57 protein-coding genes and 1 pseudogene (2 of these 58 cut by a window edge) are annotated in these 56,071 nt (G+C 71.4%); 36 read left to right on the plus strand and 22 right to left on the minus strand.

Annotation, left to right across the window (positions count from 1 at the left end; genetic code table 11):
• The 3 genes in view from A5700_RS17185 to A5700_RS17195 are tightly spaced (at most 32 nt apart) and all read right to left on the minus strand, a layout consistent with a single transcriptional unit that may run on beyond the window.
• Positions 1-212, minus strand: partial view of a DUF2304 domain-containing protein gene (locus A5700_RS17185; protein WP_068070483.1) — the 5' portion only. The gene continues 136 nt to the left of window position 1, outside the view; the window shows 212 of its 348 coding nt (coding positions 1-212); its start codon is at positions 210-212; the stop codon falls past the left edge of the window.
• Positions 209-910: a glycosyltransferase family 2 protein gene (locus A5700_RS17190; protein WP_068070485.1), complete on the minus strand. Its 702-nt coding sequence runs from the start codon at positions 908-910 to the stop codon at positions 209-211. The genes A5700_RS17185 and A5700_RS17190 overlap by 4 nt, the downstream gene beginning before the upstream one ends.
• A 32-nt stretch (positions 911-942) precedes the next feature.
• The gene (locus A5700_RS17195) at positions 943-2,214 is read right to left on the minus strand and encodes a hypothetical protein (RefSeq protein ID WP_068070487.1); all 1,272 of its coding nucleotides are present in this window, start codon (positions 2,212-2,214) and stop codon (positions 943-945) included.
• Between the two features lie 125 nt (positions 2,215-2,339).
• Here A5700_RS17195 and A5700_RS17200 point away from each other — a divergent pair, with 125 nt between their 5' ends.
• Positions 2,340-3,422 (plus strand): DUF475 domain-containing protein, encoded by a 1,083-nt coding sequence (locus A5700_RS17200; protein WP_068070579.1) that lies wholly within the window; start codon positions 2,340-2,342, stop codon positions 3,420-3,422.
• Here A5700_RS17200 and A5700_RS17205 read toward each other — a convergent pair.
• Positions 3,403-3,891, minus strand: a complete 489-nt coding sequence (locus tag A5700_RS17205) for an inorganic diphosphatase (protein WP_068070490.1) — start codon at positions 3,889-3,891, stop codon at positions 3,403-3,405. The two genes, A5700_RS17200 and A5700_RS17205, sit on opposite strands and share 20 nt — an antisense overlap.
• A 107-nt stretch (positions 3,892-3,998) precedes the next feature.
• Between A5700_RS17205 and dacB the strand changes: the two genes are divergently transcribed.
• The 4 genes and pseudogenes from dacB (at position 3,999) to hpt (ending at position 8,055) form a co-directional block, all read left to right on the plus strand.
• Positions 3,999-5,384 (plus strand): D-alanyl-D-alanine carboxypeptidase/D-alanyl-D-alanine-endopeptidase, encoded by a 1,386-nt coding sequence (gene dacB / locus A5700_RS17210; protein WP_068070492.1) that lies wholly within the window; start codon positions 3,999-4,001, stop codon positions 5,382-5,384.
• On the plus strand, positions 5,381-6,427 hold the full coding sequence (locus A5700_RS17215) for a zinc-dependent metalloprotease (protein ID WP_068070581.1): 1,047 nt from the start codon (positions 5,381-5,383) through the stop codon (positions 6,425-6,427). Before dacB ends, A5700_RS17215 begins: the two co-directional genes overlap by 4 nt.
• Entirely contained in the window at positions 6,406-7,392 is a 987-nt protein-coding gene (tilS, locus tag A5700_RS17220; protein WP_068070494.1) for a tRNA lysidine(34) synthetase TilS, read from the plus strand. The genes A5700_RS17215 and tilS overlap by 22 nt, the downstream gene beginning before the upstream one ends.
• 14 nt (positions 7,393-7,406) lie before the next feature.
• A pseudogene (hpt, locus tag A5700_RS17225) lies at positions 7,407-8,055 on the plus strand (hypoxanthine phosphoribosyltransferase).
• Positions 8,056-8,057: 2 nt separating this feature from the next.
• Here hpt and A5700_RS17230 read toward each other — a convergent pair.
• Positions 8,058-8,792 (minus strand): SIMPL domain-containing protein, encoded by a 735-nt coding sequence (locus A5700_RS17230; protein WP_068070498.1) that lies wholly within the window; start codon positions 8,790-8,792, stop codon positions 8,058-8,060.
• Between the two features lie 363 nt (positions 8,793-9,155).
• Between A5700_RS17230 and A5700_RS17235 the strand changes: the two genes are divergently transcribed.
• Positions 9,156-9,455: a PE family protein gene (locus A5700_RS17235; protein ID WP_068070500.1), complete on the plus strand. Its 300-nt coding sequence runs from the start codon at positions 9,156-9,158 to the stop codon at positions 9,453-9,455.
• A gap of 10 nt (positions 9,456-9,465) precedes the next feature.
• Positions 9,466-10,704: a PPE family protein gene (locus tag A5700_RS17240; RefSeq protein WP_068070502.1), complete on the plus strand. Its 1,239-nt coding sequence runs from the start codon at positions 9,466-9,468 to the stop codon at positions 10,702-10,704.
• Between the two features lie 16 nt (positions 10,705-10,720).
• On the opposite strand, the gene A5700_RS17245 is transcribed toward A5700_RS17240, so the two are convergent.
• Genes A5700_RS17245 through A5700_RS17260 form a run of 4 tightly spaced genes read right to left on the minus strand, consistent with a single transcriptional unit; the run spans position 10,721 to position 15,525 of the window.
• Complete coding sequence (locus tag A5700_RS17245) at positions 10,721-12,325, minus strand: HNH endonuclease signature motif containing protein (protein ID WP_068204876.1); 1,605 nt, start codon at positions 12,323-12,325, stop codon at positions 10,721-10,723.
• A 43-nt stretch (positions 12,326-12,368) separates the two neighbouring features.
• Positions 12,369-13,379 carry a zinc-binding dehydrogenase gene (locus A5700_RS17250; protein ID WP_068070506.1) on the minus strand — a complete coding sequence of 337 codons (1,011 nt, stop codon included), beginning with the start codon at positions 13,377-13,379 and terminating at the stop codon, positions 12,369-12,371.
• A complete protein-coding gene (locus A5700_RS17255) occupies positions 13,379-14,560 on the minus strand; it encodes an LLM class flavin-dependent oxidoreductase (RefSeq protein ID WP_068070508.1) in 1,182 nt (393 codons plus the stop codon). Before A5700_RS17255 ends, A5700_RS17250 begins: the two co-directional genes overlap by 1 nt.
• A complete protein-coding gene (locus tag A5700_RS17260; RefSeq protein WP_156671261.1) occupies positions 14,557-15,525 on the minus strand; it encodes an alpha/beta fold hydrolase in 969 nt (322 codons plus the stop codon). The genes A5700_RS17255 and A5700_RS17260 overlap by 4 nt, the downstream gene beginning before the upstream one ends.
• A 151-nt stretch (positions 15,526-15,676) precedes the next feature.
• Between A5700_RS17260 and A5700_RS17265 the strand changes: the two genes are divergently transcribed.
• The 18 genes from A5700_RS17265 to A5700_RS17350 all read left to right on the plus strand — a co-directional run bounded on the left by A5700_RS17265 (position 15,677) and on the right by A5700_RS17350 (position 32,839).
• Positions 15,677-16,042, plus strand: a complete 366-nt coding sequence (locus tag A5700_RS17265) for a VOC family protein (RefSeq protein ID WP_068070583.1) — start codon at positions 15,677-15,679, stop codon at positions 16,040-16,042.
• Between the two features lie 235 nt (positions 16,043-16,277).
• The gene (gene ftsH / locus A5700_RS17270) at positions 16,278-18,635 is read left to right on the plus strand and encodes an ATP-dependent zinc metalloprotease FtsH (protein WP_068070512.1); all 2,358 of its coding nucleotides are present in this window, start codon (positions 16,278-16,280) and stop codon (positions 18,633-18,635) included.
• An 18-nt stretch (positions 18,636-18,653) separates the two neighbouring features.
• Entirely contained in the window at positions 18,654-19,256 is a 603-nt protein-coding gene (gene folE, locus A5700_RS17275) for a GTP cyclohydrolase I FolE (protein WP_068070514.1), read from the plus strand.
• The gene (folP, locus tag A5700_RS17280) at positions 19,253-20,092 is read left to right on the plus strand and encodes a dihydropteroate synthase (protein ID WP_156671262.1); all 840 of its coding nucleotides are present in this window, start codon (positions 19,253-19,255) and stop codon (positions 20,090-20,092) included. Before folE ends, folP begins: the two co-directional genes overlap by 4 nt.
• Entirely contained in the window at positions 20,085-20,486 is a 402-nt protein-coding gene (gene folB, locus A5700_RS17285) for a dihydroneopterin aldolase (protein ID WP_068070518.1), read from the plus strand. Before folP ends, folB begins: the two co-directional genes overlap by 8 nt.
• Complete coding sequence (gene folK / locus A5700_RS17290; protein WP_068070520.1) at positions 20,483-21,010, plus strand: 2-amino-4-hydroxy-6-hydroxymethyldihydropteridine diphosphokinase; 528 nt, start codon at positions 20,483-20,485, stop codon at positions 21,008-21,010. Before folB ends, folK begins: the two co-directional genes overlap by 4 nt.
• Positions 21,010-21,486 (plus strand): DUF3180 domain-containing protein, encoded by a 477-nt coding sequence (locus tag A5700_RS17295; protein WP_068070522.1) that lies wholly within the window; start codon positions 21,010-21,012, stop codon positions 21,484-21,486. The genes folK and A5700_RS17295 overlap by 1 nt, the downstream gene beginning before the upstream one ends.
• Positions 21,487-21,574: 88 nt before the next feature.
• Positions 21,575-22,975 carry a DUF6779 domain-containing protein gene (locus tag A5700_RS17300; protein WP_068204878.1) on the plus strand — a complete coding sequence of 467 codons (1,401 nt, stop codon included), beginning with the start codon at positions 21,575-21,577 and terminating at the stop codon, positions 22,973-22,975.
• A 122-nt stretch (positions 22,976-23,097) separates the two neighbouring features.
• Entirely contained in the window at positions 23,098-24,009 is a 912-nt protein-coding gene (locus tag A5700_RS17305) for a Rossmann-like and DUF2520 domain-containing protein (protein ID WP_068070526.1), read from the plus strand.
• Entirely contained in the window at positions 24,006-24,947 is a 942-nt protein-coding gene (gene panC, locus A5700_RS17310; RefSeq protein WP_068070527.1) for a pantoate--beta-alanine ligase, read from the plus strand. Before A5700_RS17305 ends, panC begins: the two co-directional genes overlap by 4 nt.
• Entirely contained in the window at positions 24,947-25,378 is a 432-nt protein-coding gene (gene panD / locus A5700_RS17315; RefSeq protein WP_068070585.1) for an aspartate 1-decarboxylase, read from the plus strand. The genes panC and panD overlap by 1 nt, the downstream gene beginning before the upstream one ends.
• Before the next feature lie 2 nt (positions 25,379-25,380).
• Positions 25,381-26,202, plus strand: coding sequence for a type III pantothenate kinase (locus A5700_RS17320; protein ID WP_068204879.1), 822 nt, complete (start codon positions 25,381-25,383; stop codon positions 26,200-26,202).
• Positions 26,203-26,250: 48 nt separating this feature from the next.
• On the plus strand, positions 26,251-27,750 hold the full coding sequence (gene lysS / locus A5700_RS17325; RefSeq protein ID WP_068070530.1) for a lysine--tRNA ligase: 1,500 nt from the start codon (positions 26,251-26,253) through the stop codon (positions 27,748-27,750).
• A gap of 124 nt (positions 27,751-27,874) precedes the next feature.
• Positions 27,875-28,216: a histone-like nucleoid-structuring protein Lsr2 gene (gene lsr2, locus A5700_RS17330; RefSeq protein WP_068070532.1), complete on the plus strand. Its 342-nt coding sequence runs from the start codon at positions 27,875-27,877 to the stop codon at positions 28,214-28,216.
• Positions 28,217-28,546: 330 nt separating this feature from the next.
• The gene (gene clpC1, locus A5700_RS17335; protein ID WP_068070534.1) at positions 28,547-31,081 is read left to right on the plus strand and encodes an ATP-dependent protease ATP-binding subunit ClpC; all 2,535 of its coding nucleotides are present in this window, start codon (positions 28,547-28,549) and stop codon (positions 31,079-31,081) included.
• A 203-nt stretch (positions 31,082-31,284) separates the two neighbouring features.
• A complete protein-coding gene (locus A5700_RS17340) occupies positions 31,285-31,494 on the plus strand; it encodes a CbtB-domain containing protein (protein ID WP_068070536.1) in 210 nt (69 codons plus the stop codon).
• Between the two features lie 5 nt (positions 31,495-31,499).
• Positions 31,500-32,291: a CbtA family protein gene (locus tag A5700_RS17345; RefSeq protein ID WP_068070538.1), complete on the plus strand. Its 792-nt coding sequence runs from the start codon at positions 31,500-31,502 to the stop codon at positions 32,289-32,291.
• Positions 32,288-32,839: a histidine phosphatase family protein gene (locus tag A5700_RS17350; RefSeq protein ID WP_068070540.1), complete on the plus strand. Its 552-nt coding sequence runs from the start codon at positions 32,288-32,290 to the stop codon at positions 32,837-32,839. Before A5700_RS17345 ends, A5700_RS17350 begins: the two co-directional genes overlap by 4 nt.
• 4 nt (positions 32,840-32,843) lie before the next feature.
• Here A5700_RS17350 and A5700_RS17355 read toward each other — a convergent pair whose 3' ends face one another.
• Positions 32,844-34,208, minus strand: a complete 1,365-nt coding sequence (locus tag A5700_RS17355) for a serine hydrolase (RefSeq protein ID WP_068070543.1) — start codon at positions 34,206-34,208, stop codon at positions 32,844-32,846.
• The gene (gene mhuD, locus A5700_RS17360; RefSeq protein WP_068070545.1) at positions 34,183-34,503 is read right to left on the minus strand and encodes a mycobilin-forming heme oxygenase MhuD; all 321 of its coding nucleotides are present in this window, start codon (positions 34,501-34,503) and stop codon (positions 34,183-34,185) included. The genes A5700_RS17355 and mhuD overlap by 26 nt, the downstream gene beginning before the upstream one ends.
• Positions 34,504-34,566: 63 nt before the next feature.
• Between mhuD and A5700_RS17365 the strand changes: the two genes are divergently transcribed.
• Positions 34,567-35,331, plus strand: a complete 765-nt coding sequence (locus A5700_RS17365; protein WP_068070547.1) for an alpha/beta fold hydrolase — start codon at positions 34,567-34,569, stop codon at positions 35,329-35,331.
• 5 nt (positions 35,332-35,336) lie between these two features.
• On the opposite strand, the gene A5700_RS17370 is transcribed toward A5700_RS17365, so the two are convergent.
• Complete coding sequence (locus A5700_RS17370) at positions 35,337-36,221, minus strand: A/G-specific adenine glycosylase (protein WP_231991422.1); 885 nt, start codon at positions 36,219-36,221, stop codon at positions 35,337-35,339.
• A gap of 30 nt (positions 36,222-36,251) precedes the next feature.
• Here A5700_RS17370 and A5700_RS17375 point away from each other — a divergent pair, with 30 nt between their 5' ends.
• Positions 36,252-36,869, plus strand: coding sequence for a carbonic anhydrase (locus A5700_RS17375; protein WP_068070551.1), 618 nt, complete (start codon positions 36,252-36,254; stop codon positions 36,867-36,869).
• Positions 36,870-37,004: 135 nt separating this feature from the next.
• On the plus strand, positions 37,005-37,808 hold the full coding sequence (locus A5700_RS17380) for a hypothetical protein (RefSeq protein WP_156671263.1): 804 nt from the start codon (positions 37,005-37,007) through the stop codon (positions 37,806-37,808).
• Positions 37,809-37,867: 59 nt separating this feature from the next.
• Here the strand turns inward: A5700_RS17380 and disA are convergent, their stop codons facing one another.
• Genes disA through A5700_RS17395 form a run of 3 tightly spaced genes read right to left on the minus strand, consistent with a single transcriptional unit; the run spans position 37,868 to position 40,998 of the window.
• Positions 37,868-38,941 (minus strand): DNA integrity scanning diadenylate cyclase DisA, encoded by a 1,074-nt coding sequence (gene disA, locus A5700_RS17385; protein WP_068070555.1) that lies wholly within the window; start codon positions 38,939-38,941, stop codon positions 37,868-37,870.
• Positions 38,938-40,374, minus strand: coding sequence for a DNA repair protein RadA (radA, locus tag A5700_RS17390; protein WP_068070557.1), 1,437 nt, complete (start codon positions 40,372-40,374; stop codon positions 38,938-38,940). The genes disA and radA overlap by 4 nt, the downstream gene beginning before the upstream one ends.
• Positions 40,375-40,434: 60 nt before the next feature.
• Positions 40,435-40,998, minus strand: coding sequence for a hypothetical protein (locus A5700_RS17395; protein ID WP_068070559.1), 564 nt, complete (start codon positions 40,996-40,998; stop codon positions 40,435-40,437).
• 287 nt (positions 40,999-41,285) lie between these two features.
• On the opposite strand from A5700_RS17395, the gene carD reads away from it, so the two are divergent.
• Genes carD through A5700_RS17425 form a run of 6 tightly spaced genes read left to right on the plus strand, consistent with a single transcriptional unit; the run spans position 41,286 to position 46,359 of the window.
• Positions 41,286-41,774, plus strand: coding sequence for an RNA polymerase-binding transcription factor CarD (gene carD, locus A5700_RS17400; protein WP_007166539.1), 489 nt, complete (start codon positions 41,286-41,288; stop codon positions 41,772-41,774).
• 15 nt (positions 41,775-41,789) lie between these two features.
• A complete protein-coding gene (gene ispD / locus A5700_RS17405; protein WP_068070561.1) occupies positions 41,790-42,479 on the plus strand; it encodes a 2-C-methyl-D-erythritol 4-phosphate cytidylyltransferase in 690 nt (229 codons plus the stop codon).
• 11 nt (positions 42,480-42,490) lie between these two features.
• Entirely contained in the window at positions 42,491-42,997 is a 507-nt protein-coding gene (gene ispF, locus A5700_RS17410; protein ID WP_156671272.1) for a 2-C-methyl-D-erythritol 2,4-cyclodiphosphate synthase, read from the plus strand.
• A 19-nt stretch (positions 42,998-43,016) separates the two neighbouring features.
• Positions 43,017-44,426, plus strand: coding sequence for a cysteine--tRNA ligase (gene cysS, locus A5700_RS17415; protein WP_068204886.1), 1,410 nt, complete (start codon positions 43,017-43,019; stop codon positions 44,424-44,426).
• 12 nt (positions 44,427-44,438) lie between these two features.
• The gene (rlmB, locus tag A5700_RS17420) at positions 44,439-45,371 is read left to right on the plus strand and encodes a 23S rRNA (guanosine(2251)-2'-O)-methyltransferase RlmB (RefSeq protein WP_068066213.1); all 933 of its coding nucleotides are present in this window, start codon (positions 44,439-44,441) and stop codon (positions 45,369-45,371) included.
• Between the two features lie 4 nt (positions 45,372-45,375).
• Positions 45,376-46,359 (plus strand): glycerophosphodiester phosphodiesterase, encoded by a 984-nt coding sequence (locus tag A5700_RS17425; protein ID WP_231973698.1) that lies wholly within the window; start codon positions 45,376-45,378, stop codon positions 46,357-46,359.
• Here the strand turns inward: A5700_RS17425 and A5700_RS17430 are convergent.
• From A5700_RS17430 to A5700_RS17455, 6 genes are all read right to left on the minus strand, one after another.
• On the minus strand, positions 46,356-47,597 hold the full coding sequence (locus tag A5700_RS17430; protein WP_068066215.1) for an SLC13 family permease: 1,242 nt from the start codon (positions 47,595-47,597) through the stop codon (positions 46,356-46,358). The two genes, A5700_RS17425 and A5700_RS17430, sit on opposite strands and share 4 nt — an antisense overlap.
• 10 nt (positions 47,598-47,607) lie before the next feature.
• Positions 47,608-48,528, minus strand: coding sequence for an MBL fold metallo-hydrolase (locus A5700_RS17435; RefSeq protein WP_068066218.1), 921 nt, complete (start codon positions 48,526-48,528; stop codon positions 47,608-47,610).
• A complete protein-coding gene (locus A5700_RS17440) occupies positions 48,528-49,286 on the minus strand; it encodes a LamB/YcsF family protein (RefSeq protein ID WP_068066220.1) in 759 nt (252 codons plus the stop codon). Before A5700_RS17440 ends, A5700_RS17435 begins: the two co-directional genes overlap by 1 nt.
• 105 nt (positions 49,287-49,391) lie before the next feature.
• Positions 49,392-50,252 (minus strand): metal ABC transporter permease, encoded by an 861-nt coding sequence (locus tag A5700_RS17445; protein WP_068066225.1) that lies wholly within the window; start codon positions 50,250-50,252, stop codon positions 49,392-49,394.
• On the minus strand, positions 50,249-51,043 hold the full coding sequence (locus A5700_RS17450; protein WP_068066228.1) for a metal ABC transporter ATP-binding protein: 795 nt from the start codon (positions 51,041-51,043) through the stop codon (positions 50,249-50,251). Before A5700_RS17450 ends, A5700_RS17445 begins: the two co-directional genes overlap by 4 nt.
• Complete coding sequence (locus tag A5700_RS17455) at positions 51,030-51,968, minus strand: metal ABC transporter solute-binding protein, Zn/Mn family (protein ID WP_068066231.1); 939 nt, start codon at positions 51,966-51,968, stop codon at positions 51,030-51,032. The genes A5700_RS17450 and A5700_RS17455 overlap by 14 nt, the downstream gene beginning before the upstream one ends.
• Positions 51,969-52,117: 149 nt before the next feature.
• On the opposite strand from A5700_RS17455, the gene A5700_RS17460 reads away from it, so the two are divergent.
• Complete coding sequence (locus A5700_RS17460; RefSeq protein WP_068066234.1) at positions 52,118-53,197, plus strand: LacI family DNA-binding transcriptional regulator; 1,080 nt, start codon at positions 52,118-52,120, stop codon at positions 53,195-53,197.
• Positions 53,198-53,201: 4 nt separating this feature from the next.
• On the opposite strand, the gene kstR is transcribed toward A5700_RS17460, so the two are convergent.
• Positions 53,202-53,801, minus strand: a complete 600-nt coding sequence (kstR, locus tag A5700_RS17465; RefSeq protein WP_068066264.1) for a cholesterol catabolism transcriptional regulator KstR — start codon at positions 53,799-53,801, stop codon at positions 53,202-53,204.
• A 283-nt stretch (positions 53,802-54,084) separates the two neighbouring features.
• On the opposite strand from kstR, the gene A5700_RS17470 reads away from it, so the two are divergent.
• On the plus strand, positions 54,085-56,071 hold the 5' portion of the coding sequence (locus A5700_RS17470; protein WP_068204887.1) for an acyl-CoA dehydrogenase. 149 nt of this gene lie beyond the right edge of the window; the window shows 1,987 of its 2,136 coding nt (coding positions 1-1,987); its start codon is at positions 54,085-54,087; its stop codon lies off the right edge, out of view.

Raw genomic sequence — 56,071 nt, forward strand, 5'->3', positions numbered from 1 at the left:
TAGAGCATCAGGTCGGTGCCGCGGCGCACCCCGAACCAGTGCGCCACCACCGTGGTGTCGTCGGGGCGCAGCACGGCGTAGATGCCGCCGAGCACGAAGACGACGTAGCCGACCTTGACCCAGGCCCGCGACCGCGCGTTGCGGCGCGACCGCAACAGGTACACCAGCAGCGCCACGATCGCGCCGATTAGCAGCACCTGGATCCAGTTCATCGTGAAGTCCTCCCTCGCAGGAACCCGTCGAAGATGATGTTGACGCCGTTGAGCAGCGGCTGACCCTTCGACCTCGAGTACTCCGTATACAACACCTCGACCGGCTCTTCCGCGACGCGCCAACCGTTCTCGTCGATCAGCATGATGAATTCGTTGGCGTGGCTCATCCCGCTCATCGTGATGTCCAGCCCGTCGGCGACCTTCTTGTTGAACACCCGCAGGCCGTTGTTGGTGTCGGTGAGGCCCAGTCGGCGACCGCGCCGGCTCAGCCGCGCGGCGGTCTGCAGCACGATGCGCTTGACCAGCGGCGGGCGGGCGCTGGGCTGCGCCCCGAACCGGGTGCCGATGACGACGTCGACGTCGCCGCGGCGCAGCCGGTCGATCATGGTGGTGACGTCCTTGACGCGGTGCTGGCCGTCGGCGTCGAACGTGGCGAACACCTGCGCGCCGGGCTGCGCGCGGGCGTACTCGACGCCGGTCTGGATCGCCGCCCCCTGCCCCAGGTTGATGGGGTGCCGGACCAGGTGCGCGCCGGCCCGCAGCGCGATGTCGCCGGTGTCGTCGGCGCTGCCGTCGTCCACGCAGACGACGTTGTCGAACACCGACCGCACCTCGGCGACGACCTCGCCGATCACGGCGGCTTCGTTGAAAGCGGGTACGACGATCCACACGTCTGGGTAGCCCGAATCAGTGCCCATTTGAGCCCACAAGATACCCGCTGACCACGGGGTCAACCGGCGGTTGGGCGCGCGGCGCGCGACAGGGCCGCCAGATGGACGCCGATTCCCACGACCGGGCCGCACAGCAGTCCGATGACCGTCCGGCTCTCCAGGGGCAGCGGTAACAACAGCAGCAGCCCCGACGCCACCGTGGCCCCGACCCACCCCAGCGCGTAGGCGCGATGCAGCGCGGCCGCCACCGCGGCGGCCCCGGTCAGCGTGAGCATCGCGATCGCCACCGCCGCCGCCGTCAGCCAGGCCAGCAGCGCGCTGCTCGCCTGGTACTGCTGCCCGAAACCGACCCGCAGCAACCACGGGCCCAGCACGCCGGCCGCCAGCACCCCGAGCCCGCCGATGCCGCCGACGATGGCCGCCGGTGCGAGCAGGGCCCGAACCCGGTGGCTGCGCTCGTCGACGAAGTGCGCGATGAGGTTGCCCTGCATGGCCGTCAGCGGGACCAGCAGGGGCGCCCGGGTCAGTGTCACCGCCAGGATGATCACGCCGCCCTGCGGCCCCAACTCGGCGCTGGTCAGCTTCAGCAACACCGGGAAGCCCATCACCAGGATCGCGCTGGCGCCGGCCGCCGTGATCGAGTGCGCGGCGCCGCGTAGGAAGGTCGCGGTGCTGCCGGGCGCCGGAAGCCGCGCGGTGGCGCGGGCCGCGGGCGAGGCCGCCAGCAGCAGCAACCAGGCGACCGCCCCGGCTACCGTCGCCCACAAAAAGCCCACCAGTCGCCAGCCCAGCACCACGGTGGTCGCGGCGACCGCGACCCGGATGACCGCGTCGGTGACCATCAGCGCGCCGTAGCGGGTCCACTGGTCGGTGCCGGCCAGCATGCCCAGCAGGGTCGCGTGCACGCAGAATCCGGCCAGCCCGACGCTGAGCAGGACGACCGACAGCCAGCGGTGCTCGACGAACACCCGCCCGCCCCACAACGGCGAGCTGCCGGCGATCACCACCGCGGCGGCCAGGCCCACCAGGCCGGCGACCCGCAGCGGGTGGGTCCGCGGCCGGTCGGGCACCGCCAGGGCGGCGACCTCGCTGAGGTGCCGGGTCGAGCGGATCTCCCGCGTGGTCTCCTGCAACAGGCCGTTGGCGGCGCCCGTGACCAGCCCGAACGCCCCCCAGAAGACCCCGAACACCGAGAAGCCGGCGGGCGCCAGGTCGCGGGCGGCCAGGTAGATCACCGCGTAACCGCACAGCGCCGTGACGGCGGTGGCGGTGCCCACCCGGGCCACGCTGCCCCGCGCGACGGGCCCGCGGGAGGCGCCGACTTCGGTCATCGGGGCCGCGCTTTCGGCCGACGGCCCCGACGTATCGCCACAATTTGAAGATAGTAAGTGTGCGTGGCCGCCGACCCGCGGCGATGACCGGCTTCGCTATCGTGGGCGGCTGTCGAAAGGGCCGCATGACCGTGTTGCGCACGTTCGGGATCTCGTTGCTGTGCACGGCGATCGCGCTGGCGGCCGGCTACGCCTACGGCGGCGTGAAGGACCTGTTCCTGTTGCTGGTCCTGGCCACCCTCGAGGTGTCGTTGTCGTTCGACAATGCGATCGTCAACGCCGGGGTGCTCAAGCGGATGAGCCCGTTCTGGCGCCGGATGTTCCTCACCGTCGGCATCCTCATCGCGGTGTTCGGGATGCGGCTGGTGTTCCCGCTGCTGATCGTCTGGGCGTCCGCGGGCATCGCGCCGCTGCGCGCCATGGAGTTGGCGCTGCACCCGCCGGCGAACGGCGCGCTGACCTTCCCCGACGGCTCACCCAGCTACGAGAAGCTGGTGGTGGCCGCTCACCCGCAGATCGCCGCGTTCGGCGGGATCTTCCTGTTGATGCTGTTCCTCGAGTTCGTCTTCTACGACCGGGACATCAAATGGCTCAAGTGGATCGAGGTGCCGTTCGCCCGTGTCGGCCGGCTGGGTCAGGTGTCGGTGGTGGTCGCCGGCGTCGCGCTGGTCGGGGCCGGCACGCAACTCACGCATTCCGCGGACGAGCGCGCCACGGTGCTCACCGCCGGCCTGCTGGGGTTGGTGACCTACCTGACGGTCAACGGCCTGAGCCGGGTGTTCCGCTCGTCGGACCTCGAGACCGCAACGTCGGGCACCGCGGTCGGCAGGGCCGGCCTGATGCTGTTCGTCTACCTCGAGGTACTCGACGCGGCGTTCTCGTTCGACGGCGTCACCGGGGCGTTCGCGATCACGTCGGACCCCATCGTCATCGCCCTGGGCCTCGGCGTGGTCGGCTCGCTGTTCGTGCGGTCCATCACCATCTACCTCGTCCGGCAGGAGGCCCTGGACCGGTACGTGTACCTCGAGCACGGCGCGCACTGGGCGATCGGGGCGCTGGCCGTGATCATGCTGTTCTCCATCGACCCGCGCTACGAGGTGCCCGAGCCGATCACCGCCTCGGTCGGCGTCGTCTTCATCAGCGCGGCGTTGGCCTGGAGCGTGCTGCGCAACCGGCGCGCCGAACGGGTCAGTGCCCCTCGGCCTTGAATCGCTCCACCGACCGCTGCACCTCGGCCTCGGCGTCTTCGCGGCCCACCCAGTCGGCGGCCTTGACGAACTTGCCCGGCTCGAGGTCCTTGTAGTGCACGAAGAAGTGCTTGATCGCGTCCAACTCCGACTCGGCGACGTCGCCGATGTCTTGGATGTGGTCCCACCGGTGGTCGCCGGCGGGCACGCACAACACCTTGTCGTCGCCGCCGGCCTCGTCGGTCATCCGGAACATCCCGACCGGCCGGGCCTCCACGATGACGCCGGGGAACACCGACTGCGGCAGCAGCACCAGCGCGTCCAGCGGGTCGCCGTCCTCGCCGAGGGTGTCTTCGATGAAGCCGTAGTCGGTCGGGTAGGCCATCGAGGTGTAGAGGTAGCGATCCAGACGCACCCGGCCGGTCTCGTGATCGACCTCGTACTTGTTGCGCTGGCCCTTCGGGATCTCGATGGTCACGTCGAATTCCACCGCGTCGGCTCCTTTGCTGGATAGGCTCACCAGTTCTGTTCTGCTACACCCTAGTCGAGCCCGGTGCGGCCGATTCGGCAGAATGGGATCAGACAGTCAGGAGAGCGATGGGTCCCACTCGCTGGCAAAAATCCACCCATGTGTTCGTCGGGTTGGCCGTGCTGGCGTTCGTCGCCGCCGTCGTGGCGGCGGCGACGTTCTTCACCTCGGCTGGGCATGGGGGCAGCGCCGCGCACGCGCCCATCCCGCCGCCGCGCGCGCAGCCGGTGAAGCCGGGCGTGGTTCCCGTCTCCGACACCGCCGAGACGCCCAGCGCCGCCGGGGTGGCCACCGCCCTGTCCGCCGTGGCCGCCGACCCGAACCTGGGCCGGCTGGGCGGGCGGATCACCGACGCCATCACCGGCAAGGAGCTCTGGCAGGTCGCGGACGACATGCCGCTGGTGCCGGCGTCGACGAACAAGGTCCTGACGGCCGCCGCGGCCCTGCTGACGCTGGACCGCCAGACCCGCATCAGCACCCGCGTGGTCGCCGGCTCCTCGAACGCGCAGGGGCCGGTCGTGCTGGTCGGCGCGGGGGACCCGACGCTGTCGGCGGCGCCGCCGGGCGTGGACACCTGGTACCGCGGGGCCGGGCGCATCAGCGACCTGGTCGAACAGATCCGCCGCAGCGGCGTGACGCCCACCGCGGTGCAGGTCGACACGTCGGCGTTCAGCGGGCCGACCATGGCGCAGGGCTGGGACGCCGCCGACGTCGACAACGGCGACATCGCCCCCATCGAGTCGGCGATGATCGACGCCGGGCGCATCCAGCCGACCACCGTCAACTCGCGGCGGTCGCGGACGCCGGCGCTCGACGCCGGCCGCGAGCTCGCCAAGGCCCTCGGGCTGGACCCCGCCGCGGTCACCGTCGCGACCGCGCCGTCGGGCGCCCGCCAGCTGGCCGTCGTGCAGTCGGCGCCCCTGGTCACCCGGCTGTCCCAGATGATGGACCATTCCGACAATGTGATGGCCGAATGCATCGCCCGCGAGGTGGCGGCGGCGATCAATCGGCCGCGCAGCTTCGCCGGGGCCGCCGACGCGGTGACCAACCGGCTGAGCACCGCCCACGTCGACACCACCGGGGCGGCCCTGCTGGACTCCAGCGGGCTCTCGGTCGACGACCGGTTGACCGCCAAGACGCTCGACGGCGTCCTGCAGGCCGCCGCCGGGCCGGACCAGCCGTCGCTGCGGGCGCTGTTGGACCTGCTCCCGATCGCCGCCGGCAGCGGGACGCTGGCCGACCGGTTCACCGACGCGTCCACCACCCAGGGTCCGGCGGGCTGGCTGCGCGCGAAGACCGGCTCCCTCACCGCCATCAACGCGCTGGCCGGTGTCCTGACCGACCGCAGCGGGCGGGTGCTGACCTTCGCCTTCATCTCCAACGCCGCCGGACCGACCGGCCGCAACGTCATGGATGCGCTGGCCACCAAGCTGTGGTTCTGTGGTTGCGCATGACCCCAACGTCGGAGCTGACCCTCGGCGCGGCGGTCGACTGGGGGTTCGCCGCCACCGTCGGCCGGCGGCTGGCCCGGCCCGGACCGCCGTCCAGCGACTACACCCGGCGCCAGGTGATCGATGAGCTCAGCGGGGCTGCCGCCAAGGCCGAGCCGCTGGTGCGCGACGTCACCGGCCTGGTCACCAGCGGGGCGGTGCCGGCCGCCCGCGTCGTCGACCGGCCCGCCTGGATAGCGGCGGCGGCCGAATCGATGCGGCTGATGATGAACGGCGCGGAGAAACCGCGCGGCTTCCTCACCGGCCGCGTGACCGGCGCGCAGACGGGTGCTGTGCTGGCCTACGTGTCGTCGGGCATCCTCGGGCAGTACGACCCGTTCGCGGCCGCCAAGCAGGGCTGCCTGCTGCTGGTGTATCCCAACGTCATCGCCGTCGAGCGGCAGCTGCGCATCGAACCCGCCGACTTCCGGTTGTGGGTCTGCCTGCACGAGGTCACCCACCGCGTCCAGTTCACCGCCAACCCGTGGCTGCCGGACTACATGTCCGAGGCGCTGGGCGTGTTGACCCGGGACGCCGGCGACGACCTCGGTCAGGTGGCCGGCCGGCTCGCGGAATACGTCCGCACCCGGGGCCACGAAACGCCCGACGGCGGGTCGTCGGGGATCCTCGGGCTGGTGCGGGCCGTGCAGTCCGAGCCGCAGCGCCGCGCGCTCGACCAGCTGCTGGTGCTGGGCACCCTGCTGGAGGGGCACGCCGACCACGTGATGGACGCCGTGGGCCCGATGGCCGTGCCGTCGGTGGCCACCATCCGGCGCCGGTTCGACGAGCGGCGGCACCGCAAGCAACCCCCGCTGCAGCGGCTGCTGCGGGCGCTGCTCGGGCTCGACGCCAAGCTGAACCAGTACACCCGGGGCAAGGCGTTCGTCGACCACGTGGTGGGCCGGGTCGGCATGGACCGGTTCAACGCCGTGTGGAGCGGTCCGCAAACCTTGCCGCTGCCCGCGGAGATCGAAGAGCCTCAGCGGTGGATCGACAGGGTGCTGTAGGCCGGCTCCGCTCGGCCGTCGAGGCCTTCACCGCGACGCATCTCGGCGGCATCGAGGGTGGGGGGGAAGGCTGGGGGGTGGCCCTGTCCGGCGGCCCCGATTCCCTGGCGCTGACGGCGGTGGCGGCCCCGCTGCGGCCCACCACCGCGCTCGTCGTGGACCACGGGCTGCAGGCCGATTCGGCCGCCGTCGCCGAGACCGCCCGCGCCCAGGCCGTCGCCCTGGGATGCGTTGCCGCTGAGGTGATTCGGGTGCGCGTCGGCTCCGAGGGTGGCCCCGAGGCGGCCGCGCGGGCCGCGCGTTACGCCGCGCTGGGCGCCTACCAGGGCGGGCCGGTGCTGCTGGGCCACACCCTCGACGACCAGGCGGAGACGGTGTTGCTCGGCCTGGGCCGCGGGTCCGGCGTGCGCTCGATCGCCGGGATGCGGCCCTACGACCCGCCGTGGTGCCGCCCGTTGCTGGGGGTGCGGCGCGCCGTGACGCACGAGGCGTGCCGGGAGCTCGGCCTGGCCGCGTGGCAGGACCCGCACAACGCCGACCCGCGCTTCACCCGGGCGCGCCTGCGCCACGAGGCGCTGCCGCTGCTGGAGGACGTGCTGGGCGGCGGGGTCGCCGAGGCGCTGGCCCGCACCGCGACGGCGCTGCGCGAGGACACGGAGCTGATCGACGCGCTGGCCGCCGAGGCGCTGCCCGGCGCGAAGGCGGCCGCGGGGCTGGCGGTGCCGGCGTTGGCGGCGCTGCCCGGACCGGTGCGGCGGCGGGTGATTCGCGCCTGGCTGCTCGTGGGTGGGGCGACCGGCCTGACCGACAAGCAGATCCGCGCCGTCGACGCCCTCGTCACCGCTTGGCGCGGGCAGGGCGGGGTCGCGGTGGGCTCCTCGTTGCGCGACGAGCGGTTGGTCGCGGGGCGACGCGACGGCCTGTTGACGATGTGGCGCGAGCCGGTGCGCAACCCGATCCGCTAGGCGCAATCCCGGGGCTGCCGTTGGTTATTGGCGCGTCGGCGTGGCACGCTGTGGGGCGTGGCCCAGATCTCCCCGGCGATCACCCCCGCCGAACCCGTGGAGCTGTACCCCGGGGACATCAAATCCGTCCTGCTCACCACCGAGCAGATCCAGGCCCGAATCCACGAGCTGGGCAAGGAGATCGGCGACACCTATCGCAACGCCGCGGCCGAGACCGGTCAGGATCTGCTGCTGATCACGGTCCTCAAGGGCGCTGTGATCTTCGTCACCGATCTGGCCCGTGCGATTCCGGTGCCGACCCAGTTCGAGTTCATGGCGGTCAGCTCCTACGGGAGCTCGACGTCGTCGTCGGGCGTCGTGCGCATCCTCAAAGACTTGGACCGCGACATCGAGGGCCGCGACGTGTTGATCGTTGAGGACGTCGTCGACTCGGGCCTGACGCTGTCGTGGTTGCTGCGCAACCTGTCCAGCCGGCACCCGCGGTCGCTGCGGGTGTGCACACTGCTGCGCAAGCCCGACGCCAAGGGCGCCAACGTCGAGATCTCCTACGTCGGCTTCGACATCCCCAACGACTTCGTGGTGGGCTACGGCCTGGACTGGGACGAGCGCTACCGCGACCTGTCCTACATCGGCACGCTGGACCCCCGGGTGTACCAGCAGTAGCCCTAATCCAGCTCCCAGGCCGCCGTCACCGAGAAGCTGACGGTCTGCTGGCCGGGTTCGAGGGGCACCGCGGTGGGCATCGCCTTCGGCGCCGCCGTGGTCGGTGCGTTGCCCGTTGCCTCCGAGATCGTCAGCACCCGCCCCAGCCGCAGCCCGGACAGCTGGGCGTACTGTTCGGCGCGGCTCTTGGCGTCGTTGAAAGCCCGCGCGCGGGCGTCCTTCACCAGCTGCGAGTCGTCGGCGATCGAGTAGCTGACCGACCGGATCCGGGTGGCGTCGCCCCCGGTGCCGACGATGAGGGCCAGCGACCGTGAGGCGGCGTCGGGCGGATGGATCTTGACGGCGATGGTGTTGGTGGCCCGGTAACCGGTGATGGCGGCGGTGCCGTTGGGTTCGGGGTTGCTGTATTGCGGCTGCAGGGTGACGTCGGTGGTGCTGATGTCTTTGTGGTCGATGCCGGCGCCGGTCAACGCGTTGATCACCGCCTGCTGGCGGTCGTTGGTCTGGTTCATGGCGGCGGTGACGTCGGGCGCCGTGAACTCGATGCCGACGTCGGCGGTCAGGGTGTCCGGCGCGCCCTGAACTTGGCCTTGGCCGACGACGGTGACCTGCCGCGGGTTGGCGCCCGGGCTGGGCGCCGGGTGCGCGTCGCAACCCGACACCGCGACCGCCAGCCCGACGGCGACCGCGGCGAGCGACGTGCGAGACGGACGTGGGGCGTGCGGTGCGGCCGGCATGCCTGGCACCCTAGCCGGTCGGGGGATGCGCGATGAGGCGACGCGGCGTGGTCACAAGGCCCGCTGCACCGCCGTCCATGCCCGGCACCCGCGGGGTCCTATGCGTGGCAAACCTCTCGCGGTGAAATTTATGGACCGCATATGTGTTCATGCAAGAGCTAAACATATTGGACTGCAACATCTTTCATAGTGCTCTCATATCTGGCGACATCAGCGTCCAGCTAAGTGAACAGTCGGTGACCCGGCCATGAATTGGCGTCGCCCGTCCTGTCATTTGAGGATCCGGCTCCCTAACGTGGCCAGTCGTCCGGGTCACCGGTCGATGCTGGAATGGTTTGCTTGCAGGGAATTTGGGGAGGGTGAATGTCTATTCTGTCGACTCAGCCGGTGGTGCTCGACGCGGTCGCCGATCAGCTGCTCGGCATCAATGCCGTTCTGCGGGAAGCGTCTTGCACGCTTTCGGTGCCAACGACCGGCGTGGTTCCCGCCGCCGCCGACGTGGTGTCGATACTGACCGCTGCGCAATTCTCTTGGCATGCACGGTTGTTTCACGAGGTGAGCGCTGAGGCGGCGACGGTGCGAGACCAGCTGGCGACGACATTGGGCGTAAGCGCCGGCTCGTACGCCGCCACAGAGCTCGCCAACGCCGCCGCGCTCGGTTGAGTCAAGAACGATGCTCGATTTCGCTCAGTTACCGCCGGAGATCAACTCCGCGCTGATGTACGCCGGACCCGGCTCGGGGCCGTTGTTGAGCGCCGCGGCGGCCTGGAATGAGCTGTCCGCGGAGTTGCAGTCCGCGGCATCCGCCTTCGCGTCGGCGATCGCCTCCCTGGGGGCCGGTCCGTGGCGGGGACCGGCCGCAGCGGCCATGGTGGCGGCAGCCACGCCGCAGGCGGTCTGGCTTCGTGACACCGCCGGGCAGGCGGAACAGTGTGCCGCCGCGGCGATGACCGCGGTCAGAGCCTACGAGGACGCGTTCGCCGAGACGGTGCCGCCGCCGGTGATCGCGGCGAACCGGGCACTGCTCGCCGAGCTGCTGGCGACGAATGTCCTCGGCCAGAACACGGCCGCGATAGCGGCCACCGAGGCGCAATACGGCGACATGTGGGCGCAGGACGCGGCGGCGATGTACGGATATGCGGCCACATCCGCGGTGGCGGCACGGCTGCCACCGCTCGCGCCGGCGGTGCCAGCGACGAATCCGGGTGGGGTTGCGAGTCAGGCGGCGGCGGTGGCGAAGGCGGCCGGTGCCGGTGAAAGTGGCGGCGCGCAGGCGCTCGATGCCGTGCCGCAGACGTTGGCTTCGCTGGTCGGGCCGACGACCACTCGCGCGTCCGCCAATCCAACCCTGTCCTTCGGTGGGATCAGCCTGAATCCCGAGGGCGACGGCATCGTCGTCGGCGGCCCGCTGGGTGACCTGTTGGAGGGTTTGACCGGGTCCCAAACCTTGGACGCCAGCACGCCCTTCGACGCGTTCATCCGGTTGATCTCCCCGACAAGGCTTTTCACGACGGCATTCAAAGACATCCAAGGAATCGCCCAGGGCGCAATGCCTGCCGCGAAGTCCGCATCAGAAACCGCCGCCAAGGCCGCTGACGCGGCGTTACCCATAGTCTCGGGCGCCGGACTGGGGCCAGTCGGCTCGATCGGCGGAGCCGTCGGTAAGGCGGCGTCGATCGGTGGGCTGTCAGTACCGGCGGGATGGGCGGGCGCGGCCCCCACGGCACCTCCGGTCACCTTGGCGCTGAACGGGATCGACACGCCGGGAGCGGCCGAGCCCGTCACTAATGCGGTGGGCGGGGTGCCGATGACACCGGTCGGCGGGGCGGGCCGCAGCGCGGCGGCCCACCTGGTCGCGCCACGGTACGGCTTCAAGCCGACCGTCATCGCTCAACCACCCGCGGGCGGTTGAACTGGAGTCGAACGAATCAAAAGGGCGGGTCGTCGGGCAAGGGCACAAGGTCGGGTTCGTCGGGCGACGCCCAGTCCGGCGGCAACTCCTCGGGCTCCTTGGGGTCGTTCACCCAGGTGCAGAACGGGCTGGTGCTGGGTCCGCCTTTGAAGAGAAAAAGCATGTCGCGCATGTGGTTTCGATGCTTGCGGGCCGAAATCTCGTCGGCGCGGGCCTGTTCCAACCGGCGCCGTGCCTCGTTGAGGGGGCGCTGGGTACGGTTGTGCCGGCGTTCCTGCGCGATGCGCGCGCTGCGCTGCCGCGCCCTGCTCTTCCTCACGGGCGTCGGCGCGGCGCAGGGCGCAACCTGCGGGAACAGGTCCGCGCCGGCGGGCGCCGTCCGATAGGTCCTGCCGGTCGGTGACGTCCAGACGACGGTGCCGTCGGCGAGTTGTGCATCGCGCCAACCGCCGAAGGTCTTGAGCCGATGATGTTGACGGCACAGGCATTTGAGGTTGCCGGCGACGGTCAAGCCGCCGTCCGCCGGACTCCGGTGGTTGAACGGGATGGTGTGGTCGATGTCGCACACCGTGGCCGACCGGCCGCAGCCGGGGAAGCGGCAGGTCAGATCGCGGCTGCGGACGGCGCGCTCCAGCGCGGCGGACGGCTGATAGCGCAGCGCCTCGGCCGGGCTCGTCGTCGGGTCGGCGATGAGCACCGACGCGGCGGCGGCCAGTTGCCGCACCTGCTCGGCGTCGATCACGCCGTGGCCGTGCAGATAGCCCGGCGCCGCGCCACCGCCGTACACCGTCTGGTCGGTGGCAACCACGTTGACCACCACGTGGGCCGCCGCTGCCGTGGGAGCGCGATCGACGGGGGAAGCCGCGCAACCGGTTTGGCCGCAGGTGCACACGAGCGTGCGGCCCTCGGTCAGCGCGGACAGCGCGTCGGCCCGGCGTTGATCGAAGGTCCGGGGGTCCGCCGAGCACACCTGCGTGGCGAGTTGGGAGAGCCGCCGATCGAATGCCGCCGCGGCTGCCGCGGCGACCGATCCGTGAATCTCGGCCATGCCATTGTCGGCTGCCGTGATCGCGATGTGGCGTCCCTCGTCGGCGGCCGCCCGGCGTTCGCGTGCGCCGTCGGGATCGACCACCCGGACCGCCGCGTCGACCGCGTTGACGATCCGCTGCCGCGACCAGCCGTGCCAGCTGCCGATGCGCGCGGCCAACGACCGGTCCAGCTTGGCGACCAGTTCGGCGTCGGTGACCAGGTCCGTGCGGGTGATCACCAATCGCACCGTGCGCCAATCGGTCTTGCCCTCGGCAAGGAGCGCTGCCACCTCGGGCAGCCGCGTATCCAGCGCCTCGGCGTGCGACACCAGGTAGCCGGCCCCCGCGGGGGAGAGGTTCATGGCGGCGGCCACCTCGGCGGCCGTCTGGTCGAACGCATCGATCTGCGCGTGGGCGAGCCGTTCCTCGCGCAGCTCGGCAGCGGCCGTCCGGCGGCGCAGCAGCGCCGCCACCGCGCCCAGGCGCCGCGCCACCAGGACCGATTCCTGCCGGTGCGACGATTCGATGACCGCGACCAAGGCCGCGGGCGACAGCTCACGGACCGCCACCTGGTCCGGCACCCATTCGAACATAGGTTCGAGAATAGCGAGGGTGTCCGACAACCTCGCGAGAAGATCAGGGCGTCACGAGGATCTTGCAGTGCCGCTCGGGATCGGCGAGGTCGTCGAAGGCCGCACCGACGCCGTCGAGCCCGACCTCGCCGGTGATCAGCGGCGCGACGTCGATGTCACCCTCGGCGAGGGCGCGCAGGGAGTCGGCGAACTCCTCGGGTGAGTAGGCGAGCACGAACTGCACGCTGATCTCCTTGGCGATCGCGAAGAAGGGGTGCACGGTGTCGGGCTCCATGCACACGCCCGCGACGACCAGTCGGGTGCCCGGCCGGGCCCGCAGCAGCACGTCGTCGATGACCCCCGGGACACCGACGGCCTCGAACACCACGGCGGGCTTCACCGAATCGAAGGGGGAGCCCTGTGCCGCGTCCAAGGTCTGGTGGGCTCCCATGGCGGACGCCAGCTCGCGTCGTCTCGGCGAGAAGTCAGCCGCCACAATGGTTTGCACGCCCCGCGCGCGCAGCGCCGCCACGATGGCGATGCCGATCGGTCCGCAGCCCAGCACCAGCGCCATCTCGCCAGGTGTGATGTTCGACTTGTTCACGGCGTGCAGTCCGACGGCCATCGGCTCGGTCAACGCCGCGTGCTTGAGGTCCAGGCCGTTGGGGATCGGCAACAACAGCGGCGCCGACAGCAGCATCCGCTCGGCGTAGCCGCCGATGGTGCTGTTGCTGTAGACGATAGGTTCGAATCTGTTGCCGGACAACAGGATCGGCAACGAGGTGACGAGCGTGCCGGGGGAGGGTGCTTCGGTGTCGGGCCCCGCCTCGAGCACCTCGGCGCTGAATTCGTGGCCCATGAAGACGTCGCGGCGCAGATCGACGTCCATCCCGCCGGCGCCGCCCACCTTGTCGCTCATGGCCAGCACCTGCGCGCCGTGGGCCGCGAAGTGCAGATCCGAGCCGCAGATCCCACACGCACGCACCGCGACCAACACCTGACCGGCCTGGGGGATGGGGTCGGGGACGTCGTTGCGGTGCACCATCCGGCCGTCACGCAACACCGCGGCGCGCATCAGCGGGCCTGCTGTTCGCCGACGTGCTCGGTGATGGCCTTGACCACGGCCTCGCCGGCGCGGCCCAACAGTTGGTCGCGCTTGGCCTTGGCCCACTCGTGAGAGGAACGGGCCGCCGCAAGCTGGCCCTTGAAGTGCGGAATCACCCTGCGCGCCAACAAGTCATAGCAGTGGTAGGTGGCTTCGGGAGACGCCCAGTCGTGTCCGAGCAGGAGCAGCGTTCCGAAACCGCCCGAGCGCCGCTGCAGGTCTTCGATGTGCGCGATGGCGTCCTCAGGCGTCCCAATGCAGCAATTGCCTTTGGCCGCATAGTCTTCGACGAACTCCTCGGGAGTTTGGCTGCCCTCCACCGTGTTCGACAGCGGAACGAAGCCGGCGGCGCCGAAGTAGTTGGCGAAGTCCTGCAGCCCGTAGGTGCAATCGCGGATGGCCTGCTCGCGGCTGTCGGCGATGTGCATGATGGACAGCACGCGCCAGTCGGAGCGGTCCGGTTCGGCGCGGCCGACTTTGGCGGCCTGCTCCCGCACCACTTCCCAGGTGGTCTCCAGCGCCGCGTAACCGCCGGGCACCGACATCGACAGCGACAGCAACGACGTGCCGAGCGCGCCGGCCAGCCGCGGTCCCGACGGCGAAATCATTGCGGCCGTGGAAATCTCGGGATACGGCCAGGTGTAGGGCCGGATATGCAGCTGCGCGTCGCGCAACGTGAACCAGTCCGAGTGGCGGTCGATCCGCTCGGTGGGCCCCGCGCGGAACAACGCCAGAATGGCCTCCAGGGATTCGTGCATCATCCGCCGCTGTTCGACGGGGTCGATGCCCATCATGTACGCGTCCGAGGGCAGCGCGCCGGGGCCGGCGCCGAACATCACCCGTCCCCGCGTGAGGTGGTCCAGCAGGACCCAGCGGTCGGCCACCATCAACGGGTGGTGGTAGGGCAGCGACACCACCCCGGTGCCAAGCCGGATGTGCCTGGTTCGTTCCGCCGCGGCCGCGATGAACACCTCCGGGCAGGCGATCAGCTCGTAGCCGCCCGAGTGGTGTTCGCCGAACCACGCCTCGTCGAAGCCCAGACGGTCCAGCGCGACCACGCGGTCCATGTCGTATTCCAGTGCGACGGTGGGGGATTGGCCGATCGGGTGGAACGGGGTGATGAAGACGCCGAAGTTCAGGGGGGCGCTCATCGCAGATCCAGTCCGTCGAGGAACTCCAACAGGGTCGCATTCACCTCGTCGGGGCGTTCTTGCTGCAGCCAGTGTCCCGCGCCGTCCACCAGCACCTGGCGATACGGGCCGGAGATCACCTCCGCGGCGCGATCGGGCCGGGTGAAGGACAGCACCGGGTCCGCCGTCCCGCCCATGAACAGGCACGGCACCGAAATCTTCGCGCCGTCGAGTTCCGGCGTGGTCTCCCAGTTGCGGTCGAAATTGCGATACCAGTTCAATCCGCCGGTGAAACCCGTCCGGGAGAACTCGGCGACGTAGTGGTCGAGTTCGGCTTGGCTGATCCAGTCGGGCAGCCCGTCGGGTTCGGGCAGGCGCTCGATGAACCCCTCGGGGCCGGGCGCCACCATCCGCAGCGCCGCCCTCTTGTCCCCGGAGGTCTGCAACCCGCCCATCATGCGACGCAGCACGCGCGCCGGATCGGCGTTCAGCTCGGCGTCGGCGACGCCGGGCTCCTGGAAGTACAGGATGTAGAAGAAGTGCTCGCCGAACGTCTTGCGCCACGCCGCGGTAGGCGCGCTGCGGGGCCGGGGCACCGCGGGCACGCTCATCGCGGCGACCGCCGCGACGCGGTCGGGGTGCAGCAGCGGGGCGTTCCACACCACGGCCGCGCCCCAGTCGTGGCCCACCCACACGGCCCGCTGCGCGCCGACGTCGTCGAGCAACCCGACCAAGTCGGCGGTCAGCTCGTGGATGTCGTAGGCCGCCACGGCCTCCGGGCGCGAGGAGCCGCCGTAGCCGCGTTGGTCGGGCGCCAGCACGTGGTAGCCGGCGTCGGCGAGGACCGGGATCTGGTGCCGCCAGGAGTACGCCAGCTCGGGAAAGCCGTGGGCCAGGATGACGACGGGTGCGCCGCGGTCCCCCGCTTCGATCACGCGCAGCCGTACGCCGTTGGTGTCTACTAACCGTTCGGTCGACGTGGGCACCCTGTCACCAAAGCACAACGGGTGCCCACAGAGAAGGGCCCGACGCCGCCGCCGGGCATAGCGTGGGATGCGGTGCTGGAGCGACAGGCGGGAGCGAGCGGTGAGGCGGCTGGACCACGTCGTGCTGTGGACGAGGGATCCGCGGGCGGCCATGGACTTCTACACGCGGGTGGTCGGGTTGGAGCCAGTCCGGTTCGCCGAATTCGAGGCCGGGCAGGCGCCCTTCCCCAGTGTGCGGGTGTCCGCCGACTCCGTCATCGATCTGTCGCCGGTGCACAGCGCCGCCGCTACGGACGCCTTGACCCACACCACGGGCAGCGCCGGTCATCCGGTCAACCACCTGTGCCTGGCGATGTCGAAGGCCGAGTACGAGGACCTGGACCGGCGCCTGCGGGCCGAGGGCGTGGACACCAGCGCCCGCCTGAGCCCGACCTTCGGGGCCCGCGGGTGGGCGCCGCACGGCTTCTACTTCACCGATCCGGACGGCAACGTCGTCGAGGCGCGCTACTACGAGTGAGGCCGGTGAGGCCGGGCGTCGCGCCGGCGCCCGACGGGAACCACCGCTCGTTGTCTATTGCGGACGGTGGCGAGCCGCTTCGCCCGGCGCGGCCGAGCTCGCACTCGGCCCCGTGCGGACGGTGGCGAGCCGCTTCGCCCGGCGCGGCCGAGCTCGCACTCGCCACGGGCGGTAAATTGGACTATCCAGCGGCGTGTATATCGGGGAAGGACCTGGCCACAAAGGCCGATGATTGATGAACCGGAAAAATGTTATTCGCACCATCGCGGTGATCGCCGTCGTGGTGCTGCTCGGTTGGTCGTTCTTCTACTTCAGTGACGACACCCGCGGCTACAAGCCCGTCGACACCTCCGTCGCGATGTCCCAGATTCGGGGCGACAACGTCAAGAGCGCGCAAATCGACGATCGCGAGCAGCAGTTGCGGTTGACCTTGAAGAAGGCCAACGGTGACACCGACAATTCCGACAAGGTCATCACGAAATACCCCAGCGGGTACGCCGTCGACCTTTTCAACGCGCTGAACGACAAGAACGCCAAGGTCAGCACCGTGGTGAACCAGGGCAGCATCCTGGGCGAGCTGCTGGTCTACGTGTTGCCGCTGCTGCTGCTGGTCGGGCTGTTCGTGATGTTCTCCCGCATGCAGGGCGGCGCCCGGATGGGCTTCGGCTTCGGCAAGTCGCGGGCCAAACAGCTCTCCAAGGACATGCCCAAGACCACGTTCGCCGACGTCGCCGGCGTCGACGAGGCGGTCGAGGAGCTCTACGAGATCAAGGATTTCCTGCAAAACCCCAGCCGCTACCAGGCGCTGGGCGCCAAGATCCCCAAGGGCGTGCTGCTCTACGGCCCGCCGGGCACCGGCAAGACGTTGCTGGCCCGCGCGGTCGCCGGCGAAGCGGGGGTGCCGTTCTTCACCATCTCGGGCTCGGACTTCGTCGAGATGTTCGTGGGTGTGGGCGCCTCGCGGGTGCGCGACCTGTTCGAGCAGGCCAAGCAGAACAGCCCCTGCATCATCTTCGTCGACGAGATCGACGCCGTGGGGCGCCAGCGCGGCGCCGGCCTCGGCGGCGGGCACGACGAACGCGAGCAGACGCTGAACCAGTTGCTGGTCGAGATGGACGGCTTCGGCGACCGCGCCGGCGTCATCCTGATCGCCGCCACCAACCGCCCCGACATCCTCGACCCGGCCCTGCTGCGCCCCGGCCGCTTCGACCGGCAGATCCCGGTGACCAACCCCGACCTCGCCGGCCGCCGCGCGGTCCTGCGCGTGCACTCCAAGGGCAAGCCCATCGCGCCGGACGCGGACCTCGACGGGCTGGCCAAGCGCACCGTCGGCATGACCGGCGCCGACCTGGCCAACGTCATCAACGAAGCGGCGCTGCTGACCGCCCGCGAGAACGGCACGGTGATCACCAGCGCGGCGCTCGAAGAAGCGGTGGACCGGGTAATCGGCGGCCCGCGGCGCAAGGGCCGCATCATCAGCGAGCAGGAAAAGAAGATCACCGCCTACCACGAGGGCGGCCACACGCTGGCGGCCTGGGCGATGCCCGACATCGACCCCGTCTACAAGGTGACGATCCTGGCTCGCGGCCGCACCGGCGGCCACGCCGTGGCGGTGCCCGAGGAGGACAAGGGCCTGCGGACCCGTTCCGAGATGGTCGCGCAGTTGGTGTTCGCGATGGGTGGACGCGCCGCCGAGGAACTCGTCTTCCGCGAGCCGACCACGGGGGCGGTCTCCGACATCGAGCAGGCGACCAAGACCGCGCGGGCGATGGTCACCGAATTCGGCATGAGCTCCAAGCTGGGGGCCGTCAAGTACGGCTCCGAGCACGGCGACCCATTCCTGGGTCGCACCATGGGCAACCAGGCCGACTATTCGCACGAGGTGGCCCGCGACATCGACGACGAGATCCGCAAGCTCATCGAGGCGGCGCACACCGAGGCCTGGGAGATCCTCACCGAACACCGCGACGTGCTCGACACGTTGGCCGGCGAGCTGCTCGAGAAGGAGACTCTGCACCGGCCCGAGCTGGAGCGGATCTTCGCCGACGTCGAAAAGCGGCCCAGGCTAACGATGTTCGACGACTTCGGCGGTCGCATCCCGTCGGACAAGCCGCCCATCAAGACGCCCGGCGAGCTGGCCATCGAGCGCGGCGAGCCATGGCCGCCGCCCGTGCCCGAACCCGCCTTCAAGGTGGCCATCGCTGCGGCCGCCGAAGCCGCACGGGCCGATGCCGAGCGCAACGCCAACGGCGGCAACGGTTCTCACGGCACCCAGGGGGCGCCCAACGGACCCACGCAGCCCGACTACGGCGCTCCCGCGGGCTGGCACGCGCCCGGCTGGCCCCCGCAACACCAACAGCCGTGGTACCCGCCGGGCCAGCCGCCCCAGCAGCAGTATTGGCCGCAACCGGCGACCAACCACCCGGGCCAGCCCGGTTATCCGGGGCACCCCGGCCAGCAGGGCCAGCCCTATCCGTCGTACCCGCCGTATCCGCCCTATCCGCCGCCCGCGCAACCCAGCCCGCAGGGCGGCAATTCCCCCGAACGGCGGGACGACGACGTGAGCCGGTCCAATCCGCCGGCCCACGGCTGAGAACACGGAGGATCTTCGATGGCGCTGCCGGACACGGTGACTCCCGACCTACGGGTGTTCGATCAAGCGCGTGCCGAAGCCGCGGTCAAGGAACTGCTGTACGCGATCGGTGAGGACCCCGACCGAAACGGGCTGCGGGACACCCCGGCCCGCGTGGCGCGCGCCTACCGCGAGATGTTCGCCGGGCTCTACACCGACCCCGACAGCGTGCTCAACACGATGTTCGACGAGGAACACGACGAACTGGTGCTGGTCAAGGAAATCCCGATGTACTCCACCTGTGAGCACCACCTGGTGTCGTTCCACGGGGTGGCCCACGTCGGCTACATCCCCGGCAACGACGGCAGGGTCACCGGCCTGTCCAAGATCGCGCGGCTGGTCGACCTCTACGCCAAGCGACCGCAGGTCCAGGAGCGGCTCACCAGCCAGATCGCCGACGCCCTGATGGCCCGGCTCGACCCCCGCGGGGTGATCGTGGTGATCGAGGCCGAACACCTGTGCATGGCCATGCGCGGGGTCCGCAAACCCGGCGCCACCACCACGACGTCGGCCGTGCGCGGCCAGTTCAAAACCAACGCCGCTTCCCGAGCCGAGGCGCTGGACCTCATCCTGCGTAAGTGACATCGGCGCCTGTGCGGGTAATGGGAGTCCTGAACGTCACGGACGACTCCTTCTCCGACGGCGGCCAATACCTCGACGCCGACGTCGCCGTGGCCCGCGGCGTGGCCATGGTCGCCGAGGGGGCCGGAATCGTCGACGTCGGCGGCGAGTCGACCCGCCCCGGCGCGACCCGCATCGACTCCCGCGTCGAGACTGCGCGCGTCGTTCCCGTCGTCAAGGGCCTTGCCGGGGAGGGGATCACGGTCAGCATCGACACCATGCACGCCGACGTCGCACGCGCCGCCCTGGAAAGCGGGGCGCAACTGGTCAACGACGTCTCGGGCGGGCGGGCCGACCCCGCGATGGCGCCGCTGCTGGCCGAGGCCGGGGTGCCCTGGGTGCTGATGCACTGGCGTTCGGTGTCCGCCGAGCGCCCCCACGCCGCCCCGCACTACCGCGACGTGGTCGCCGAGGTGCGTGCCGAGTTGCTGGACAGCGCCGACGCCGCAGTGGCGGCCGGGGTGGACCCCGGCCAGCTGCTGATCGACCCTGGCCTCGGATTCGCCAAGACCGCGCAACACAATTGGGCGCTGCTGCACGCCTTGCCCCAGCTGGTCGACACCGGCCTGCCGGTGCTGCTGGGCGCCTCGCGCAAGCGCTTCCTGGGTGCGTTGCTGGCCGGGCCCGACGGCACGCCGCGACCACCCGACGGCCGGGAGACGGCGACGGCGGTGGTCTCGGCGCTGGCCGCCGTGCACGGCGCCTGGGGCGTCCGGGTGCACGACGTGCGGGCGACGGTGGACGCCGTGAAGGTGGTCGCGGCCTGGACCAACGGCGGTACGGAAGCCGATGGCTGATCGCATCGAGCTGCGCGGGTTGACCGTCCGCGGCAACCACGGCGTGTTCGACCACGAGCGGGCCGGCGGTCAAGACTTCGTCGTCGACGTCACGGTGTGGATCGACCTGGCCGACGCCGCCGCCAGCGACCAGCTGGCCGACACCTACGACTACGGCGCGCTGGCCCAGCTCGCGGCCGGCGTGGTGGCCGGCCCGGCGCGAAACCTGATCGAGACGGTCGGTGGTGAGATCGCCGACAAGGTGATGGACGACGACCGCGTGCACGCCGTCGAGGTGGTGGTGCACAAGCCGGCGGCGCCCATCCCGGTGCAGTTCGCCGACGTGGCCGTCGTGGTGCGGCGCTCGCGGCGCGGCGGCCGCGGCTCGGTGATCCCGGCGGGCGGGACCGCATGAGCCGCGTCGTGTTGTCCATCGGCTCCAACCTGGGTGACCGGCTGGCGCGGCTGCAGTCGGTGGTCGACGGCCTGGGCGAGGCGGTGCTCGCGGTGTCGCCGGTCTACGAGACGGACCCCTGGGGCCGGGTGGAGCAGGCGCCGTTCCTCAACGCGGTCCTCATCGCCGAGGACGACTGCGACGGGCAGGAGTGGCTGCGCCGGGCGCAGGAATTCGAGCGGGCGGCCGGCCGGGTCCGTGGCGAACGGTGGGGCCCGCGCAGCCTGGACGTCGACCTGATCGCCTGCTACGACGACCGGGGCGAGGTGGTGACGCGCGAGCCCAACCTGACGCTGCCCCACCCGCTGGCGCACCTGCGCGCCTTCGTGCTGGTGCCGTGGCTGGCCATCGACCCCGACGCCCGGCTGACCCTGGTCGACGGGACGCAGACCGTCGCGAGCCTGCTCGCCCAGCTGGAACCCGCGGACCGCGACGGGGTGCGGTTGTTCACCGCGACGCTGCAGCTGGCCCGGCCGGACGCCTGATGGGTCCCACTCGCAAGCGTGACCTGACGGCCGCGGTGGTGGCGGCCGCCGTGGTGGGCTTCCTGCTGGTCACCGGCCTGTACCGGTTCTTCCCGCCGATCACGGCGTGGACCGGGCTGTCGCTGCTCGCGGTGGCCGTCGCCGAGGCGCTGTGGGCGCGCTACGTGCGGGCCAAGATCAACGACGGCGAGATCGGCGCCGGCCCGGGCTGGCTGCATCCGCTGGCGGTGGCCCGCACCCTCGTGGTGGCCAAGGCGTCGGCGTGGGTGGGTGCTCTGATGCTCGGCTGGTGGGTCGGCATCCTGGTATACGTCCTGCCCCGCCGATCCTGGCTGCGCGCCGCCGCCGAGGACACCTCCGGCGCGGCGGTGGCCGCCGTCAGCGCGCTGGCGTTGCTCGTCGCCGCGATGTGGCTGCAACATTGTTGTAAATCTCCCCAGGACCCGACCGAACACGGAGAGGGCGCCGAAGGCTAGCCCGACCGGCCGCAACCGGATCAACCCCAGGTGAGAATCGCCGGAGAGCGCGACACGCGGAACGACGTCGCGCAGGTACAGTCAGGCCATGACCGTTCTGTCCCGCGGCGCCCGGGTGAGGCGCGGCGGCCGCAGGCCGGGGTGGGTGCTCTTGACCACGTTGCTGGTCCTCGCCATGGGGGCCAGTTCCGCGTTGGTGTTCACCAATCGGGTGGAACTGCTCAAGCTCGCTGTAATCCTGGCGCTGTGGGCCGCAGTCGCCGGCGCCTTCGTCTCCGTGCTGTACCGCCGCCAGAGCGACGCCGACCAGTCGCGCGTGCGCGACCTGAAGCTGGTCTACGACCTGCAGCTGGACCGGGAGATCTCGGCCCGCCGCGAATACGAGCTCACCGTGGAGTCCCAGCTGCGCCGCGAGCTGGCGACCGAACTGCGCGCGCAGGCCGCCGACGACCTGGCGGAGCTGCGCGCGGAGCTGAGTTCCCTGCGGACCAGCCTGGAGATCCTGTTCGACACCGACCTGGGGCACCGGCCGGCGCTGGAGAACCCGGAGGCGGAGGCGCCGCCGGAGCGGGCGTACAGCGAGTGGGAGCGCGACGGCGAGGGCCCGCGCGACGCGCCCGTGGACTGGGTGTCCAGCGACCGGGTGACGCCGGCGCCGCGCGAGGCGCCCGGGCGCGCCGACGACACGACGATCATCGACGTGCCCGAGGAGCCGCTGTTGCCGCCGCGCCCGCAGCCGGCGCCCCGCCGCGAGCGGGTTCGCTACCAGTACGAATCGCCGCGGGAGCCGAGCTACTCGCCGGTGCCGGAGGCCGGCTACGGGCCCCAGCCGGAGCCGCAGCCCGAGCCGCACTTTGCGCCTCCCCAGCCGCAGCCCGGCTACCCCCAGCCGGAGCCGCACACCGCCCAGCCGGGTCCCCAGCGGGACCCGCGGGCCGAGCAGCGCAACGCCGACTGGCAGCCCCCCGGGCAGTGGCCGCCGCGCGGCAGCTGGGCCGCCGACGACGCCCCGGCGCCCGAGTCGGCCGGCCCGCCGGCCGCGTCGCCGAACGGCCGGCGCTCCCGCCATTCCGGCGACGACGAGGCCTGGTCCGGCGCGCCCGTCGAGGCGCCGCAGCCCTACGCCGAATCCGGCCGTCGGGCCCGGTCCCGGCACTCCGCGGAGTACCGCGACTACGGCGTGCGCAACTTCGCCGGGGACAACGACGCGCCGACCCCCGCCAGCGTCGGGGTCACACCGCCGGCGGCCGCGACGCCGGCGCCCCCGCTCCCGCCGCCGCCGGCCGAACCCGTGGCCGAGCCGGCGCCCCCGCAGATGGCGCCGCCCCCGACTCCCGAGAACGCGCCTCGGCACGGCGGCCCGGAGTCGATGACGCCGGACGGCGCGGACGACGGCTCGCCGACGGGTGGGCAGTCCGTCGCCGACCTGCTGGCGCGGCTGCAGGTGCAACCCTCCGAGGGCGGCCGGCGGCGCCGTCGCGACGCCTGACCTGGGAGCTGGCTCACATCCTCATTGGGCTCCCGGGCGCGATCGACTAGAGTTTGACTGACCGAACGGTACCCACCGAGTGGGACCGGAACGAACGAAAGAAATCTGTGAGGTCGTCTGCGATGGTGCAGTTCGACGGTTTGCGCCCGGCCAGGCTCAAAGTGGGGGTCATCTCGGCCGGCCGGGTCGGGACCGCGCTCGGCGTCGCGCTGGAGCGCGCCGACCACGTCGTCGTGGCGTGCAGCGCGATCTCCCACGCGTCGCGCCAGCGCGCGCATCGCTGGCTGCCCGACACCCCGATCGCGGCGCCGCAGGAGGTGGCGGCCGGTGCCGAGTTGCTGCTGCTCGCGGTCCCCGACAGCGAGCTCGCCGGGCTGGTGTCCGGGCTCGCGGCGACGTCGGCCGTGGGGCCCGGCACGATCGTCGCGCACACCTCCGGCGCCAACGGCGTCGGCATCCTCGGCCCGCTGACCGACCGCGGCTGCATCCCGCTGGCCATTCACCCGGCGATGACGTTCACCGGCTCCGACGAGGACGTCAACAGGCTGCCCGACACCTGCTTCGGCATCACCGCCGCCGACGACGTCGGCTACGCGATCGCCCAGTCGCTGGTCCTGGAGATGGGTGGGGAGCCGTTCTGCGTCCGCGAGGACGCCCGGGTGCTCTACCACGCCGCGCTGGCCCACGCCGGGAACCACCTGGTCACCGTCGTCGCCGACGCGCTGGCGGCGCTGCGCTCGGCGCTGCGCGGCGAGGAGCTGCTCGGCCAGCAGGTCGTCGACGACCAACCCGGCGGCATCGCCGAGCGCATCGTCGGGCCGCTGGCCCGCGCAGCGCTGGAGAACACCCTGCAACGCGGCCAGGCCGCGCTGACCGGCCCGGTGGCGCGCGGCGACGCGGCCGCCGTCGCGGGCCACCTGGCGGCGCTGACCGCCGCCGACCCCGCCCTGGCGGGCGCCTACCGGGCCAACGCCCTGCGCACCGCCCAGCGCGCGCACGCGCCCGCCGCGGTCCTCGAGGTGCTGGCGGGATGACGGCGGGCCGCTCGCCGAGCTTCACCCCGGGCGAACTCAACGTGTATTCGGCGCCGCGCGACGTCGCGGACGTCAGCCGCGCGCTGCGCCACACCGGACGCCGGGTGACGTTGGTGCCCACCATGGGCGCGCTGCACGACGGGCACCTGGCCCTGGTGCGGGCGGCCAAGCGGGTGCCCGGCGCGGTGGTGGTGGTCTCGATCTTCGTCAATCCGCTGCAGTTCGGGGCGGGTGAGGACCTCGACGCCTACCCCCGCACGCTGGACGACGACCTGGCGCGGCTGCGCGGGGAGGCCGTCGACATCGTGTTCGCCCCGAGCGCGGCCGCGATGTACCCCGCCGGGCTGCGCACCACCGTGCAGCCCGGACCGCTGGCCGCCGATCTGGAGGGCGCCGCCCGGCCGACGCATTTCGCCGGCGTGCTCACCGTGGTCGCCAAGCTGCTCAACATCGTCCGCCCCGACCGGGTCTTCTTCGGCGAGAAGGACTACCAGCAGTTGATCCTGATCCGCCAGCTGGTCGCCGACCTGAACCTCGACGTCGCGGTGGTGGGCGTGCCGACCGTCCGCGAACCCGACGGGCTCGCCATGTCGTCGCGCAACCGCTACCTCGACCCCGAGCAGCGCGAGGCGGCCGTCGCGGTGTCCGCGGCGCTGACCGCCGCGGCGCACGTCGCGCACACCGGCGCCGGCCCCGCGCTGGCCGCGGCGCGTCAGGTGCTCGCCGCCGTACCCTGGTTGTCCGTGGACTACATCGAGCTGCGGGACGCGGACCTGGGCCCGCTGCAGCCCGACCGCCCCGGGCGGCTGCTGGTCGCCGTCCGGCTGGGCGGCACCCGACTGTTGGACAACATTCCCATCGAGATCGGAACACTCGCCGGCACCGCTGGGCCGGACGAATCCCGGGCGCAGCACGCCCAGTCACCTTGGAGGAACTGATGTTACGGACGATGCTCAAGTCGAAGATCCACCGCGCCACCGTCACGCAGGCCGACCTGCACTACGTCGGCTCGGTCACCATCGACGCCGACCTGATGGACGCCGCCGATCTGCTCGAGGGCGAACAGGTGACCATCGTCGACATCGACAACGGCGCCCGGCTCGTCACCTATGCCATCACCGGTGAGCGCGGCAGCGGCGTGATCGGAATCAACGGCGCCGCGGCGCATCTGGTGCACCCGGGTGACCTGGTGATCCTCATCGCCTACGGCACCATGGAGGAGGCCGAGGCGCGGGCATACCGGCCGCGGATCGTGTTCGTCGACGCCGACAACAAGCCGATCGACCTCGGCAGCGACCCCGCCTTCGTGCCCGACTTCGAAATCCCGGGCGCGGCAGAACTTCTCGACCCACGCATCGTTGCGCGGTAACCGTGCTCCTGGCGATCGACGTCCGCAACACCCACACCGTCGTCGGGCTGATCTCGGGCTCCAAGGAGCACGCGAAGGTGGTGCAGCAGTGGCGGATCCGCACCGAGCCCGAGATCACCGCGGACGAGCTGGCGTTGACCATCGACGGGCTGATCGGTGACGACTCCGAGCGGCTCACCGGCGCCGCCGCGCTGTCGACCGTTCCCTCGGTGCTGCACGAGGTCCGCATCATGCTCGACCAGTACTGGCCGTCGGTGCCGCACGTGCTGATCGAGCCCGGGGTGCGCACCGGCATCCCGCTGCTGGTGGACAACCCCAAGGAGGTGGGCGCCGACCGGATCGTCAACTGCCTGGCCGCGTTCCACCGCTTCCAAAGCGCCGCCATCGTCATCGATTTCGGCTCCTCGATCTGCGTCGACGTGGTGTCGGCGAAGGGCGAGTTCCTCGGCGGGGCGATTGCGCCCGGCCTGCAGGTCTCCTCGGACGCCGCCGCCGCCCGCTCCGCCGCGCTGCGCCGGGTGGAGCTGACCCGGCCGCGCTCGGTGGTCGGCAAGAACACCGTCGAATGCATGCAGGCCGGCGCCGTGTTCGGCTTCGCCGGCCTGGTCGACGGGCTGGTCGGCCGGATCCGCGAGGACGTCGACGGCTTCACCAGCGACCTCGGCGACGACGTCGTCGTCGTGTCCACCGGCCACGCCGCACCGTTGCTGCTGCCCGAGCTGCGCACCCAGAGCCACTACGACCGGCACCTCACGCTGCACGGCCTGCGCCTGGTTTTCGAACGCAACCGCGACGCGCAGCGGCGGCTCAAGACCGCGCGCTGACGCGGCGCCGGCGCGAGCGCCACGCCGGGTCATTTAAGCTGGCACGTCGTGAGTGCCGCCGATTCAGACATCCCCGAGCAGTACCGGATCCGCCGGGAGAAGCGCGCTCGCCTGCTGGCAGAGGGCCGCGACCCGTACCCCGTCGCCGTGGAACGCACGCACACCCTGGCGCAGGTGCGCGCCGCGTACCCCGACCTGCCGGTCGACACCGCCACCGACGACGTGGTCGGCGTCGCCGGCCGGGTGATCTTCGCCCGCAACTCCGGCAAGCTGTGCTTCGCCACGCTGCAGGAGGGCGACGGCACCACGCTGCAGGTCATGCTCAGCCTGGACAAGGTCGGGCGGGAGTCCCTCGACGCGTGGAAGGCCGACGTCGACCTCGGCGACATCGTCTGGGTGCACGGCACCGTGATCAGCTCGCGGCGCGGCGAACTGTCGGTGCTGGCCGACAGCTGGCGGATCGCGTCCAAGTCGCTGCGGCCGCTGCCCGTCGCGCACAAGGAGATGAGCGAAGAGTCGCGGGTGCGGCAGCGCTACGTCGACCTGATCGTGCGCCCCGAGGCGCGCGCGGTGGCCCGACAGCGGGTCGCCGTCATCCGGGCCATCCGCAACGCGCTGGAACGGCGCGGATTTCTCGAAGTGGAAACCCCAATGTTGCAGACGCTGGCCGGCGGCGCGGCGGCGCGGCCGTTCATCACCCATTCCAATGCCCTCGACATCGATCTCTACCTGCGCATCGCGCCGGAACTGTTCCTCAAGCGGTGCGTCGTCGGGGGTTTCGACAAGGTCTTTGAAGTAAATCGAGTGTTCCGAAACGAGGGCGCCGATTCCACGCATTCTCCCGAATTCTCGATGCTGGAGACCTATCAGGCCTACGGAACGTATGACGATTCGGCAGTTGTGACGCGTGAGCTTATTCAAGAGGTCGCCGATGAGGCCATCGGAACCCGACAACTGCCGCTGCCCGACGGGACTGTCTACGACATAGACGGAGAATGGGCGTCGATTGAAATGTACCCGTCGTTGTCTGCGGCACTCGGTGAAGAGATCACCCCGGCCACGACCGTCGACCGGCTGTGGGCGATCGCCGAGCGGCTCGGGGTCGAGATCCCCCGCGACCGCGGCTACGGGCACGGGAAACTGGTCGAAGAGCTCTGGGAACACACGGTGGGCAACACCCTCGTCGCCCCTACGTTCGTCCGGGACTTCCCGGTCGAGACAACGCCTTTGACACGACAACACCGCAGCATCGCCGGCGTCACCGAGAAGTGGGACCTCTACGTGCGCGGCGTCGAACTGGCGACCGGCTATTCGGAGTTGACCGACCCGGTGGTGCAGCGGGAGCGATTCGCCGCACAGGCCCGGGCCGCGGCCGCCGGCGACGACGAGGCGATGGCGCTCGACGAAGACTTTCTCGCCGCACTGGAGTATGCGATGCCGCCGTGCACGGGAACGGGAATGGGTATCGACCGGTTGTTGATGTCATTGACCGGGTTGTCAATTCGAGAGACTGTTTTGTTCCCGATTGTTCGGCCGCACACGCAGTAGAAAGCGGCAACTGTGCGGCTTGCGCACAGATTGAGTATGCTGCCCGGATATGGCACATTGGTGACCGGGGAGGTCCATCCAATCTGCTCAGCAACTTCTCAGGATGAAACGCGAGGGTAAGCTAATGGCGAAAAAAGTGACCGTCACCTTGGTCGATGATTTCGACGGTGCCGGCGCAGCCGACGAAACGGTCGAATTCGGCCTCGACGGGGTGACGTATGAGATTGATCTTTCGTCCAAGAATGCCGCGAAACTTCGCAACGATCTGAAGCAATGGGTGGAGGCCGGTCGCCGGGTCGGCGGCAGGCGGCGGGGGCGGTCCGGCACCGCCGGCCGGGGCCGCGGCGCCATCGACCGTGAGCAGAGCGCAGCCATCCGCGAATGGGCGCGCCGCAACGGGCACAACGTCTCCACCCGCGGCCGCATCCCGGCCGACGTGATCGACGCGTTTCACGCCGCGACCTAGCAGGCTTTCGAACCGGCGCCCGGGCAGCAATAGCCCGGGCGCCGGTTTTCGTTTCGCTGGACGCGAAAGGGTCAACGGCAACCCAAGGAAACGAATTCGCGCATTGTGACGTTTGTTCAGTTACGGCGCCTTTCGCCGGGGAAGTCCACCGAGAAGTCCGCACAAACAAAGCGGAGACCCCGGCCGCAGGGGGGCGCAACGTTAGGCCCCCCGGCGAGCCGACCATTACAGTGGACGGCAGGTACGCGATGCCGGCCCCTGGGGAGCGGCAAGGCTGCTTGAAGGGCCGCCAAAAGGTGAGTACCGAGGTGAGGGAGAGCAGGTAACCCGATGTTTGAAAGATTTACCGACCGTGCCCGCAGGGTCGTCGTCCTGGCGCAAGAAGAGGCCCGGATGCTCAACCACAACTACATCGGGACCGAGCACATCCTGTTGGGTTTGATCCACGAGGGCGAGGGCGTCGCCGCGAAGTCGCTGGAGTCGCTGGGCATCTCGCTGGAGGGCGTCCGCAGCCAGGTCGAGGAGATCATCGGCCAGGGCCAGCAGGCGCCGTCGGGGCACATCCCGTTCACGCCGCGCGCCAAGAAGGTGCTGGAGCTGAGCCTGCGCGAGGCGCTGCAACTCGGCCACAACTACATCGGCACCGAGCACATCCTGCTCGGCCTGATTCGTGAGGGCGAGGGCGTGGCCGCGCAGGTGCTGGTCAAGCTCGGCGCCGAGCTGACCCGGGTGCGCCAGCAGGTGATCCAGCTGCTCAGCGGCTACCAGGGCAAGGAGGCCGCGGAGGCCGGCACGGGTGGCCGTGGCGGCGAGTCCGGCAGCCCGTCCACGTCGCTGGTGCTCGACCAGTTCGGCCGCAACCTGACCGCCGCCGCGATGGAGGGCAAGCTCGACCCCGTCATCGGCCGCGAGAAGGAAATCGAGCGGGTCATGCAGGTGCTCAGCCGGCGCACCAAGAACAACCCGGTGCTGATCGGCGAGCCCGGCGTCGGCAAGACCGCCGTCGTGGAGGGCCTGGCGCAGGCCATCGTGCACGGGCAGGTTCCCGAGACGCTGAAGGACAAGCAGCTCTACACCCTGGACCTGGGTTCGCTGGTGGCGGGCAGCCGCTACCGCGGTGACTTCGAGGAGCGCCTCAAGAAGGTGCTCAAGGAGATCAACACGCGCGGCGACATCATCCTGTTCATCGACGAGCTGCACACCCTGGTGGGTGCCGGGGCCGCCGAGGGCGCGATCGACGCCGCGTCGATCCTCAAGCCGAAGCTGGCCCGCGGCGAGCTGCAGACCATCGGCGCCACCACGCTCGACGAGTACCGCAAGTACATCGAGAAGGACGCCGCCCTGGAGCGCCGCTTCCAGCCGGTCCAGGTGGGCGAACCCACGGTGGAGCACACCATCGAGATCCTCAAGGGCCTGCGGGACCGGTACGAGGCGCACCACCGGGTCTCGATCACCGACGGTGCCCTGGTCGCGGCGGCCACGCTGGCCGACCGCTACATCAACGACCGGTTCCTGCCGGACAAGGCGATCGACCTGATCGACGAGGCCGGCGCGCGGATGCGGATCCGCCGGATGACCGCTCCGCCCGACCTGCGCGAGTTCGACGAGAAGATCGCCGACGCGCGCCGGGAGAAGGAGTCGGCGATCGACGCCCAGGACTTCGAGAAGGCGGCGAACCTGCGCGACCGCGAGAAGCAACTGGTGGCGCAGCGCTCCGAGCGCGAGAAGCAGTGGCGGTCCGGCGATCTCGACGTGGTCGCCGAGGTCGACGACGAGCAGATCGCCGAGGTGCTGGGCAACTGGACCGGCATCCCGGTGTTCAAGCTCACCGAGGCCGAGACCACCCGCCTGCTGCGCATGGAGGACGAGCTGCACAAGCGGATCATCGGCCAGGAGGACGCCGTCAAGGCCGTCTCGAAGGCGATCCGCCGCACCCGCGCGGGGTTGAAGGACCCCAAGCGCCCGTCGGGTTCGTTCATCTTCGCCGGCCCGTCCGGTGTCGGTAAGACCGAGCTGTCCAAGGCGCTGGCCAACTTCCTGTTCGGCGACGACGACGCGCTCATCCAGATCGACATGGGCGAGTTCCACGACCGGTTCACCGCGTCGCGGTTGTTCGGCGCCCCGCCGGGATACGTGGGCTACGAGGAGGGCGGCCAGCTCACCGAGAAGGTCCGGCGCAAGCCGTTCTCGGTGGTGCTGTTCGACGAGATCGAGAAGGCGCACCAGGAGATCTACAACAGCCTGCTGCAGGTCCTCGAGGACGGTCGGCTCACCGACGGTCAGGGCCGCACGGTGGACTTCAAGAACACCGTGTTGATCTTCACCTCGAACCTCGGCACCGGCGACATCTCCAAGCCGGTCGGTCTGGGCTTCACCCAGGGCGGCGGTGAGAACAACTACGAGCGGATGAAGCAGAAGGTCAACGACGAGCTGAAGAAGCACTTCCGCCCGGAGTTCCTCAACCGCATCGACGACATCATCGTCTTCCACCAGCTGAGCCGCGAGGAGATCATCAAGATGGTCGACCTCATGGTCAGCCGGGTCGGCAACCAGCTCAAGGCCAAGGACATGGCGTTGGAGCTGACCGAGAAGGCGAAGTCGTTGCTGGCCAAGCGCGGTTTCGACCCGGTGCTGGGGGCGCGCCCGTTGCGGCGCACCATTCAGCGCGAGATCGAGGACCAGCTGTCGGAGAAGATCCTCTTCGAGGAGCTGGGTCCCGGTCAGGTCGTCACCGTCGACGTGGACAACTGGGACGGCGAGGGCAGCGGCGAGGACGCGGTGTTCACCTTCACCGGCGCCCGCAAGCCGCCGGCCGAACCCGACCTGGCGAAGGCCGGCGCGCACAGCGCCCCCGACACGCCGTAGGCGATCCACACACGGGCGGGCGGTTCCCTTCGGGGAGCTGCCCGCCCGTTTCGCTTGCCTGACCGCCCGTGGTTTACTGGCTTCGTCCTGACGGGCGACGGAATCTGGTGAAATTCCAGAACGGTCGCGCCACTGTCGATAGTCAGACCCATCGCCCGTCATCACCTAGCGGGGACGCGCACATCCCCGGAAGGAGTCGACCAATGTCTCAGCCCCGGACCACCGCCGCCCGCTCGGTTGACCTGTCGGCGGCGGGCGCCGCGCTGTGGCTGACGGCCACGGTCGTCGTGGCCTTGCTGGCCATCTACTTCGTCGGCATCGACCAGGGGGCGGTGTCGCTGTTCGGCAGCGATTCGCACGTCCACGAATTCGTGCACGACGCGCGGCACCTGCTCGGCTTCCCCTGCCACTGAATCGCATGGAGAAGCGTTTGATCGGACGCGGCCTGCTGGCCGGGGCGATCGGCGCCGCGCTGGCGTTCGCGTTCGCCCGGCTGTGCGCCGAGCCCGTCATCGGCCGCGCCATCGCCTTCGAGGACGGCCGGGCCGACGCCGAGAACGCGCACGGCGTGCACGAGCACGGCGCGGAGCTGTTCACCCGCGGTGTGCAGTCCGGCGCCGGGCTGGGCTTCGGTGTGCTGATCTTCGGCGTCGCCGTGGGCGCGCTGTTCGCCGTGCTGTTCTGCGTCGTCTACGCGCGCTCGGAATCCGCTGCGCCGCAGCGGCTTTCCTGGTCGCTTGGCGCCGGCGCCTTCGTCGCGGGGTATCTGGTGCCGTTCGTGAAGTACCCGCCGAACCCACCGGCCGTGGGCCAATCGGACACCATCGGGACGCGCACCGGGTGGTACCTGGTCCTGCTGGTGACCTCGATCGCGCTGGCCGTCGGGGCCGCGTGGCTGCGCCGACGCCTGACCGCCCGCCACGGCGCGACGAACGCGACGCTGTTGGCGGCGGCGGCCTACCTGGTGGCGGTCGCCGCGGTAGCGGTGTTGTTGCCGACCGTCGACGAGACGCCAGAACCGTTGCGCGACCCCGCGGGCGCCATCGTCTACCCCGGCTTTCCCGCCGACGTGCTCTACGAGTTCCGGCTGGTGTCGCTGGCCGCCCAGGCGATCCTGTGGGCGGCGATCGCCCTGGTGTTCGGGGCGCTCGCGGCCCGGCTGCTGGGGGAGCGGGCCGAGAGCGGACGGGCGCCGAGCCTCGCGGCGTGACCTCCGTCGGCCGGCTGATCCTGGTGTCGCACGCCATGACCAATGCCGTGGCGGCGGCCCGGTTCCCCGCCGACGAACCGCTCAACGATCTCGGCCGCCGGCAGGTCGAAGCCATTGCGGGACAGTGTGACCGGGCGGGCCGTCAGCTGCGCGGGCCGGAGCGCCGCGCCGAGCAGACCGCGCGGCTGTTGGGGCTGGGCGCCGCGGCGGAGCCGCTGCTGGCCGACCTCGACTGCGGGCGGTGGCGCGGGCGCACGCTGCAGGAGGTGCCCCCCGACGAGCTGGCGGTATGGCTGGCCGACCCCGCGGCCGCGCCGCACGGCGGCGAATCGATCGCCGAGCTGACCGAGCGGGTGGCGGCCTGGCTGGGCTCGGTCGCGACCGCCGGTCCGGGCCGCACCGTGGCGGTGACGCACCCCGCGGTGATTCGCGCCGCGATCGTCGCGGCGCTCGGCGCGCCCGCGGATGCGTTCTGGCGCATCGACATCAGGCCGGTCAGCCGCACCGCGCTGCACTACCGCGACCGACGCTGGACGCTGCGGCTCTGAGCCGTCAGCGCGGCGCAATCAGCGCGAAGACCTGCCGGGCCACCTGCAACATCCAGCCCGTCACGGTCGGCCCGTGGTCGCGCGGCCAGGTCAGCTGAAAACTGACCACCCACGGCTGCTGGGTCTTGTCGACGGCATACCAGCTGAACGTCAAATCCCCCGGCAGGCCACCGGCTTTCGCGCCGATGTAGGGCCACACGTTGCGGTCCAGCTGGATACCGGCCACCGCCGACAGGATCTGGCGCACCGGCGCCGCCTTGCCCGTCGCGTCGGCCTGCAGCGCCGCGTGCACCCGGCAGATGTCCTGCGCGTTGCCGTACCACTCGGCGCCGTAGGACGACGCCGGCGAGTGGGCGCGGATCGGGTCCGGGTCGTAGTGCGAGGCGTTCGCCTGCGCCAGCAACCGGGCCCGCACCTCCGGGGATCCGTGCTCCCATTCGCTGCGCAGGTCGGGCCTGCCCCAGCCGACCGAGAACAGCTCGTACATGGTGGGAAACGGCGTCATGGCGGCCGGATCGTGGTGGCCCGCGGTGGCCAGCGCTTCTTCGATCGCGTGGGTGCCCAGCTTGTCGATCAGCAGGTCGGTGGCCATGTTGTCGCTGGTGGCGATCATCTTCTCCGCGGCCGTGCGCACCGAGACCTGCGCCCCAGCCGGCAGCGCCAGGCCGGAAGAGCCGACGGCGCGGCTCTTTTCGGTGACCGTCAGCTGATCGTCCCACGACACCGTCCCGGCCTTGACCGCGGTGGCCACCGCATGCAGGACGTACAGCTTGAAAATCGATGCCAGGGGCAGGGATTGCTCAGTGTTGGTGCCCGCCACCGGATCACACCGGGCGTCGTCGACCTTCGCGACCTGGTAGGAGTAGCGGGCACCGGTCTTGCCCAGCACCGCGTCGACGTCGTGCCAGGACTTGACCGTCGGCGGCAACGTCTCCAGGTCGAACCGGTCCACCCAGCCGCCGTCGTCGGTGTGAATCCGGATGTCTTGTCGCGCACCGTAAGACGAGGTGAGGTGCAGCGTGGCGACGCTGGCGCCGATGTCGACGCCGTTGAGGGTGAACGGGCGGTCCCACCACAACGCCTCCATGGTGGTCTGCACCGACTCCACCTTGTCCGGCGCGGCCAGCGTGCGCACCCCGACCGGGCCGATGGGCCAGTCGGAGTTCAGCATGTCCAGGGTTTGTTGGGCGCGGATGCCGGGCGGGGTCCGGGTGTCGATCTCCCGCCCTGCGTTGGCCGCGTTCGCCTGGGGGGACGGCGAAGACGCGCAACCCGGCGCGAACGACACGACCAGCGCGGTCGCGGCGCTCAGCGCCAGCGCGCGGCGCCACGCCGAGATGCCGCTAATCGGCCTGCTTGTTGCCGGCAACGTCCATCACAACCTCGAATTCCAGCAACGTAGCCCCGGTCGCCACCGGGTTCGCCCGCTCGCCCGCGTGGGCCGCGATGGCGGGCCCCTGCGCCCACGCCTGGAAGGCCTCTTCGGACTCCCACTGCGTGACCACGAAATATCGGTTCTCGCCCTTGATCGGGCGCAGCAACTGAAACCCGAGGAACCCGGGCTGGTTGTCGACCGCGTGCGCCCGGTGCGCGAACCGCTTCTCCAGCTCGGGGCCGGCGTCGGCGGGTACCTCGATTGCGTTGATCTTCACCACTGGCGACATGCCGCTAGGCTACCCCGCCCCTCCCCGCGCTCGGCCCGTGGGCGGGGCACGCAAGATGGTGCTATGCCCAGCCAACTGCTGACGTGCCACGGGGGCCACGGCGCACCGGTAGTGCTGGTGCACGGCCTGATGGGGCGGGGTTCCACCTGGCCGCGGCAGCTGCCGTGGCTGACGCGGCTGGGCACGGTCTACACCTACGACGCGCCGTGGCACCGCGGCCGCGACGTGGCCGACCCGCACCCGATCAGCACCGAACGGTTCGTGGCCGACCTGGCCGACGCGGTGGCCACGCTGGCGACCCCGGTGCGGCTGGTCGGGCATTCGATGGGCGCGCTGCACTCGTGGTGCCTGGCCGCCGAGCGACCCGAGTTGGTCGACGCGCTGGTCCTCGAGGACATGGCCCCGGACTTCCGCGGCCGCACCACCGGCCCCTGGGAACCGTGGCTGCACGCCCTGCCCGTCGAATTCGGTTCGGCGCAGCAGGTTTTCGACGCGTTCGGGTCGGTCGCCGGGCAGTACTTCCTCGAGGCGTTCGACCGCACCGGCACCGGTTGGCGGTTGCACGGGCAGCCCGCGCGGTGGATCGAGATCGCCGCCGAGTGGGGCACCCGCGACTATTGGGCGCAGTGGCGGGGGGTGCGGGCGCCGGCGCTGCTGATCGAGGCCGGCGACTCGGTCACCCCGCCGGGACAGATGCGCACCATGGCCCAAATGGGTTACGCCACAACCTATGTGATGGTCAAACAGGCGGGCCACCTGATCCACGACGAGGCCCCCCAGCGGTACCGCGCGGCGGTCGAGGCGTTCCTGACGGCGCCACGACCGTGAACCCGCTACCCCTCGCCGGCCAGGGCGAAGCGCCCGTCGGCGGTCTGGGTGACCAGGCCGTCGGCCAGCAGCGAGAACAGGGCCCGGTCGCGCTGGGCCGTGTCGGTCAGCCAGGCCACGTCGAGCTCGGCGCGCGTCACCGGAAAATCGCTGGCGCGCAACACATCTAAGAGCCGACCGCGCACCTGCCGGTCGGTGCCGGCGTAGGCCTGCACGCGCCGCGGCGGCCCCTGGGCCGCGGGGTAGCCGGCGTGCCGCCACGCGCAGTGCCCCAGCGGGCACAGCCCGCAGCGCGGCGCGCGTGCGGTGCACACCGTCGCACCCAGCTCCATCAACGCCACCGAGAATTGCGGCGCCGTCTCCTCCGCCGGCAACAGGGCCTCGACGTCGGCGTGGTCGCGGGTCGCCGACGGCGAGCCGGCGTCTGCCAGGCCGTGCACCACCCGCGCCACCACCCGGCGCACATTGGTGTCGACCACCGGAACCCGTTGGCGGTAGGCGAAACAGGCGACGGCGCGCGCGGTGTAGCTGCCGACGCCGGGCAGGCCCAGCAAGGTCTCGACGTCGTCGGGCACCACGTCGCCGTGGTCGCGCGCGATGGCGACCGCGCACTCGTGCAGCCGCTTGGCGCGCCGCGGGTACCCCAGCTTGCCCCAGGCGCGCAGCACGTCGGCCGCGCTGGCCGCCGCGGTGGCTGACGGGGTGGGCCAGCGCCGGACCCAGTCCGACCAGATCGGCAGCACCCGGGCAACCGGCGTCTGCTGCAGCATGAATTCGCTCACCAAGATCTGCCACGCGCTGACGCCGGGCTGGCGCCAAGGTAGGTCGCGGCGCGCGCGCTCGTACCACCCCAGAAGTTCACCCGGCGGGATTTGCCCCGAACTAGCCACGACGGACCGTGGCACAGCACAATATGGGCCATGCCCCACACCGCCCCGGCGACATCATGGAAAACACTCAAAGAGGGTAACGAGCGATTCGTCGCCGGCAGCCCCGAACATCCCAACCAGAGCGTCGAGCGCCGCGCCGGCCTGGCCAGCGGCCAGCAGCCGATCGCGGCGATCCTGGGATGCGCGGACAGCCGGGTCTCCGCCGAGCTGCTGTTCGACCAGGGCCTCGGCGACATCTTCGTGGTCCGCACCGCGGGGCAGGCCATCGACTCGGCGGTCCTGGGATCGCTGGAGTACGCGGTGGCCGTCCTCAAGGTGCCGCTGGTCGTCGTGGTGGGCCACGACAGCTGCGGCGCCGTCAAGGCGGCGGTCGGCGCCATCGACGACGGCGCGATCCCCCCGGGGTTCGTGCGCGACGTGGTCGAGCGCGTCGCCCCGTCGATCCTGGTGGGCCGGCGCGACGGCCTGAGCAGCGTCGACCAGTTCGAGAAGCGGCACGTGGCCGAGACGGTGGCCCAGCTCGCGTCCCGGTCGGCGATCATCGGCGAGAAGGTGGCCGACGGCACCCTGGCCGTCGTCGGCGTCACCTACCACCTGGCCGACGGCCGGGCGGAGCTGACCGACCACGTCGGCGACATCGGCGAATAACGAGCCGATCCCCGGCGAATAACACGGAAATCCCGGGGGGATAACGGCCGCCCTACACGTCGGTGGGCCAGCAAACCCGGCGACACGCCGGGGTGGCTCAGCCGAATCGGCGTGACCTGCGCCTACGCTGCAAACGTGCTGGATCTGGAACCGCGTGGCCCGCTACCCACCGAGATCTATTGGCGGCGCCGAGGCCTGGCCATTGGTATCGCGGTCGTCGTGATCGGGATCGTGGCCGCCGTCGTCATCGCCTTCATGGGGCACAGCGCGGGCGCCAAGCCCGCCAGTGCCGACAAAGCCAACTCCGCCCAGAACAAGCCGGGCGCGCCCGCGCCGCAGGTGCCGCCCCCGCCGGGTCCCGAGGGGCCCGTCCCGGTGCAGCCGCCGGCGCAGGGGCAGAACCCCGAAACGGCCACGCCGACCGCGGCCGTGCAGCCGCCGCCGGTTCTCAAGGAGGGCGACGACTGCCCCGACTCGACGCTGGCCGTCAAGGGCCTGACCAACGCGCCCCAGTACTTCATCGGTGACCAGCCGAAATTCACCATGGTGGTCACCAACATCGGGCTGGTGGCCTGCAAGCGCGACGTCGGCGCCGCGGTGCTGGCGGCCTACGTGTACTCGCTGGACAACAAGCGGCTGTGGTCGAACCTGGACTGCGCCCCGTCCAACGAGACGCTGATCAAGACGTTCACACCCGGCGAGCAGGTCACCACCGCGGTCACCTGGACCGGGATGGGCTCGGCGCCGCACTGCCCGCTGCCGCGGCCGGCGATCGGGCCGGGCACCTACAACCTCGTCGTGCAGCTGGGCAACCTGCGCTCGCAGCCGGTGCCGTTCATCCTCAACCAGCCGCCGCCACCGCCCGGGCCGGTGCCCGGGCAGCCCGCGGTGGTGCCGCCGCCGGAGGCCCCGCCGGCGGGCCCGGTCCCGGCCGGCTGACGCAGCAGCTCGGGTCGGCTCAGCTCAGCTCAGCTCAGCTCAGCTCAGCTCAGCTCAGTTCAGCTCAGTGAGTCGGTGATCGTCGACTCCGCCAGCTGCGACAACCCCTCGCGGACGTGCCGCGCCCACATCGCCCCGATGCCGTCGACCGACTGCAGGTCGCTGGCGCTGGCGGCCAGCACGTTCTGCAGCGTGCCGAAGGAGCGGACCAACAGGTCGGCGTGGGCGAACTGCAGCCGGGGGATGCCGGCCAGGGCCCGGTAGCCGCGGGGGCTGACCGCGGAGTCCTGCGCCTCGGCGGTGGTCGGGTAGCCGAACACCTTGGCCAGCGCGGTGAAATCGAGCAGCTCGGCGTCCGACAGGGCGTCGAGCTCGTCGAGCGTCGCCGTCGTCTGCGCCTCGGGCAGCGGCTCGGGGCTCGCGTGGTAGTCGCGCACCATCAGCTCCCGGGCGGTGTCGTTGCCGCCCAGCAACTCCTCGAGCTGTAGCCGCAGCTGGCGGCCGTCGGTGCCGAGCTCGACGACGTCGTCGTCGATCGCGAGCCCGATGCGTCGGACCAGCTCCAGGCGCTGCACCACCGTCAGCACGTCGCGCAGCGTCACGAAGTCCTCGATCTCGGCGCGCGAGAGCTGCCTGCTGACTTCGTCGAGCCGGATCTTGTAGCGCTCCAGGGTGGCGATGGCCTGGTTGGCGCGCGACAGGATGGTCGCCGAGTCGGCCACCACGTGGCGCTCGCCGCCGACGTAGACGGTCACGATGTTCATCGAATGGCTGACCGAGATCACCGGGTAACCGGTCTGGATGGCCGCCCGTTCGGCGGAGCGGTGCCGCGTCCCGGACTCGTCGGTGGGGATCGACGGGTCCGGCACCAGCTGCACGTTGGCCCGCACGATGCGGCTGCCGTCGGTGGACAGGACCACGGCGCCGTCCATCTTTGCCAGCTCCCGCAGCCGCGTCGGTGCGTACCGCACGTCGAGGGCGAAACCGCCGTCGCAGATGGCCTCGACGTTCTCGTCGTTGCCGAGCACGATGAGCGCGCCGGTACGGCCACGCAGGATGCGCTCCAGGCCGTCGCGCAGCCCGGTGCCGGGCGCGAGGCGGGCGACGGTGTCACGCAGCGTCGGACGAGTCACAGCGAGTCATTGTGCGGCCCCGGTGCGCGGCGCGTCCACTCTTTGCGGGACTCGGCGATGGCGACCATGTGTTGCAGCGCCGCGCCGATGGTCGGCGCGCGCAGCGCCCGCATGCCGCTCGGGACGATCTCGCGGCGCGGATCGTCGCCGTCGGGGATGAGGGCGATGCTGAACCCCTGCCGCGCGGCCTCGCTCAGGCGGCGGCCCATGCCGCTGACCCGGCGCAGGTCTCCGGCCAGCCCGACCTCGCCGATCATCACCGCCGTCGTCGGCAGCGGCAGGTCCGCCAGCGCCGACGCCAGCGCGACGGCCACCGCCAGGTCCGCCGACGGGTCCGTGAGCCGCATGCCCCCGACGGTGGACAGGTAGATGTCGTGCGCCGAAATGGGCAGCTTGCCGTGCTTCTCCAGCACGGCGGTGATCATCGCCGCGCGAGAGTGGTCGATGCCGCTGACGGCCCGCCGCGGTGACCCGCCCGCCGGCGTGGCCAGCAACGCCTGCACCTCCCCGATCAGTGGCCGTTTGCCGTCGAGCGTCACGGTGATCGCGGTTCCTGGGACCGGGGCCGGCCGTTGGTCGAGGAACAGGTTCGACGGGTCCGCGATGCCCTCGATTCCCGTGTCGTGCAACAGGAAACAGCCGACCTCGTCCGCGGCGCCGAAGCGGTTCTTGATGCCGCGGACCATGCGCAGGGAGCCGGTGCGGTCGCCCTCGAAGTGCAACACCACGTCGACGAGGTGTTCCAGCGAGCGCGGCCCGGCTATCGCGCCGTCCTTGGTGACGTGGCCGACCAGGATGAGGGCGACGTTGTTGGCCTTGGCGGCGGCGGTGAGCGCGGCGGTGACCGCACGGACCTGTGTGACACCGCCGGACACGCCGTCGGCCTCGGTGGTGGACATGGTTTGCACCGAGTCGACGATCACCAGCGCGGGCTTGACCGTCGCGATGTGCTCGAGCACCGTGTGCAGGTCGGATTCGGCGGCCAGGAACACCTCCGCGGCCGCCGGGCCGCCGCACCCGGTGCGGTCGGCCCGCAGGCGGATCTGCCCGGCCGACTCCTCGCCGGAGATGTACAAGGCGCGGCGGCCGGACTGCGCCCAGCGGTGCGCGACCTCAAGCAGCAGCGTCGACTTACCGACGCCGGGATCGCCGGCCAACAGCGTCACCGAACCGGGGACCACACCCCCGCCCAGCACCCGGTCGAGTTCGTCGACGCCGGTGGAACGGTGCCGGCTGGCGTTGGGCTCGACGGCGGTGATGGGGACCGCTGGCGCGGCGGCCCTGGCACCCCGGCGTGCGGCGCCGCCCACCGTGCTGAGTACCGGCACTTCCTCGACCGTGCCCCAGGTGCCGCACTCGAGGCAGCGGCCCACCCACTTGGCCGTGACGTGCCGGCATTCCGAGCAGCGGTACTGGGAGCGTGCGTTGGCCACCCCATGACGGTATCGAGCCGGTACGACAAGCCCCCGCCGCGACAGGCGGTCGGTGTCGGGTTAGCTGGGCTGTGGCGAGAGCCCGGCGGTCACGGGCACCAGCACGCTGGCCTGGCCGGCGCGCTCGAAGCTGAAGGTGAAGTTGTAGGTCAGCCCGTTCGAGATCGGCTTGGCCAAGGTGATGGTCGCCTTGGCGGCGGCGCTGTTGTCGATGGGGCCGGGCGCCACCTTCTGGCCGTCCGGCGTGCCGATGAACAGCATGCCGCCTGCGGGCAGCCGCGGGTCACCGCTGAGGGCCACCGAGCCGATGTCGCTGGTGACGCTCACCAGCCGGTCGGGGGCGTCCGGGGACTGGTTGGTCACCACCAGCACCAGCTCCACCTGGCGGCCCGGCTGCACGGCGTCGCCGGTCTGCGGGGTCTGGATGCGGATGTCCCGCAGCGCCACGTCGTGGATCGTGAGCTTGTTGCCGTTGATCGCCGGCTCCTGCACGGCCATCTGCGAGATCTGGCCCGCCCCGCAACCGCTGACCGCGACGGCGAGCAGCGCCACGAGGCCCGCGATCACGAGCCGGGCGGGTTGCGCGCGACCGACGACGGGGAGGCTGATCTTGACGCGGTTCACTCACTGCCTCCTGCTGGGCCGTGTTCGGGTAGTGCAACTATGCACAGTAGTAGGAACCGTTCGCCCGCGGTAGCGCGGGGCGTGAGAGCACCGTTTCGATGCGGCGGCCGAACAGTTACCGGGCCGCGCGGGACGGCGGCAAGGCGCAGGAGTATCGTGTTTCATTGCACGACTTGCTCCTCATGTCAACCCCTAATGTGCGCGTGTTGTGCCCCTGACCTGCACCGTTGCTTCGCGGCGGTTAGGCGGCCGTGTTAGGATGAAGTAACGAAAGGGGCTCGAAACAGATGATCTTCAAGGTCGGCGACACCGTTGTATACCCGCATCACGGTGCTGCGTTAGTCGAGGCGATCGAAACCCGCACCATCAAGGGAGAGCAGAAGGAATACCTCGTCCTGAAGGTTGCGCAGGGTGACCTGACCGTTCGAGTTCCCGCCGACAACGCTGAGTACGTGGGTGTCCGCGACGTCGTTGGACAAGAAGGTCTGGACAAGGTCTTCCAGGTGCTGCGCGCGCCGCACACCGAAGAGCCCACCAACTGGTCCCGCCGGTACAAGGCGAACCTGGAGAAGTTGGCTTCCGGCGACGTCAACAAGGTGGCCGAGGTAGTGCGCGACCTGTGGCGTCGTGACCAGGAGCGCGGCCTGTCGGCCGGCGAGAAGCGCATGCTGGCCAAGGCGCGTCAGATCCTGGTCGGCGAGCTGGCCCTGGCCGAGAGCACTGATGACGCCAAGGCGGAGACCATCCTCGACGAGGTTCTCGCCGCCGCTTCCTGAAGGCCCTGACGCTCGGTGGTCCCGGCGACGGGCGCTCGAGGCGCGGTCGTCGCCGTCGTTCCGGCCGCCGGATCCGGCGTGCGGCTCGCCGCGGGGATTCCCAAGGCATTCTGTGAGGTCGACGGGCGCACCCTGCTGGAGCGCTCCGTCACCGGTCTGCTGCGCTCCGGCGTCGTCGACCATGTCGTGGTGGCCGTCCCGGCCGACCGCGCCGAGCAGGCCGGGCGGCTCCTTCCCGACGGCGTCACCGTCGTCGCCGGGGGACCCGACCGCACCGCGTCCGTCGGCCTGGCGCTGGCGGCGCTGTCCGGGAAGCCCGAGTTCGTGCTGGTGCATGATGCCGCCCGCGCGCTGACGCCGGCGCCGGTGATCCAGCGCGTGGTCGACGCCCTGCGCGCCGGTCACCGCGCGGTGGTGCCGGCGCTGCCGGTGCATGACACCATCAAGGCCGTGGACGCCGACGGGGTGGTTCTGGGCACGCCCGAGCGGGCCGGTCTGCGCGCGGTGCAGACGCCGCAGGGGTTCGCCACCGAACTGCTGTTGCGGGCGTACGGCGTCCCGCGCCCCGCCGCGGGCTTCACCGACGACGCGTCGCTGGTCGAGCACGTCGGCGGCCAGGTTCGGGTGGTCGCCGGGGACCCGCTGGCGTTCAAGATCACCACCCCGCTCGACCTCACGCTGGCCGAAGCGATCGTGCGCCGGTGACCACGGACCCGCTGCCGCTGCCCAGGGTCGGGCTGGGCGTCGACGTGCACCCGATCGAGCCCGGGCGGCCCTGCTGGCTGGTCGGGTTGCTGTTCGCCGACGCCGACGGCTGCGCCGGCCACTCCGATGGCGACGTGGGCGCGCACGCGCTGTGCGACGCGGTGCTGTCGGCGGCCGGGCTGGGCGACGTGGGCGCCGTGTTCGGGGTCGACGACCCGCGCTGGGCGGGCGTCAGCGGCGCCGACATGCTGCGCCACGTCGCCGAGTTGGCCGCCGCCGCGGGATACCGGATCGGCAATGGCGCCGTGCAGGTCATCGGCAACCGGCCCCGGATCGGCCCGCGCCGCGCCGAGGCGCAGCGGGTGCTCTCGGAGCTGCTCGGGGCGCCGGTGTCGGTGTCGGCCACCACGACCGACGGCTTGGGGCTGACCGGACGCGGCGAGGGCGTCGCCGCCATCGCCACCGCGCTCGTGGTCCCCGCGCAGCAGACGGCGACCGCCCCGGGAGCCGGGAGCTGACCCGGTAAGCTGGCACGTCGTGACCGATTGCGGCCCGTTGCGGCTCCACGATACGGCGACGGGCGTCGTCCGTGACTTCGTGCCGCTGCGCCCCGGCCACGTCTCCATCTACCTGTGCGGCGCCACCGTGCAGGGCCTGCCGCACATCGGGCACGTCCGCAGCGGCGTCGCCTTCGACATCCTGCGCCGGTGGCTCATTGCGCGCGGCTGCGACGTCGCCTTCATCCGCAACGTCACCGACATCGACGACAAGATCCTCAACAAGGCGGCCGCCGCGGGCCGGCCCTGGTGGGAGTGGGCGGCGACCTACGAGCGGGCCTTCTCCGCGGCCTACGACGCCCTGGACGTGCTGCCGCCGTCCGCCGAGCCGCGCGCGACCGGGCACATCACCCAGATGGTCGAATTGATCCAGCGCCTGATCGAAACCGGTCACGCCTATGCCGCCGGTGGCGACGTCTACTTCGACGTGCTCAGCTACCCGGAGTACGGGCAGCTGTCCGGCCACCGGATCGACGACGTCCACCAGGGCGAGGGCGCCGCCACCTGCAAACGCGACCAGCGCGACTTCACGCTGTGGAAGGCGGCCAAGCCCGGCGAGCCGTCCTGGCCCACCCCCTGGGGCCGCGGCCGCCCGGGCTGGCACCTCGAATGCTCGGCGATGGCCCGCACCTATCTCGGCGCGGAATTCGACATCCACTGCGGCGGCATGGATCTGGTGTTCCCGCACCACGAGAACGAGATCGCGCAGAGCCGGGCCGCCGGCGACGGGTTCGCCCGTTACTGGCTGCACAACGGCTGGGTGACGCTGGGCGGCGAGAAGATGAGCAAGTCGCTGGGCAACGTGCTCGCCATCCCGGCGATGCTGCAGCGCGTACGACCGGCCGAGCTCCGCTACTACCTGGGCAGCGCGCACTACCGGTCGATGCTGGAATTCTCCGAGACCGCCCTGCAGGACGCCGTGAAAGCCTATGTGGGCGTTGAGGAATTCTTGCACCGGGTGCGGGTGCGGGTCGGTGCCGTCGAGCCTGGCGAGTGGACCGCGCGGTTCGGCGCCGCCCTCAACGACGACCTGGCCGTGCCGGCGGCGTTGGCCGAGGTGCACCACGCCCGCGCCGAGGGCAACCGCGCCCTGGACTCCGGCGACCACGAGGCCGCGCAACACCACGCCGGGGCGATCCGGGCCATGCTCGGCATCCTGGGCTGCGACCCGCTCGACGAGCGCTGGGAGACCCGCGACGAGACGTCGGCGGCGCTCGCGGCCGTCGACGTCCTGGTCCACGCCGAGCTGGAGAACCGGCAGAAGGCCCGCGCCGAACGCAACTGGGCGTTGGCAGACGAGATCCGGGACCGGCTCAAGGAAGCCGGCATCGAAGTCACCGACACCGCCGACGGGCCGCAGTGGTCGCTGCAGGCCGGCCCGGAAAGCTAGGGCCGAGATCGCATGGCCGGTAACTCGCGGCGCCGCGGGGCGATCCGCAAGGCGGGCACCAAGAAAGGCCCGGTCGTCGGTTCGGGCGGCCAGCGCCGCAGGGCCCTGGAGGGCCGCGGCCCCACCCCGCCCGCGCACCTGCGGCCGAATCACCCCGCCGCCAAACGAACCGCGCCGCAGAACCGCAGGCCGGCCCAGAAGCGCACCGACGAGGCCGAGACGGTGCTCGGCCGCAACCCGGTCCTGGAGTGCCTGCGCGCCGGGGTGCCGGCGACCGCGCTGTACGTCGCGCTGGGCGCCGAGGCCGACGAGCGGCTCACCGAATCCGTAGCTCGCGCAGCGGATTTGGGCATATCGATCCTCGAGGTGCCGCGCACCGACCTGGACCGGATGACCAACAACCACCTGCACCAGGGCATCGCCCTGCAGGTGCCGCCGTACAGCTACGCCCACCCCGACGACCTGCTGGCCGCCGCGACCGGCGCCCCGCCGGCGCTGTTGGTGGCGCTGGACAACATCTCCGACCCGCGCAACCTGGGCGCCATCGTGCGGTCGGTGGCGGCGTTCGGGGGCCACGGCGTGCTGATCCCGCAACGCCGGTCGGCGTCCGTGACGGCGGTGGCGTGGCGCACCAGCGCGGGGGCGGCGGCCCGCCTGCCGGTCGCGCGGGCGACCAATCTGACCAGGACGCTGAAGGATTGGGCCGATCACGGGCTGCGGGTCGTCGGCCTGGACGCCGGCGGCGACACGGCCCTCGACGACATCGACGGGGCCGACCCAGTGGTGTTGGTCGTCGGGTCGGAGGGCAAAGGGCTCTCCCGGCTGGTGCGCCAGACCTGCGACGAGGTGGTGTGCATCCCGATGGCCGGGCACGCCGAATCGTTGAATGCCTCGGTCGCCGCCGGGGTGGTGCTGGCCGAAATCGCGCGGCAGCGCCGGAGTTAACCCGGTGCCCGGCCGGACAGCGCGGCTGCGCGCCGCCCTGGTCGCGTTGCTCGCCGCCGCGCTGCTGCCCCTCGGCGCGGCGTCGGCGCAGGCCGGTGACTTCGATCTGCAGGCCCACCGCGGCGGTCGCGGCGAGACCACCGAGGAGTCGCTGCGCGCGTACGCCAAGTCGCTCGCATTGGGCGTCAGCACACTGGAACTCGACGTCGTGCTCACCGCCGACGGGCAGCCGCTGGTGTGGCACGACCCGACGATCGAGGCGCAGAAGTGCTCCGACACCGGGCCCGCGTTCGCCGGTGACCCGCAGTACCCCTACGTCGGCAAGTTGGTGCACGAGCTGACCGCGGCGCAGGTCGGCACGCTGGACTGCGGCAACCGCCTGGCCGATTTTCCCGACGCGGAGGTGGTGCGCGGCAACAAGATCGCCGCGCTGCCCGACGTCTTCGCGCTGGCCAACTCCTACGGCGCCGACGGCGTCCGCTACAACATCGAGACCAAGGTGGAGGCGGACCATCCGCAAGCCTCCGCCGGCCCGCAGCAGTTCGTCGACGTGATACTGGCCGCGGTCCGCGCGGCCGGCAAGATCGACCGGGTCGAGATCCAGAGCTTCGACTGGCGGACCCTGCCGCTGGTGCGCCGCGCGGAGCCGTCGATCCCGTTGGTGGCGTTGTACGACGACACCACCTGGGCGCCGGGCTCGCCGTGGCTGGCCGGCGAGGCCGGGGTCGGCGATCCGTTGCGGGGCGCGTTGGCGGTGGGTGCCGGCATCGTCTCGCCGGATTACCGGCTGGTGGCCGGGGCGCCATACGTCGAGCGCGCGCACGCGTTGGGGCTGCGGGTGATTCCGTGGACCGTCGACGACGCCGACGCCATGCGCGCCCAGATCGGCTACGGCGTCGACGGTTTCATCACCGACTACCCGAGCCGGGCGCGCGCGGTGCTGGCCGGGCTGGGCCGGCCGCTGCCGCCAAGCTACCGGCGGCGCTAGAGGCCCAGCACGCGCGCCGACGCCCACAGCGCCAGCACCGCCACCACCAGCGACACGGGCACGGTGCACGCGCCGAGGCGTGTGTATTCGCCGACGCCGGCGTCGACGTCATGCTGGCGTAACAGGCGTCGCCACAACAGGTTCGACAGCGAGCCGACGTAGGTCAGGTTGGGGCCGATGTTCACCCCGATCAGCACCGCCAGGATCGCGACCGGGCCGCCGGGCGCGACCAACGGCAGCAGCACCAGCGTCGCGGGCAGGTTGTTCACCACGTTGGCCAGCAGGGCGGCGATGGCGGCGATGGCGAGCAGGGCGGGCAACCCGTTGCCCGACGGCAACACCGACTTCATCGCCCTGTCCATGCCGTTGAGCGTCACCGCCTGCACCACCACGCCCAGCGCCAGCACGAACACCAGGAACGACACGTGCACCGAGCGGGCGATCTCGGCCACCGTCGTATTCCGCCGCCGCAGGCTGCGCAGCCCGAGCACCACGGAGCCCGCCAGCGCGGCCCACGCCGGGCTCAGGCCGACCGACTGCGCGACGGCGAACCCGGCCAGGGTCAGCCCGACCACCACGAGCACGAACACCGGCGGGCGTGGCGGCGGACCCAGTTCCTCCGAGTTCGGCTGCACGCGTAGGTCTTCGGCGAAGAACCAGCGGAAGATCAGGTAGAGCGAGCCCACGGCGGCCAACCACGGCAGCATCATCACCAGGGTGAACTTGGTGAACGAGATGTTGGCCGTGTGGAAGGCCAGCAGGTTGGTCAGGTTCGACACCGGTAGCAGCAGCGACGCGCCGTTGGCCAGGTGCGCCGTGGCGTAGGCGTACGGCCGCACCCGGGTGCCCAGCCGCCGCACGGCGGCCAGCACGACGGGCGTCAGCAGCACCACGGCGGCGTCCAGGCTCAGCGCCGCGGTGATCACGGACGCGATGACGAACACCCGCAGCAGCAGGCCGCTCGAGCGCACCCGGCCGCGGGCGATGGCCGCGCCGGCGGCCTCGAACAACCCCTCGTCGTCACACAGCTTGGCCAGCACCAGCACCGCGCCCAAAAAGGCGACCACCCCGGACAGGTCGGCGATCTCCGCCGCCGCCTGCCGCACCGAGATCGCGTGCATCGCCACCAGGACGACCGCCGCGGGGACGGCCGCCACCGCCTCCGGCAAGCCGCGCGGGCGCACGACGGCGAAGGCCAGGACGGCAGCCAGCAACACCAGCGCGACGGTCAGGGTCATCGACAGCGCCTCACGCCCACGGGTTCTCGCGCCGCCACACCGTCGGCAGGTGCAGCGCCACGCCGTCGCGCGCGGCCAGCCCGTCGAGGATGCGCAGCGACGCGTCCAGGTCGTCGGCCGCGTACGGCAGCGCGCGCAACGGCTTGGACAGGGGCCGGAAGAAGTCGTCCCAGTGGATCAGCAGCACCCGGCGCGCCCCCACCGCGGACACCGTCTCGGTCCAGTAGTCGACCAGATAGGAGGGTGGGCGTAGGCCCAGCTGCCCGACGGACAGGTACACCACGTCGGCGCTTTGACCGCGCAGCGCGCCCTCGACGTAACCGGCGCTGCCCTGGATCAGCAGCCGGCGGCCGGTCGGCCGGTGGTGCACCAGCGTCGACCACGACTCGCCACAGCGATACGCCGAGGCCCGCACCGGGGGCACCACCGGCGCGCTGATCGCGCCGGGGAATCGATCGGGCGGGCAGTGGTGGGACTCGACCAGGGTGACGTGGTAGTTGCCGAGCCGCAGCGGCGCGCCGCTGGTCGCGACCACGATCCGGTCCTCGGGAAGCCCGTGGCCACGCCCCACGTTGGCCGCGGACTGCCCGCCCACCAACTGCGCGCCGGTGCGGTCGGCGACCAGCGCGGAGTCCAGGGCGTGGTCGATGTGGGTGTGCACGGGGATCACCGCCGCCAGGCGCGGCACCTTCGCGCGCGCGAGGCAGCCGTCGACGCGCGCCGGCGACGGCGCCACCTTGCCGGCGGCGACCTTCGCGAGCCCCGGGCGCGAGAAGTAGCCGTCGGTCAGCACCGCCGACGAGCCGTCGTCGACCAGCAGCGTCGCCACCCCGAGCCAGGTCACCGACAGCGGCGCGTCCGGCCCGGCGGCGGGCGCGTCGAACCGGTCCGCGTACCGCGCAATGTCGGGACGCCCCCATTTGAGCCGCATCAGCAGAACGCCCCCAGGCGGGTGCCGGCGGCCGTCAGCCGGTCGCGAACGGCGCTCGCGATCCGCACCGCGCCCGGCGAATCGCCGTGCACGCACACGGATTCCACTCGCAGCGCGACCAGGGTGCCGTCGACCGCGGTGACCTGTCCGGAGCTCACCATCGCCAGCACCCGGTCGGCGATCGCCGCCGGGTCGTGCAGCACGGCGCCGGGCTCGCGGCGCGACACCAGCGTGCCGTCGGGCCGGTAGGCGCGGTCGGCGAACGCCTCGGCGACGGTGCGCAGCCCGCGCCGCCGCGCCTCGTCGAAGAACGCCGAGCCCGCCATGCCGAGCACCGGCAGGGCGGCGTCGGCTAGCCGCACCGCCTCGGCGACGGCGGCGGCCTGCTCGCGGTGGGTGACGATGGTGTTGTACAGCGCGCCATGCGGTTTGACGTAGGACACCGTCGTTCCGGCGGCTCGCGCGAGGGCCTGCAGGGCGCCGATCTGGTAGAGCACGTCGGCGGTCAGATCGTCGGTGGTGACGTCGACGAAGCGCCTGCCGAAGCCGGCGAGGTCGCGGTAGCTCACCTGCGCGCCGACGCGTACCCCGCGCTCGGCGGCCGACCGGCACACCCGCAGCAGGCCCGCGGGGTCTCCCGCGTGGAAGCCGCAGGCGACGTTGGCGCTGGTGACGATCTCCAGCATGGCGTCGTCGTCGCCCAGGCGCCAGACGCCGAAGCCCTCGCCCAGGTCGGCGTTGAGGTCGATGTCGGCCACCCGCCCAGCTTATGGTGCCGCCGCGCCGCGGCCGGGCGCAGAGGTCGCCTTGCCGCCGACGCAGCAGAGCCTTTCGCGCAGTTGGGACCGGCCGTGCGGACAAGCCTAGGCGGTGACCGCCCGGCGGCGCCCGAGCAGCCAGCACGCCAGGTAGATCGCGAAGGAGATGCCGGCGACGAACACCGACACCGGCACGCCGGGCGCCAGGGACAGCGTGATGCCCCCGACGGCCGACACCTCGGCGAAGATCACCGAGGCCAGCATCGCCGCCGCCGGCGAGGCGACCACCCGGGCGGCGGCGGCCGCGGGGGTGATCAGCAGCGACATCACCAGCAGGGCGCCGACGATCTGCACCGCCTGGGCGGCCACCACGCCGACCAGGGCCGCGAACACGATCCCGAGCGCCTGCACCGGGACGCCGCGGGCGGCGGCGACGTCGGGGTCGACGGTCGCGAACAGCAGGGGGCGGTAGCAGGCGGCCAGCACGGCGACGACCAGGAGGCAGACCACCGCCAGCACGGCCAGGCCGCTGTAACCCACGCCGACGATCTGTCCGGTCAGCAGCGCGAAACTGGTCGAGGTGCGGCCCGGGTAGAGGTAGATGAACAACACGGCCAGTCCGAGCCCGAACGCCAGCACCACGCCGGTCACCGAATCGCGTTCCCGCGCGCGCCGGCCGAGCAGCCCGAATAGCGCGGCCGCCAGGGCGCTGCCCAGCAGCGCGCCAAGTCCCACCTGCAGGCCGACGAGCAACGCGAAAGCGGCTCCGGTGAGCGACAATTCGCTGGACCCGTGCACCGCGAACGACATCTGCCGCATCACGACGAACGGCCCGATCAGCCCGGCGACGAGCCCGAGCAGCGCCCCGGCGAGCAGGGCCTGCTGGACGAAGTCGTGGCCGAGGAGCCGGGCGGTGACGTCGAACGCGAACAGGTGCCCGAGGACGTCGGCGAGCTGCGGGTTCACAGCGATCGCCCGCTGTCCTCGCCGACCACCACGTAACGGTCCTTGACCCGCACCACCTGCACGTCGGCCCGGTACAGCGTCGACAGCGTCTCGGTGGTCAGCACCTCCTCGACCGCGCCGATCCGGAACCGGCCGTCGACCAGGTACAGCACCCGGTCGACGTAGGGCAGGATCGTGTTCACCTCGTGGGTGACGACGATGACGGTGGTGTTGGCCTCGCGCCGCCGGCGGTCGATCAACGCCGCGATCAGCCGGGCGTTGGCGGGGTCGAGGGCCGCCAGCGGTTCGTCGCACAGCAGCAGCGTCGGATCGCTGGCCACCGCCTGCGCGACGCGCATCCGCTGCAGCTCGCCGCCCGACATGACCCCGACCCGCACGTCGGCCAGCCGTTCGCCGTTCACCTGCTCGATCGCCCGCGCGACGGCCGCCCGGCGGCGCTCCCGGCCGGCGCGCCGCAGCGGCAGGCAGCCCCAGTCGCGCCCGTCGACGCCGAGGCGCACCAGGTCGCGCCCGCGCAGCATCACGTCTGCGTCCATAGGGTGCTGCTGGGGCACGTAGCCGACCTGCCCGTCGACCGACACCGCGCCGGCGCTCAGCGGCAGCAGGCCGAGGAGCACCTTGAGCAACGAGGTCTTGCCGGTGCCGTTGGGGCCCAGGACCGCGATGAATTCACCCCGCGACACCGACAGGTCGAGCTGGTCCCACAGCACCCGGTCGCCGAACGCCAGGCGGGCACCGGTCATCGACACGGCGGGCGAGCGGTCCGCGACCGCCTGGTCAATGACGGGCATTGTCCCGGCCCGACTGCAGGGCGGAATTGAGCTGTTGAACCGTAGTGCGTTGCCAGCCAAGGTAATCGGTGCCGGCCGGCAAAGTTTCGGTCACCTCGGTCACGGGCACGCCCGCGTCGCGGGCGGCGTCGCGCAACCCGGTGATCGCCGGGGTGGACGTCTGCGGGTTCACCACGACCGCGAACACCTGGCGGCGCTTGACCAGGTCGAGGACGAACGCCATGTCGGCGGGCGACGGGTCGGTGCCGTTCTCGTTCGCGGTGCTGAAGGCGCGGGGCGTGCGGTCGACCACGCCGGCGGCCTTGAGCAGGTAGTGGGCGACCGGTTCGGTCGCGAGCACGGACGCGCCGGGGAAGTTGGTCGCGATCAAACGCTCGGCGCCGGCGACCGCGTCGGCGTCGCGGCAGAACGCGGCGGCGTTGGCCCGATACGCCGTCGCGTCGCCCGCGTCGATCCCCGCGAGCCGGTCGGCGACGGCGTTCGCGACGGACTTGGCCACGTCGAGGTCGTAGAAGACGTGCTCGTTGGGCGGATCGTCGCCCTTGTCCTTGGCGACGAACGAGTAGGCGGCCACGGGCGCCGCGCCCGGCCGCCCGGCCAGCACCTGCGTCACCCACGGGTCGTAGTCGCCGCCGTTGTAGACGACCAGCGTGGCGTCGGTGAGGGCCGCGGCGTCCGACGGCGTGGCGGTGTAGGAATGCGGGTCGACGCTGCCGCCGGTGAGGATGGCCTTGACGGTGACGTGGCCGCCCGCGACGGCGCCGACCACGCTGCCCCACACGTCGGTGGAGGTCACCACGGTGGCCTCGTGCGGATGCGCCGAGCGGGCCGCCCCGCACCCCGCCAGCACCGTCGAGCCGAGCGCCACGAGGGCGAGGGCCGGCGCGACGACACGTCGCCGGCGCCTCGCAGTGACTCGTGCCATATGGGGTCCCGTCAGCTCGGTACGCGCGTGCGGATCAGCGGCGGCCGGCAGGGCAGCCGGTCAATATACTAATGAAAATCGTTTCCATTACAAAGTGCCTCGGACCAGCCGATAGGCGGGCCACCCGATCCGCTGTAGCGTCACCGGTCGTGAGCCCCACCCCGCGCCGACGTGCGACTCTGGCGTCGCTGGCGGACGAGCTCAAGGTTTCCCGCACGACGATCTCGAATGCCTTCAATCGGCCCGACCAGCTCTCGGCGGACCTGCGGGAGCGGGTGCTCGCGACGGCGAAGCGGTTGGGCTACGCCGGCCCCGACCCCGTCGCGCGGTCGCTGCGGACCCGCAGGGCCGGCGCGGTCGGGTTGGTGATGGCTGAGCCGCTGCCCTACTTTTTCAGCGACCCCGCGGCCCGCGACTTCGTCACCGGCGTCGCGCAGTCCTGCGAGGCGCAGGGGCAGGGGCTGCTGCTGGTGGCCGTCGGCCCCAGCCGCAGCCTCAAGGACGGCACCGCCGCGGTGCTCGGCGCCGGCGTGGACGGGTTCGTGGTGTATTCGGTGTGCGACGAGGACCCCTACCTGCAGGTGGTGTTGCAGCGCCGGCTGCCCGTCGTCGTCGTCGACCAGCCGAAGGGGCTGGCCGGGGTGTCGCGGGTGGGCATCGACGACCGGGCCGCGATGCGCGAGGTCGCCGACTACGTGCTGGGCCTCGGGCATCGGGAGATCGGTCTGCTGACCATGCGGCTGGGCCGCGACCGCAGGCAGGGCGTGGTGGACGACGACCGGCTGCGCTCGCCGGCCTTCGACGTGCAACGCGAGCGGATCGTCGGCGTGTGGGAGGCGATGCGCGCCGCGGGCGTCGACCCCCGGTCGCTGACCGTCGTCGAGAGCTACGAGCACCTGCCCGAGTCGGGCGGGGCGGCCGCCAAGGCGGCGCTGGAGGCCAACCCCCGGATCACCGCGCTGATGTGCACGGCCGACATCCTCGCGCTGTCGGCGATGGATTACCTGCGCGCACACGGCATTTACGTGCCCGGTCAGATGACCGTCACCGGTTTCGACGGCGTTCCCGAGGCGCTCAACCGCGGCCTCACGACCGTCGCGCAGTCGAGCCTGGAGAAGGGGCGGCGCGCGGGCGAGCTGCTGCTCAAGCCCCCGCGGTCCAACCTGCCTGCGGTCAAGCTGCTGGACACCGAGCTGATCCGCGGGCGCACCGCGGGGCCGCCCGCGTGACGCGCTAGGCCGATTCGGTGTCGCCGATCAGCAGCCGCACCGCCAGGTCCAGCCGCTTGCTGACATCGGTGGCCGAGGCCCGGCGGGTGAGCCAGGCCAGCAGGTTGGACAGCCACACGTCCGAGATCACCCGCGCGATGTGGTACTGGTCCTCGGTCGGCTCGCCGTCGGCCATCGCCCGGGCGAACATCGAGTCGATCAGCTTCTCGACCTGGTCGACCTCGCTGGCCGCCGACGCGTCGGCGAACACGTAGGCGCGCGTCATCGCCTCGGTCAGCAGCGGATTGCGCTGCATCGCGCGGTTGAGTTTGCCGACCATGAAGTTGAGCCGCTGGAACGGCGTGCCGCCGGTCATCGCCGAGCGGTCGGTCTTGGCGTCGATGCGGCTGAACTCCCGCCCCAACGCGGACACCAGCAGGTGCACCTTCGAGGGGAAATAGCGGTACAGCGTGCCGACCGCCACGTCGGCGCGGTCCGCCACCGCCCGCATCTGCACGGCCTCGTAGCCGCCCTTGGACGCGATGGCCATGGTGGCGTCCAGGATGCGCTTGCGGCGTTCCCGCTGCGCCTCCGAACCCAGCTCGGACTCCGCCAGGACCGCCACGTTCACGACCTCGCGCGGTTGCGAGTCAGACGCGCGGCTCGAACCGGCTCTCGAGTTGGCACTGGCTGGCATGTGACGGGTTGCTCCTGTTCCGGGCGGCTCGTTTGCAAACGATACGCATTCTGGGTGTGAATTTCCCACCTCCGTCCCCGTCGGGGCAACCGCGTGCGCTGCTGTAATGGCGTTCGACTTGACGGTCGATCACTGGCACTATTAGAACACGTTCTAGTGCGGCAGCACCGCGCTTCGACCAGTGATATTGACGACCCGGAAGGCTCAACACGTGGTAGCGACCGTCACCGACGAGCAGTTCGCCGCGCGGGCTCTGGTGCGCGACTGGGCCCGCAATTCGACGGCGGGGCCGGGCGGCACGGCGGCGGTCCGCGCCGTCGAGCAGGGCGACGCCGACGCGTGGCGGCCGGTCTTCACCCGGCTGGCCGACCTGGGCATCTTCGGCGTGGCCGTCGCGGAGGACGCGGGCGGCGCGGGCGGCAGCGTCGAGGACTTGTGTGCCATGGTCGAGGAGTCGGCCAAGGCGTTGGTGCCCGGTCCGGTGGCGACCACCGCGCTGGCCGCCCTGGTGCTCGCCGAGACGGGCACGCAGCCGGCGCCGCTGGAAGCGCTGGTCGCGGGGGAGCGGTTCGCCGGGCTGGCCCTGGAGGGTGACGCGCAGTTCGACCCCGACGCCGGTCAGGCGTCGGGCACCTGGCCGCTGGTGCTGGGCGCCGCCGCCGGGGCGCTGCTGCTGTTGCCGGCCGGCGGCACCTGGCTGCTGGTCGACAGCGAGGCCGAGGGCGTGCGCGTCGAGCCGCTGCAGGCGACGGACTTCTCCCGGCCGCTGGCCCGGGTGGTGCTGACCGCGGCGCCCGCCGTCGCGGTGGCCCAGCGTGCCGAACGCGTCGAGGAACTCGCCGCGACGCTGCTGGCGGCCGAGGCGGCGGGGGTCACCCGGTGGGCGCTGGAGACGGCCGTCGACTACGCCAAGGTGCGCGAGCAGTTCGGCAAGCCGATCGGCAGCTTCCAGGCCGTCAAGCACATCTGCGCCGAAATGCTGTGCCGCGCAGAGCAAGCCGAGGTAGTCGCCGCCGCCGCGGCCCGCGCCGCGGCCGACGCCGACGACTCCCAGTTCGCCATCGCGGCGGCCCTGGCCGCCGGCACCGGCATCGCGGCCGCCAAGGCCAACGTCAAGGACTGCATCCAGGTGCTCGGCGGCATCGGCTGCACCTGGGAGCACGACGCGCATCTGTACCTGCGCCGCGCGCACGCCAACGGCCGTTTCCTGGGGGGCGCCGAGCGCTGGCTGCGCCGCATCACCGCCCTGACCCAGGCCGGGGTGCGCCGCCGCCTGGGCATCGACCTCGCCGACGTCGAGGACCAGCGCGACGAGATCGCCGCCGCCGTCGCCCGGGTCGCCGAGCTGCCCGAGGACCAGCGGCAGGCGGCGCTCGCCGAGGCCGGCCTGCAGGCGCCGCACTGGCCCGCGCCGTACGGGCGGGGCGCGTCGCCGGCCGAGCAGCTGCTGATCGACCAGGAACTGGCGGCGGCCGGTGTGGCGCGCCCGGACCTGGTGATCGGCTGGTGGGCCGTCCCGACCATCCTCGAGCACGGCACGCCCGAGCAGGTCGAGCGCTTCGTGCCCGGCACCATTCGCGGCGAATTCCTTTGGTGCCAGCTGTTTTCCGAGCCGGGTGCCGGCTCGGACCTGGCGTCGCTGCGCACCAAGGCGGTCCGGACCGACGGGGGTTGGCTGCTGTCCGGGCAGAAGGTCTGGACGTCGTCCGCGCATAAGGCGCGGTGGGGCGTTTGCCTGGCCCGCACGGATCCCGACGCGCCGAAGCACAAGGGCATCACCTACTTCCTCGTTCAGATGAGCTCGCCCGGCATCGAGATCCGCCCACTGCGCGAGATCACCGGCGACTCGCTGTTCAACGAGGTGTTTCTGGACAACGTGTTCATCCCCGACGAGCTGGTGGTCGGCGGGGTCAACGACGGCTGGCGGCTGGCCCGCACGACGCTGGCCAACGAGCGCGTCGCGATGGCCACCGGCACCGCGCTCGGTAACCCGATGGAGGAGCTGCTCGCGGTGCTGGCCAAGCTCGACGTGGACACCGCCCAGCAGGACCGGCTGGGCCGGCTGATCATCACCGCGCAGACCGGCGCCCTGTTGGACCAGCGGATCGCCCAGCTCGCCGTGGGCGGGCAGGACCCGGGGGCGCAGTCCAGCGTCCGCAAACTCATCGGCGTCCGCTACCGGCAGGCGCTGGCCGAGT

The organism is Mycobacterium sp. E1214 (genome assembly GCF_001666755.1).
Classification (GTDB): domain Bacteria; phylum Actinomycetota; class Actinomycetes; order Mycobacteriales; family Mycobacteriaceae; genus Mycobacterium.

Bases quoted from the DNA above. Each gene is read 5' to 3' on its own strand.
- A5700_RS17190 (WP_068070485.1), bottom strand. From the start codon at position 910: ATGGGCACTGATTCGGGCTACCCAGACGTGTGGATCGTCGTACCCGCT.
- A5700_RS17195 (WP_068070487.1), bottom strand. From the start codon at position 2,214: ATGACCGAAGTCGGCGCCTCCCGCGGGCCCGTCGCGCGGGGCAGCGTG.
- A5700_RS17200 (WP_068070579.1), top strand. From the start codon at position 2,340: ATGACCGTGTTGCGCACGTTCGGGATCTCGTTGCTGTGCACGGCGATC.
- dacB (WP_068070492.1), top strand. From the start codon at position 3,999: ATGGGTCCCACTCGCTGGCAAAAATCCACCCATGTGTTCGTCGGGTTG.
- A5700_RS17215 (WP_068070581.1), top strand. From the start codon at position 5,381: ATGACCCCAACGTCGGAGCTGACCCTCGGCGCGGCGGTCGACTGGGGG.
- A5700_RS17230 (WP_068070498.1), bottom strand. From the start codon at position 8,792: ATGCCGGCCGCACCGCACGCCCCACGTCCGTCTCGCACGTCGCTCGCC.
- A5700_RS17235 (WP_068070500.1), top strand. From the start codon at position 9,156: ATGTCTATTCTGTCGACTCAGCCGGTGGTGCTCGACGCGGTCGCCGAT.
- A5700_RS17240 (WP_068070502.1), top strand. From the start codon at position 9,466: ATGCTCGATTTCGCTCAGTTACCGCCGGAGATCAACTCCGCGCTGATG.
- A5700_RS17245 (WP_068204876.1), bottom strand. From the start codon at position 12,325: ATGTTCGAATGGGTGCCGGACCAGGTGGCGGTCCGTGAGCTGTCGCCC.
- A5700_RS17250 (WP_068070506.1), bottom strand. From the start codon at position 13,379: ATGCGCGCCGCGGTGTTGCGTGACGGCCGGATGGTGCACCGCAACGAC.
- A5700_RS17255 (WP_068070508.1), bottom strand. From the start codon at position 14,560: ATGAGCGCCCCCCTGAACTTCGGCGTCTTCATCACCCCGTTCCACCCG.
- A5700_RS17265 (WP_068070583.1), top strand. From the start codon at position 15,677: ATGGACTTCTACACGCGGGTGGTCGGGTTGGAGCCAGTCCGGTTCGCC.
- ftsH (WP_068070512.1), top strand. From the start codon at position 16,278: ATGAACCGGAAAAATGTTATTCGCACCATCGCGGTGATCGCCGTCGTG.
- folE (WP_068070514.1), top strand. From the start codon at position 18,654: ATGGCGCTGCCGGACACGGTGACTCCCGACCTACGGGTGTTCGATCAA.
- folB (WP_068070518.1), top strand. From the start codon at position 20,085: ATGGCTGATCGCATCGAGCTGCGCGGGTTGACCGTCCGCGGCAACCAC.
- folK (WP_068070520.1), top strand. From the start codon at position 20,483: ATGAGCCGCGTCGTGTTGTCCATCGGCTCCAACCTGGGTGACCGGCTG.
- A5700_RS17295 (WP_068070522.1), top strand. From the start codon at position 21,010: ATGGGTCCCACTCGCAAGCGTGACCTGACGGCCGCGGTGGTGGCGGCC.
- A5700_RS17300 (WP_068204878.1), top strand. From the start codon at position 21,575: ATGACCGTTCTGTCCCGCGGCGCCCGGGTGAGGCGCGGCGGCCGCAGG.
- A5700_RS17305 (WP_068070526.1), top strand. From the start codon at position 23,098: ATGGTGCAGTTCGACGGTTTGCGCCCGGCCAGGCTCAAAGTGGGGGTC.
- panC (WP_068070527.1), top strand. From the start codon at position 24,006: ATGACGGCGGGCCGCTCGCCGAGCTTCACCCCGGGCGAACTCAACGTG.
- panD (WP_068070585.1), top strand. From the start codon at position 24,947: ATGTTACGGACGATGCTCAAGTCGAAGATCCACCGCGCCACCGTCACG.
- lsr2 (WP_068070532.1), top strand. From the start codon at position 27,875: ATGGCGAAAAAAGTGACCGTCACCTTGGTCGATGATTTCGACGGTGCC.
- clpC1 (WP_068070534.1), top strand. From the start codon at position 28,547: ATGTTTGAAAGATTTACCGACCGTGCCCGCAGGGTCGTCGTCCTGGCG.
- A5700_RS17340 (WP_068070536.1), top strand. From the start codon at position 31,285: ATGTCTCAGCCCCGGACCACCGCCGCCCGCTCGGTTGACCTGTCGGCG.
- A5700_RS17345 (WP_068070538.1), top strand. From the start codon at position 31,500: ATGGAGAAGCGTTTGATCGGACGCGGCCTGCTGGCCGGGGCGATCGGC.
- mhuD (WP_068070545.1), bottom strand. From the start codon at position 34,503: ATGTCGCCAGTGGTGAAGATCAACGCAATCGAGGTACCCGCCGACGCC.
- A5700_RS17365 (WP_068070547.1), top strand. From the start codon at position 34,567: ATGCCCAGCCAACTGCTGACGTGCCACGGGGGCCACGGCGCACCGGTA.
- A5700_RS17375 (WP_068070551.1), top strand. From the start codon at position 36,252: ATGCCCCACACCGCCCCGGCGACATCATGGAAAACACTCAAAGAGGGT.
- carD (WP_007166539.1), top strand. From the start codon at position 41,286: ATGATCTTCAAGGTCGGCGACACCGTTGTATACCCGCATCACGGTGCT.
- rlmB (WP_068066213.1), top strand. From the start codon at position 44,439: ATGGCCGGTAACTCGCGGCGCCGCGGGGCGATCCGCAAGGCGGGCACC.
- A5700_RS17430 (WP_068066215.1), bottom strand. From the start codon at position 47,597: ATGACCCTGACCGTCGCGCTGGTGTTGCTGGCTGCCGTCCTGGCCTTC.
- A5700_RS17435 (WP_068066218.1), bottom strand. From the start codon at position 48,528: ATGCGGCTCAAATGGGGGCGTCCCGACATTGCGCGGTACGCGGACCGG.
- A5700_RS17450 (WP_068066228.1), bottom strand. From the start codon at position 51,043: ATGCCCGTCATTGACCAGGCGGTCGCGGACCGCTCGCCCGCCGTGTCG.
- A5700_RS17455 (WP_068066231.1), bottom strand. From the start codon at position 51,968: ATGGCACGAGTCACTGCGAGGCGCCGGCGACGTGTCGTCGCGCCGGCC.